General features: G+C 70.4%; 52 protein-coding genes and 1 pseudogene (1 of these 53 running past the window's edge). 25 read left to right on the forward strand and 28 right to left on the reverse strand.

The window, feature by feature from the left end:
* Positions 1 to 11 precede the first annotated feature (11 nt).
* From H4N64_RS33455 to H4N64_RS33470, 4 genes are read right to left on the reverse strand one after another with little or no spacing between them, the layout of a single operon-like run.
* A complete protein-coding gene (locus H4N64_RS33455; protein WP_186286284.1) occupies positions 12 to 1253 on the reverse strand; it encodes an MFS transporter in 1242 nt (413 codons plus the stop codon).
* Positions 1250 to 2572, reverse strand: a complete 1323-nt coding sequence (locus tag H4N64_RS33460) for a GH1 family beta-glucosidase (protein WP_186286285.1) — start codon at positions 2570 to 2572, stop codon at positions 1250 to 1252. Before H4N64_RS33460 ends, H4N64_RS33455 begins: the two co-directional genes overlap by 4 nt.
* Positions 2573 to 2618: 46 nt before the next feature.
* On the reverse strand, positions 2619 to 2885 hold the full coding sequence (locus H4N64_RS33465) for a protealysin inhibitor emfourin (protein WP_186286286.1): 267 nt from the start codon (positions 2883 to 2885) through the stop codon (positions 2619 to 2621).
* A 20-nt stretch (positions 2886 to 2905) separates the two neighbouring features.
* On the reverse strand, positions 2906 to 3979 hold the full coding sequence (locus tag H4N64_RS33470; RefSeq protein ID WP_186286287.1) for a M4 family metallopeptidase: 1074 nt from the start codon (positions 3977 to 3979) through the stop codon (positions 2906 to 2908).
* Between the two features lie 320 nt (positions 3980 to 4299).
* Between H4N64_RS33470 and leuA the strand changes: the two genes are divergently transcribed.
* From leuA to H4N64_RS33500, 6 genes are all read left to right on the forward strand, one after another.
* Positions 4300 to 6021, forward strand: coding sequence for a 2-isopropylmalate synthase (leuA, locus tag H4N64_RS33475; protein ID WP_186286288.1), 1722 nt, complete (start codon positions 4300 to 4302; stop codon positions 6019 to 6021).
* A 271-nt stretch (positions 6022 to 6292) separates the two neighbouring features.
* Positions 6293 to 6988 carry a TerB family tellurite resistance protein gene (locus tag H4N64_RS33480; protein WP_186286289.1) on the forward strand — a complete coding sequence of 232 codons (696 nt, stop codon included), beginning with the start codon at positions 6293 to 6295 and terminating at the stop codon, positions 6986 to 6988.
* Positions 6989 to 7128: 140 nt separating this feature from the next.
* Positions 7129 to 9219: an MMPL family transporter gene (locus H4N64_RS33485; protein ID WP_186286290.1), complete on the forward strand. Its 2091-nt coding sequence runs from the start codon at positions 7129 to 7131 to the stop codon at positions 9217 to 9219.
* 227 nt (positions 9220 to 9446) lie between these two features.
* The gene (locus H4N64_RS33490; RefSeq protein WP_186286341.1) at positions 9447 to 10616 is read left to right on the forward strand and encodes a sensor histidine kinase; all 1170 of its coding nucleotides are present in this window, start codon (positions 9447 to 9449) and stop codon (positions 10614 to 10616) included.
* A complete protein-coding gene (locus H4N64_RS33495; RefSeq protein ID WP_186286291.1) occupies positions 10613 to 11275 on the forward strand; it encodes a response regulator in 663 nt (220 codons plus the stop codon). The genes H4N64_RS33490 and H4N64_RS33495 overlap by 4 nt, the downstream gene beginning before the upstream one ends.
* 39 nt (positions 11276 to 11314) lie before the next feature.
* Positions 11315 to 12499, forward strand: coding sequence for a sialidase family protein (locus H4N64_RS33500; protein ID WP_186286292.1), 1185 nt, complete (start codon positions 11315 to 11317; stop codon positions 12497 to 12499).
* 23 nt (positions 12500 to 12522) lie between these two features.
* Here H4N64_RS33500 and H4N64_RS46230 read toward each other — a convergent pair whose 3' ends face one another.
* The 6 genes from H4N64_RS46230 to H4N64_RS33530 form a co-directional block, all read right to left on the reverse strand.
* Positions 12523 to 14010, reverse strand: a complete 1488-nt coding sequence (locus tag H4N64_RS46230) for an FG-GAP-like repeat-containing protein (protein ID WP_186286293.1) — start codon at positions 14008 to 14010, stop codon at positions 12523 to 12525.
* Positions 14011 to 14123: 113 nt separating this feature from the next.
* Positions 14124 to 15050: a dihydrodipicolinate synthase family protein gene (locus tag H4N64_RS33510; protein ID WP_186286294.1), complete on the reverse strand. Its 927-nt coding sequence runs from the start codon at positions 15048 to 15050 to the stop codon at positions 14124 to 14126.
* Positions 15047 to 16060, reverse strand: coding sequence for an oligopeptide/dipeptide ABC transporter ATP-binding protein (locus H4N64_RS33515; protein WP_186286295.1), 1014 nt, complete (start codon positions 16058 to 16060; stop codon positions 15047 to 15049). Before H4N64_RS33515 ends, H4N64_RS33510 begins: the two co-directional genes overlap by 4 nt.
* Positions 16057 to 18030, reverse strand: coding sequence for a dipeptide/oligopeptide/nickel ABC transporter permease/ATP-binding protein (locus H4N64_RS33520; RefSeq protein WP_186286296.1), 1974 nt, complete (start codon positions 18028 to 18030; stop codon positions 16057 to 16059). Before H4N64_RS33520 ends, H4N64_RS33515 begins: the two co-directional genes overlap by 4 nt.
* On the reverse strand, positions 18027 to 18989 hold the full coding sequence (locus H4N64_RS33525) for an ABC transporter permease (protein WP_186286297.1): 963 nt from the start codon (positions 18987 to 18989) through the stop codon (positions 18027 to 18029). The genes H4N64_RS33520 and H4N64_RS33525 overlap by 4 nt, the downstream gene beginning before the upstream one ends.
* Positions 18990 to 18993: 4 nt before the next feature.
* Positions 18994 to 20625: an ABC transporter substrate-binding protein gene (locus tag H4N64_RS33530; RefSeq protein WP_186286298.1), complete on the reverse strand. Its 1632-nt coding sequence runs from the start codon at positions 20623 to 20625 to the stop codon at positions 18994 to 18996.
* A gap of 214 nt (positions 20626 to 20839) precedes the next feature.
* Here H4N64_RS33530 and H4N64_RS33535 point away from each other — a divergent pair, with 214 nt between their 5' ends.
* Positions 20840 to 21541: a FadR/GntR family transcriptional regulator gene (locus H4N64_RS33535; protein WP_186286299.1), complete on the forward strand. Its 702-nt coding sequence runs from the start codon at positions 20840 to 20842 to the stop codon at positions 21539 to 21541.
* Between the two features lie 52 nt (positions 21542 to 21593).
* Here H4N64_RS33535 and H4N64_RS33540 read toward each other — a convergent pair whose 3' ends face one another.
* Both H4N64_RS33540 and H4N64_RS33545 read right to left on the reverse strand, forming a co-directional pair.
* Positions 21594 to 22517: a hypothetical protein gene (locus H4N64_RS33540; protein WP_186286300.1), complete on the reverse strand. Its 924-nt coding sequence runs from the start codon at positions 22515 to 22517 to the stop codon at positions 21594 to 21596.
* Positions 22510 to 23046: a SigE family RNA polymerase sigma factor gene (locus tag H4N64_RS33545; RefSeq protein ID WP_186286301.1), complete on the reverse strand. Its 537-nt coding sequence runs from the start codon at positions 23044 to 23046 to the stop codon at positions 22510 to 22512. Before H4N64_RS33545 ends, H4N64_RS33540 begins: the two co-directional genes overlap by 8 nt.
* 81 nt (positions 23047 to 23127) lie before the next feature.
* Between H4N64_RS33545 and H4N64_RS33550 the strand changes: the two genes are divergently transcribed.
* The gene (locus H4N64_RS33550) at positions 23128 to 23565 is read left to right on the forward strand and encodes a protein-tyrosine phosphatase family protein (RefSeq protein ID WP_186286302.1); all 438 of its coding nucleotides are present in this window, start codon (positions 23128 to 23130) and stop codon (positions 23563 to 23565) included.
* On the opposite strand, the gene bla is transcribed toward H4N64_RS33550, so the two are convergent.
* From bla to H4N64_RS33565, 3 genes are all read right to left on the reverse strand, one after another.
* Positions 23558 to 24433, reverse strand: coding sequence for a class A beta-lactamase (bla, locus tag H4N64_RS33555; RefSeq protein ID WP_186286303.1), 876 nt, complete (start codon positions 24431 to 24433; stop codon positions 23558 to 23560). The two genes, H4N64_RS33550 and bla, sit on opposite strands and share 8 nt — an antisense overlap.
* Positions 24434 to 24514: 81 nt before the next feature.
* Complete coding sequence (locus H4N64_RS33560) at positions 24515 to 24751, reverse strand: hypothetical protein (protein ID WP_186286304.1); 237 nt, start codon at positions 24749 to 24751, stop codon at positions 24515 to 24517.
* A gap of 107 nt (positions 24752 to 24858) precedes the next feature.
* The gene (locus tag H4N64_RS33565; RefSeq protein ID WP_186286305.1) at positions 24859 to 25392 is read right to left on the reverse strand and encodes a GNAT family N-acetyltransferase; all 534 of its coding nucleotides are present in this window, start codon (positions 25390 to 25392) and stop codon (positions 24859 to 24861) included.
* Positions 25393 to 25654: 262 nt separating this feature from the next.
* Here H4N64_RS33565 and H4N64_RS33570 point away from each other — a divergent pair, with 262 nt between their 5' ends.
* The 10 genes and pseudogenes from H4N64_RS33570 to H4N64_RS33615 all read left to right on the forward strand — a co-directional run bounded on the left by H4N64_RS33570 (position 25655) and on the right by H4N64_RS33615 (position 34664).
* Positions 25655 to 26449: an SCO2525 family SAM-dependent methyltransferase gene (locus H4N64_RS33570; RefSeq protein WP_186286306.1), complete on the forward strand. Its 795-nt coding sequence runs from the start codon at positions 25655 to 25657 to the stop codon at positions 26447 to 26449.
* 58 nt (positions 26450 to 26507) lie between these two features.
* Positions 26508 to 28358 carry an SCO2524 family protein gene (locus H4N64_RS33575; protein WP_186286307.1) on the forward strand — a complete coding sequence of 617 codons (1851 nt, stop codon included), beginning with the start codon at positions 26508 to 26510 and terminating at the stop codon, positions 28356 to 28358.
* 4 nt (positions 28359 to 28362) lie between these two features.
* Entirely contained in the window at positions 28363 to 29280 is a 918-nt protein-coding gene (locus tag H4N64_RS33580; RefSeq protein ID WP_186286308.1) for an SCO2523 family variant P-loop protein, read from the forward strand.
* Positions 29277 to 30257: an SCO2522 family protein gene (locus tag H4N64_RS33585; RefSeq protein ID WP_186286309.1), complete on the forward strand. Its 981-nt coding sequence runs from the start codon at positions 29277 to 29279 to the stop codon at positions 30255 to 30257. Before H4N64_RS33580 ends, H4N64_RS33585 begins: the two co-directional genes overlap by 4 nt.
* A gap of 1 nt (position 30258) precedes the next feature.
* Complete coding sequence (locus H4N64_RS33590) at positions 30259 to 31227, forward strand: SCO2521 family protein (protein ID WP_186286310.1); 969 nt, start codon at positions 30259 to 30261, stop codon at positions 31225 to 31227.
* Positions 31228 to 31360: 133 nt separating this feature from the next.
* Positions 31361 to 32248, forward strand: coding sequence for a DUF6879 family protein (locus H4N64_RS33595; protein WP_260860130.1), 888 nt, complete (start codon positions 31361 to 31363; stop codon positions 32246 to 32248).
* 98 nt (positions 32249 to 32346) lie between these two features.
* Entirely contained in the window at positions 32347 to 32913 is a 567-nt protein-coding gene (locus H4N64_RS33600; RefSeq protein WP_418896315.1) for a DUF1266 domain-containing protein, read from the forward strand.
* A gap of 26 nt (positions 32914 to 32939) precedes the next feature.
* Positions 32940 to 33026: pseudogene (locus H4N64_RS46505) on the forward strand (DNA repair protein RecO); the annotation flags it as partial.
* A 41-nt stretch (positions 33027 to 33067) separates the two neighbouring features.
* A complete protein-coding gene (recO, locus tag H4N64_RS33610) occupies positions 33068 to 33814 on the forward strand; it encodes a DNA repair protein RecO (RefSeq protein WP_186286313.1) in 747 nt (248 codons plus the stop codon).
* Between the two features lie 16 nt (positions 33815 to 33830).
* Positions 33831 to 34664, forward strand: a complete 834-nt coding sequence (locus H4N64_RS33615) for an isoprenyl transferase (protein ID WP_186286314.1) — start codon at positions 33831 to 33833, stop codon at positions 34662 to 34664.
* A gap of 40 nt (positions 34665 to 34704) precedes the next feature.
* Here the strand turns inward: H4N64_RS33615 and H4N64_RS33620 are convergent, their stop codons facing one another.
* From H4N64_RS33620 to H4N64_RS33635, 4 genes are read right to left on the reverse strand one after another with little or no spacing between them, the layout of a single operon-like run.
* Positions 34705 to 35115: a transcriptional repressor gene (locus tag H4N64_RS33620; RefSeq protein WP_186286315.1), complete on the reverse strand. Its 411-nt coding sequence runs from the start codon at positions 35113 to 35115 to the stop codon at positions 34705 to 34707.
* 58 nt (positions 35116 to 35173) lie between these two features.
* Positions 35174 to 36076 (reverse strand): metal ABC transporter permease, encoded by a 903-nt coding sequence (locus H4N64_RS33625; RefSeq protein ID WP_186286316.1) that lies wholly within the window; start codon positions 36074 to 36076, stop codon positions 35174 to 35176.
* Entirely contained in the window at positions 36076 to 36843 is a 768-nt protein-coding gene (locus tag H4N64_RS33630) for a metal ABC transporter ATP-binding protein (protein ID WP_186286317.1), read from the reverse strand. Before H4N64_RS33630 ends, H4N64_RS33625 begins: the two co-directional genes overlap by 1 nt.
* Before the next feature lie 17 nt (positions 36844 to 36860).
* Entirely contained in the window at positions 36861 to 37829 is a 969-nt protein-coding gene (locus tag H4N64_RS33635) for a zinc ABC transporter substrate-binding protein (RefSeq protein ID WP_186286318.1), read from the reverse strand.
* 131 nt (positions 37830 to 37960) lie between these two features.
* Here H4N64_RS33635 and H4N64_RS33640 point away from each other — a divergent pair, with 131 nt between their 5' ends.
* The 4 genes from H4N64_RS33640 (at position 37961) to H4N64_RS33655 (ending at position 41792) form a co-directional block, all read left to right on the forward strand.
* Positions 37961 to 39343, forward strand: a complete 1383-nt coding sequence (locus tag H4N64_RS33640; RefSeq protein WP_186286319.1) for a glycine--tRNA ligase — start codon at positions 37961 to 37963, stop codon at positions 39341 to 39343.
* Positions 39344 to 39475: 132 nt separating this feature from the next.
* Positions 39476 to 40087 carry a LysE family translocator gene (locus tag H4N64_RS33645; RefSeq protein WP_186286320.1) on the forward strand — a complete coding sequence of 204 codons (612 nt, stop codon included), beginning with the start codon at positions 39476 to 39478 and terminating at the stop codon, positions 40085 to 40087.
* Positions 40088 to 40170: 83 nt separating this feature from the next.
* The gene (locus tag H4N64_RS33650; protein WP_186286321.1) at positions 40171 to 41178 is read left to right on the forward strand and encodes an aldo/keto reductase; all 1008 of its coding nucleotides are present in this window, start codon (positions 40171 to 40173) and stop codon (positions 41176 to 41178) included.
* Positions 41179 to 41201: 23 nt separating this feature from the next.
* Complete coding sequence (locus H4N64_RS33655) at positions 41202 to 41792, forward strand: TetR/AcrR family transcriptional regulator (protein ID WP_186286322.1); 591 nt, start codon at positions 41202 to 41204, stop codon at positions 41790 to 41792.
* Between the two features lie 4 nt (positions 41793 to 41796).
* Here H4N64_RS33655 and H4N64_RS33660 read toward each other — a convergent pair whose 3' ends face one another.
* From H4N64_RS33660 to H4N64_RS33675, 4 genes are all read right to left on the reverse strand, one after another.
* A complete protein-coding gene (locus H4N64_RS33660; RefSeq protein WP_186286323.1) occupies positions 41797 to 42420 on the reverse strand; it encodes a GNAT family N-acetyltransferase in 624 nt (207 codons plus the stop codon).
* Positions 42421 to 42466: 46 nt separating this feature from the next.
* Complete coding sequence (locus tag H4N64_RS33665) at positions 42467 to 42673, reverse strand: hypothetical protein (RefSeq protein WP_186286324.1); 207 nt, start codon at positions 42671 to 42673, stop codon at positions 42467 to 42469.
* Positions 42674 to 42800: 127 nt separating this feature from the next.
* The gene (locus tag H4N64_RS33670; RefSeq protein ID WP_186286325.1) at positions 42801 to 43193 is read right to left on the reverse strand and encodes a hypothetical protein; all 393 of its coding nucleotides are present in this window, start codon (positions 43191 to 43193) and stop codon (positions 42801 to 42803) included.
* 74 nt (positions 43194 to 43267) lie between these two features.
* Positions 43268 to 44722 (reverse strand): MFS transporter, encoded by a 1455-nt coding sequence (locus H4N64_RS33675; protein WP_186286326.1) that lies wholly within the window; start codon positions 44720 to 44722, stop codon positions 43268 to 43270.
* A gap of 97 nt (positions 44723 to 44819) precedes the next feature.
* Here H4N64_RS33675 and dusB point away from each other — a divergent pair, with 97 nt between their 5' ends.
* Positions 44820 to 45962, forward strand: coding sequence for a tRNA dihydrouridine synthase DusB (dusB, locus tag H4N64_RS33680; protein ID WP_186286327.1), 1143 nt, complete (start codon positions 44820 to 44822; stop codon positions 45960 to 45962).
* On the opposite strand, the gene H4N64_RS33685 is transcribed toward dusB, so the two are convergent.
* The 3 genes from H4N64_RS33685 to H4N64_RS33695 form a co-directional block, all read right to left on the reverse strand.
* On the reverse strand, positions 45959 to 47737 hold the full coding sequence (locus H4N64_RS33685) for an alkaline phosphatase family protein (protein WP_186286328.1): 1779 nt from the start codon (positions 47735 to 47737) through the stop codon (positions 45959 to 45961). The two genes, dusB and H4N64_RS33685, sit on opposite strands and share 4 nt — an antisense overlap.
* Before the next feature lie 147 nt (positions 47738 to 47884).
* Positions 47885 to 49822, reverse strand: a complete 1938-nt coding sequence (locus tag H4N64_RS33690) for an amylo-alpha-1,6-glucosidase (protein WP_186286329.1) — start codon at positions 49820 to 49822, stop codon at positions 47885 to 47887.
* On the reverse strand, positions 49819 to 51243 hold the full coding sequence (locus H4N64_RS33695; protein ID WP_186286330.1) for an MGH1-like glycoside hydrolase domain-containing protein: 1425 nt from the start codon (positions 51241 to 51243) through the stop codon (positions 49819 to 49821). The genes H4N64_RS33690 and H4N64_RS33695 overlap by 4 nt, the downstream gene beginning before the upstream one ends.
* Positions 51244 to 51364: 121 nt before the next feature.
* Between H4N64_RS33695 and H4N64_RS33700 the strand changes: the two genes are divergently transcribed.
* Entirely contained in the window at positions 51365 to 52561 is a 1197-nt protein-coding gene (locus H4N64_RS33700; RefSeq protein WP_186286331.1) for an ROK family protein, read from the forward strand.
* 396 nt (positions 52562 to 52957) lie between these two features.
* Entirely contained in the window at positions 52958 to 55672 is a 2715-nt protein-coding gene (gene ppdK / locus H4N64_RS33705) for a pyruvate, phosphate dikinase (RefSeq protein ID WP_222109715.1), read from the forward strand.
* A gap of 114 nt (positions 55673 to 55786) precedes the next feature.
* Here ppdK and H4N64_RS33710 read toward each other — a convergent pair whose 3' ends face one another.
* Entirely contained in the window at positions 55787 to 56173 is a 387-nt protein-coding gene (locus H4N64_RS33710) for an excalibur calcium-binding domain-containing protein (RefSeq protein ID WP_186286333.1), read from the reverse strand.
* A 273-nt stretch (positions 56174 to 56446) separates the two neighbouring features.
* Positions 56447 to 57497: the 3' portion of a sensor histidine kinase gene (locus H4N64_RS33715; protein ID WP_186286334.1), read on the reverse strand. 416 nt of this gene lie beyond the right edge of the window; 1051 of the gene's 1467 nt are visible here — the last part of the coding sequence; its start codon lies beyond the right edge, outside the window; it ends in the stop codon at positions 56447 to 56449.

A 57497-nucleotide genomic window follows, 5' to 3' on the forward strand; every position in this document is an offset into this window, starting at 1 on the left:
GAACGGGGCGGTCAGTCCACGCCTCTGATCCGCCCCACCAGCACCGCCCCCGCCACCGCGATCAGCGCCGAGACCAGGTACAGCACGCGGTAGCCGCCCAGGTGGGTCACGATCGGTGCGGCCACGGCCGGGGCGGCGACCTGGGGGAGGGCGTTGGCCACGTTGATGACTCCGAGGTCCTTGCCGCGGTCCAGGGCCTTCGGCAGGACGTCGGTCATCAGCGCGAAGTCCACCGACATGAACACCCCGAGGCCCACCCCCAGCAGCGCCGCCACGACGATCGCGCTCGGCCAGGTCTGCCACGCGGCCAGCAGCGCCGTGGCCGCCGCCATCAGTACGCCGGACCAGCGCACGAACGGCTTGCGCCGCCCCACCCGGTCCGACCAGACCCCGCCCACCACGACCGTCGCCAGCAGCGTCACGCTGTTCACCGCGGTCAGGATCAGCACGCCCGACTCCGGGTCGTCGTGGTGCAGACGGTCCCGCAGGTAGTAGAGCAGGTAGAGGATCACCAGGGCGTTGCTGAGATTGATCAGGAAACGGGTCAGCCAGGCCCAGCCGAAGTCCGGATAGCGGCGCGGACTCACCCAGAAGCCCCGGACGAACGCCCTTGAGGACCACACCGGCCGGTCCGTGACCCCCAGCCTGAGATCCCCGTACCGCAGCACGTACGGCAGGACACCCGCCAGCGCGAACACCGAGCACGCCGCGTATCCCGCCGCGATCCCGCCCGCCGCCGTCGCGAGCCCCGTCCCGGCGACCGCCCCGAGGATCTGTGCCGCGCCCAGCCAGCCGCCCACCGAGCCCCGTTGCAGCCGCGGCACCCGGTCCGGCACCGCCGCCGTCACCGCCGCGAAGGCCGCGTTCAGGGTCAGCTGGACCAGGCACCAGCCCGCCATCATCGTCCAGGGCCCGTCCGCACCGGCGAGCAGCGACAGCGACAGCGCGCCGCCGACCGCCCCGGCCACGATCCATGGCCTGCGGCGGCCCCAGGGGGCGGTCGTCCGGTCCGACAGGGCGCCGAACAGCGGGTTCGCCACCAGTGACACCGCCGCGCCGACGCCGGTCACCCAGGCCAGCAGCGTCTCCTTCGACATCCCGGTGCCGGGCGCGAAGTCCTCCGCCTGCTCGGGCAAGAGGATCTGCAGGGGGCCGTACCAGCCCACCCAGATCGCCCAGTTGGCGAGCGACAGGGCGGTTGTCCAGCCCCGGCCCACCCGGTCTGTGGGCTCGGCCAGGGCCGTGACCGTCATCCCTGCGCCCGCAGCATGTCCCGGTACCAGCGGTAGGACGCCTTCGGGGTCCGTTCCAGGGTGTCGTAGTCCATGTGCACCAGACCGAACCGGCGCGCGTACCCTTCCGCCCACTCGAAGTTGTCCAGCAGCGACCAGACGAAGTAGCCGCGGACGTCCACGCCCGCCTCCACCGCCCGGTGCAGGGCGCGGATGTGACCGTCGAGGTAGGCGATCCGGTCCTGGTCGTCGACGCCCTCGTAGGAGCAGCCGTTCTCGGTGATGACGACGGGCGGGAGCCGGTCGCCGTAGCGTTCGTGGAAGCCGGTGAGGAGCTCGGTGAGCGCCTGGGGGACCACCGGCCAGCCGAAGTCGGTGACCGGGACGCCTTCGATCTCCCGGACGGAGAAGGGGAGTTCGGCGGGCATGGTCACCCCGCCGAACTCGATCTCCTCGCCCTGGGGAGCGCCCACCTTGGTCGGCGCGTAGTAGTTGATGCCGTACCAGTCGACCGGCTCCCCGATGACCTTCAGGTCCGCCTCGACGTCGCCCGGCATCAACTCGCCGAGCCCGGCGGGGTATTCGCCGAGCAGGACCGGGTCCGCGAACAGACGGTTGAGCAGGACGTCGTAGAACTCGGCCGCCTCCACGTCGGCCGGCTCCTTCGAGGCCGGCCAGGTCGGGCCGTGGGAGTTGGCGATCCCGAGGTCCGTGACCCCGGCCGCGCGCAGGGCCCGTACGGCCAGACCGTGGGCGAGGAGCTGGTGGTGGGCGACCGGGAGGGCGTCGAACAGGAGCTGCCGGCCCGGCGCGTGGGTGCCGAGGGCGTGGCCCAACAGGGTGTGCTCGGCGGGCTCGTTGAGGGTGATCCACTTGTGTACGCGGTCACCGAGCCGCTCGGCCACCTGTGACACGTACTCGGCGAACCGGGCGGCGGTGTCCCGCTCCAGCCAGTCCAGGCCGACCGGCAGGTCCCAGTGGAAGAGGGTGGGCACCGGGCGGACGCCCGCCGCGCACAGTTCGTCCACCAGACGGTCGTAGAAGTCGAGGCCGCCGGGGGAGTTGACCCGGGGCCATGAGAGGGAGAAGCGGTAGGCGCCCACCCCGAGGCCGGACAGCAGGGCCACGTCCTCGCGGTAGCGGTGGTAGTGGTCGCAGGCCACCGCTGCCGTGGAGCCGTCCTTCACCCGGCCCGGCACATCCGTGAAGGCGTCCCACACGGACGGCTCGCGCAGCTCCGCCGCGCCCTCGATCTGATGCGCGGAGGTCGACACGCCCCACAGGAAGCCCGCCGGGAACTGAGGTATCGGGTGCTCTTGAGTCGCCATGCGCCGGATCATCCGTACCCCCGGTAAGGGAAGTCAACGGCCCGGCGTGAACAAGCAGTTACGCACCCTCCTTCAGCACTTTGGTGATCAGCTTGCGCTGTTCCTCGGTCAGCCGGGGATCGGAGCAGTACACGGTCTTCTCATCCACCGTGATCTGGTAGCTGAACCCGTCGGGCACCCCGACGGGTGGCGTGCCCCGGCCCGCGGCGACCGCCTTCTCGGCCAGGGCATGCCACTCGGGTGCGTCGGGCCGCCCCGAGGTCTCCACCTCGGCGTGCCGCTCGATGCCCGCGAATCCGCCCGTGCGCCTCACCTGAATACGCATGGGACCTGTCTAGTACGGAATCAGAGGGTGCGCACGCCGACTTGCTCCCAGGCCTTTTGCACCGCCTGGAACTCCTCGCTGCCGTCGCCGTACCGTGCCTTCGCGGCGGCGGCGGTCAGTGTGGCGAAGTCGGCGAACAGGGCCTGCGCCTTCAGCTCGCCGCCGGTCAGCACGTCGTACCAGATCTGCCCGGCGCGCTCCCAGGCGTGGCCGCCGAGGGCGGTGGCCGCGAGGTAGAACGCGTGGTTGGGGATGCCGGAGTTGATGTGCACGCCGCCGTTGTCACGGCCGGTGCGCACGTAGTCGTCCATCGTCGCGGGCTGCGGGTCCTTGCCGAGGACGTCGTCGTCGTACGCCGTGCCGGGCTCCTTCATGGAGCGCAGCGCCTTGCCCGTCACCCGCGGGGCGAGCAGCCCGGCGCCGATCAGCCAGTCGGCCTCGGCGGCGGTCTGGCCGAGCGTGTACTGCTTGATGAGCGCGCCGAAGACGTCCGACATCGACTCGTTCAGGGCGCCGGGCTGGCCGAAGTAGGTGAGGTTGGCGGTGTACTGCGTGACGCCGTGGGCGAGTTCATGGCCGATGACGTCGATGGGGATGGTGAAGTCGAGGAAGATCTCGCCGTCCCCGTCGCCGAACACCATCTGCTCGCCGTTCCAGAAGGCGTTGTTGTAGTCCTTCTCGTAGTGCACGGTCGCGTCCAGCGGCAGACCGTTGCCGTCGATGGAGTTGCGCTCGTAGGCCTTCAGGAACAGCTCGAAGGTGGCACCGAGGCCCGCGTAGGCGCGGTTGACGGTGGCGTCCTTGCCGGGCTCCTCGCCCTCCGCGCGGACCTTCCTGCCGGGCAGGTCTGTGCCGTGCCGGGCGTCGTAGATCGTGCGGTGCGGCTGGTCGGGCTCGGCGCCTGCGGGCGGGGCGACGGAGGGCGCGCCGAGCACGGTGGTCAGTCGGCGGTGGGTGCGCTCGTAGGCGTCGCGCTGGAGGGTCCGGCGGGCCGGACCTGCCAGCGCGGGGTCCTCGGCCTGGGCCAGCTTGTCGAGGACATGCGGTGGTACGACGGTGCAGAAGACGGGCTCATGGCCCCCGTTGGTCGTCATGCCCGGCACCATTGCACTGTGTTATGCCGCTGTCACCACCCGCAACCATGATTGGTGAAATGTACCCACAACGCCCCCGCTGGGCGGTCGCGAAGTGGTATAGCGCACTTTTTGTCCTGTTCGTCCGCCCGGTCCCGCATACTGATACGCACCGTCGCATCACGGAGAGCCTCGGCTAACATGCGGACCATCATGTTTTTCGGGCTGCTTCTTCTTAGCTGCCGCGGCGAGGGCCTGTAGTCCAGGTCGACTCCCTCCCCGCGGAGCTTCGCGTTGCGTCGTCGGCCGTCCTTCCGGACATCCTGAGGAGCCCCGCAATCATGGCGAACCGCCAGCAGCCCAGTTCCATGCCGATCCACAAGTACGGCCGTTACGAGCAGGTCGACATCCCGGACCGCACCTGGCCGGAGCAGCGCATCACCACCGCCCCCCGCTGGCTCTCCACCGACCTGCGCGACGGCAACCAGGCCCTGATCGACCCGATGTCGCCCGAGCGCAAGCGCCGGATGTTCGACCAGCTGGTCAAGATGGGCTACAAGGAGATCGAGGTCGGCTTCCCGGCCTCGGGGCAGACGGACTTCGATTTCGTACGGTCGATCATCGAGGAGCCGGGCGCGATCCCCGACGACGTCACGATCTCCGTACTGACCCAAGCCCGCGAGGACCTGATCGAGCGCACGGTGGAGTCCCTGAAGGGCGCCAAGCGGGCCACCGTCCACCTGTACAACGCCACCGCGCCGGTCTTCCGCCGGGTGGTCTTCCGCGGCTCCAAGGACGACATCAAGCAGATCGCCGTCGACGGCACGCGGCTGGTGATGGAGTACGCGGAGAAGCTGCTGGGTCCGGAGACCGAGTTCGGCTACCAGTACTCGCCGGAGATCTTCACCGACACCGAGCTGGACTTCGCCCTGGAGGTCTGCGAGGCGGTCATGGACGTCTGGCAGCCCGGCCCGGGCCGCGAGATCATCCTCAACCTGCCTGCCACGGTGGAGCGTTCGACCCCGTCGACCCACGCGGACCGTTTCGAGTGGATGGGCCGCAACCTGTCCCGCCGTGAGCACGTCTGCCTGTCCATCCACCCGCACAACGACCGCGGTACGGCCGTCGCGGCGGCCGAGCTGGCGCTGATGGCCGGCGCCGACCGCGTCGAGGGCTGTCTGTTCGGGCAGGGCGAGCGCACCGGCAACGTCGACCTGGTCACCCTGGGCATGAACCTGTTTTCGCAGGGCGTCGACCCGCAGATCGACTTCTCCGACATCGACGAGATCCGTCGTACGTGGGAGTACTGCAACCAGATGGAGGTCCACCCGCGCCACCCGTACGTGGGCGACCTGGTCTACACGTCCTTCTCCGGCTCCCACCAGGACGCCATCAAGAAGGGCTTCGACGCCATGGAGGCCGACGCGGCGGCTCGCGGGGTCACCGTGGACGACATCGAGTGGGCGGTGCCGTACCTGCCCATCGACCCGAAGGACGTCGGCCGCTCCTACGAGGCGGTCATCCGGGTCAACTCGCAGTCCGGCAAGGGCGGTATCGCCTACGTCCTGAAGAACGACCACAAGCTGGACCTGCCGCGCCGGATGCAGATCGAGTTCTCGAAGCTCATCCAGGCGAAGACGGACGCCGAGGGCGGCGAGGTGACCGGCGCCGCCATCTGGTCGGTGTTCCGGGACGAGTACCTGCCGAACCCGGAGAACCCCTGGGGTCGGATCCAGGTCAAGAACAACCAGTCGACCACCGACACCGACGGCGTGGACACGCTGAAGGTGGAGGCGACGGTCGACGGCCAGGACACCGTCCTGACCGGCTCCGGCAACGGTCCGATCTCGGCCTTCTTCGACGCCCTGCAGTCCATCGGCATCGACGTACGCCTGCTGGACTACCAGGAGCACACGATGAGCGAGGGCGCCTCCGCGCAGGCCGCGTCGTACATCGAGTGCGCGATCGACGGCAAGGTGCTGTGGGGCATCGGCATCGACGCCAACACGACGCGTGCCTCGCTGAAGGCGGTCGTCTCGGCGGTCAACAGGGCCGCGCGGTAACGCTCCGCTGCTGGGGCCGCGACGGCTCGGCGGTCGGCTGCGGCACCGTTGTGGCCGGTCGCGCAGTTCCCCGCGCCCCTTACCGGCGCTGCCCCGCCCGGCGTTGAAAGGCCCCGCCCGCCGTTTTGGTGGGCGGGGTTACGTCGTATACCGGCCATTCACTGTGCAGGTCACGGAAAGGTCTCGTCCTGGGTGCTGACTAGGCCTCCGGGATGTGGCTAACATCACGCAAGCGCGGCGATGTTGCCGCGAGGTCACGCGGAGGTGCGACGTGCTGCCAGGACGGGGACGAAACGGCCGTGCCGCGAGGCCTGCCCGCATCCTGGGCACCCGTACCGCGTGGACGGCCGTCGGCGACGGCGAGTTCTTCTGTCCCGGCTGCGGAGGGGACCGCAATTACCAGCGGCTGACCGGCCGCCGCCGCTTCACGCTGCTGGGCGTCCCGGTGCTGCCGCGCGGTGAGACGGGGCCGGTGGTGGAGTGCGCGGCCTGCCGCCGCCACTTCGGCACCGACGTCCTGGACCACCCCACCACCACCCGCTTCTCCGGGATGCTCCGCGACGCCGTCCACACCGTCGCCCTCGCCGTCCTCGCCGCGGGCGGCTCCTGCGCCCGTACGGCCCTGGAGACGGCCGCCTGCGCGGTCCGCGCGGCCGGCTTCGACGACTGCACCGAGGAACAGCTGGACGCCCTGGTCGAGGCGCTGGCCGCCGACACCGGCCGAGTCCTGGGCGAACCCTGCGGAGCGGGCCTGGCCATAGAGCTCCACGAGGCCCTGGACCCCCTCGCCCCACACCTGGCTCCCGCGGGCCGCGAATCGATCCTGCTCCAGGGCGCCCGCATCGCCCTGGCGGACGGCCCGTACACCCCCGCCGAGCGGGAGGTCCTCAGCACGGTGGGCGCGGCCCTCACGATCTGCGGCGACGACGTGACCCGGCTGCTGGCGGCGGCGCGTACGCCGTCGTAGTACTCCCCGGGGAGTAACAGGAGCCTTCCGCCGCCCCCGGAAGTACCGTCCAACTCGCCCTCGCGCCCGACGAACAAGCCCCCTTCCGCCGGAAGTCTGGAACCCGACCCAGACAACCCGACCGGAGGGAGGCCCGTCTCATGGGGGCCGCAAGGACATCTGACCGGCGACGACGGCGTGCCGTGCCCTGGGTGGTGCTCGGGCTGTGGATCGCCGTGCTGGCGCTCACCTCGCCGTTCGCCTCGAAGCTCGCGGACGTGCAGCGCGACCGGGCCGTCGACTATCTGCCGGCCAGCGCCGACTCGACCCAGGTCGCCAAGATCCAGGACCGGTTGCCCGGCGGCGAGACCACGCAGATGGTCGTCGTCTATCACCGGGACGCGGGGCTGACCGAGGCCGACAAGGCCACCGCCGCCGATCAGATCGCCGAGATCGCCGGGTCGCACCGGCTGACCGGTGAGCCGGTCGGGGTGCCGTCCAAGGACGGGACCACCCTGATGTACCCGGTGGCCAGCAATGAGCCCGGCATCGACGAGAAGGCCCGCGACGAGCTCGTCAACGACGTACGGGACGTCGCGCGGGGCGGCGACGGGCTGAACGTCGAGGTCGGCGGCGAGGGGGCGCTGGCCACCGATGCCGCCGAGGTCTACAACTCGCTCGACGGGCCGCTGCTCTACACCACCGTCGCCGTGGTCGCGCTGCTGTTGATCATCATCTACCGCAGTCCGTTCCTGTGGCTGGTGCCTCTCTTCGTCGCCGGTGTCGCCAACTACCTGTCCATGGGCGTCGCCTACGGGCTCAACCAGTGGTTCGGCACCTCCGTTTCCGGCCAGAGTTCCGGGATCATGACGATCCTCGTCTTCGGCGCCGGCACCGACTACGCCCTGCTGCTCGTCGCCCGGTACCGCGAGGAACTGCGCCGCATCGAGCGGCCGTACGAGGCCATGGTCGCCGCGCTGAAGGGCTGCGGGCCCGCCGTGCTCGCCTCCTCGGGGACCGTCGCCGCGGGTCTGCTCTGTCTGCTCGCCGCCGACCTCAACTCCAGCCGGGGCATGGGGCCGCTCGGCACCGTCGGTGTGCTGTGCGCGCTCGTCGCCATGCTGACCCTGCTGCCCGCGGTCCTGGTGCTGCTCGGCCGACGCGTGTTCTGGCCGCTGATCCCGCGCTACGGCAGTACCCCCAAGGCACGCCGGTCGCTGTTCGCCGCGATGGGCAGCTCCGCCGGACGCCGTCCGCGCACGGTTCTCGTCGGTGGTGCCCTGCTCCTCGGGGCGCTCGCGCTCGGCACGCTCAACCTGCCCGGCGCCATCAAGCAGGAGGACTCCTTCACCTCCAAGCCCGACGCGGTCGCCGCCATGGAGACCCTGGGCCGGGCCTACCCCGAGCGCTCCACCCAGCCCATCACCGTCATCACCCCGGCCGACCGCGCCGAGACCACCCTGGCCGACATCCGCGGCACCCAGGGCGTCGACAGCGCGGAGCAGGGACGTACCGGAGGCGGCTGGGCCGAGATCTCCGTCATCGCGAAGGACGCTCCCCAGTCCGCCGGGGAGACCACGACCATCGAGGATCTACGCGACAAGCTCGACGGCTCCTACGTCGGCGGACCCAGCGCCGAGCAGATCGACCTGAAGGACACCAACGCCCGCGACCGGCTGATCGTCGTACCGATCGTGCTGGTGTCCGTGCTGCTCATCCTGATCGCCCTGCTGCGCTCCGTCGTCGCACCGCTGATCCTGGTGGCGGCCGTGGTCGCCGTGTGGGGCGCCGCCCTCGGCATCGGCGGGCTCGTCTTCGGGCCGGTGTTCGGCTACGAGGGCACGGATCCGGGGCTCGGACTGCTCTCCTTCGTGTTCCTGGTCGCCCTCGGCGTCGACTACGGCATCTTCCTGATGCACCGGATGCGCGAGGAGTCCCTGAACGGCGCCGAACCGGTCACCGCCGCGCTCACCGCGCTGCGTACCACGGGCGGGGTCATCGCCTCCGCGGGCCTGGTCCTCGCCGCCACCTTCGCGGTGCTGACCAACATGCCGATGGTGCAGCTCGTCGAGCTCGGCTTCGTCATCGCGGTCGGCGTGCTCCTCGACACCTTCCTGGTCCGCACCTACCTGGTGACCAGCGCGAGTGTCGCCCTGCGCCGCAAGGTGTGGTGGCCGGGCGCCCTGTCCAAGGAGCCCGCCGACCCGGTACCGCCGAAGGAACCGGAGCGGGTCACCGCCGCAGCCCACTGACCGCCAGGGCGCCCCGCCGCCTGGATGGCTCGATCGCCTGCGGGCGCTCCAGCCGGTGCCGAGACGGCGATCGTGCTCAGCCCTTCGGGCCTCCGCGCGTTCACCATCTCGGCACCGGCGCGCCCTTCGGCTCCCTCGCAGCCTCCCGGAGGGGCGCCCTCCTAGCGGAAGATGACCCCGTGCAGCCATCCACCCCAGCGGCCCGCCCCCGGATCGGTGAGCGGATCATGGCCGCGATCAACCGCGATCCGACGACCGCCCGGCACGGCACCCGCAACGACACCCTGCTCGCGGTGGCGGCCGCCGTGCTCGCCGTGTGCATGGCCCTGTTCACCGACGACGCCCGCCGGCCCGACGCGCTCGGCTGGACGCTGCTGATCGCCGCCCATGTGCCACTGGTGTGGCGGCGGCGCAAGCCGCTGCTCGTGTTCGCGGCGGTGGTGGCGCTCGTCCTGCCCTACCACGTCCTCGACAACAACCACAGCGCGCCCGTCCCCGCCTCGTTCATCGCGCTGTACACCGTCACCGTCACCCAACGCCCCTTCCGCACCCTCGTGGTCACCGTCGCGGGCCTCGGCCTCTCCCTGACCGCGATGCTCACCCTCGGCGGGGACAAGCAGGCCGCCGAACTGCTGCGCATCTACGGCTGGGTCCTCGCCGTCGTCTTCGTCGGCATCGACGTCCGCTACTACCGTCAGTACATCGCCGCCATCGTCGAGCGTGCCGAACGCGCCGAGCGCACCCGCGAGGAGGAGGCCCGCCGCCGGGTCGCCGAGGAACGCCTGCGCATCGCCCGCGACCTGCACGATCTGCTCGCCCACAGCATCACCCTCATCGGCGTGCAGACCTCCGTCGCCGCCCATGTGCTGGCCGCCGACCCCGAGCGCCTGGACCGCGAGACGGTCGCCAAGGCCCTCGACGACATCGCCGAGACCTGCCGCAGCGCGCGCGGCGAACTGCGCACCACCCTGGAGGTGTTGCGCGAGCCGGGACCGGCCGACGCGCGCGGCCCGCTGCCCGGCCTCGACGGCCTGCCCGACCTGGTGGAGGCGGCCCGGCTCGCGGGCGCGCGGGTGGAGCAGACGGTACGGATCGGGCAGGCGCCCCCCGCCGTCGGCGCCGCCGCCTACCGCATCGTCCAGGAGGCGCTCACCAACGCCGTACGGCACGCGGGACCCGAACCGGCCGTCCGTGTCGACCTGCGCGAGCGGGACGGCGCCCTGCACCTCGCGGTCACCGACGACGGCACCGGACCGACCCCCGGGAAGGCACCGGGCTTCGGGCTCGTCGGAATGCGCGAGCGCGCCCGCAGTGTGGGCGGCACACTCGACGCCGGGCCGTGCGAACGGGGCGGCTTCCAAGTGACCGCCGTACTTCCGCTGGGAGGAGCCACGTGACCATCCGCGTCCTGCTCGCCGACGACCAGACCCTCGTCCGGGCCGCGTTCGCCATGCTCGTCGAGTCCGCGCCGGACATGGAGGTCGTGGGACAGGCCGGAACCGGCCGCGAGGCACTGGAGTTGGCCCGCACCGAGCGGGCCGACCTCGTGGTGATGGACATCCGGATGCCCGACCTCGACGGCATCGAGGCGACCCGGCTCATCGCGGCCGACGAGGACCTCGCCGGGGTCCGGGTCCTGGTGCTGACGACGTACGATACCGACGAGCACATCGTGGAGGCGCTGCGCGCCGGGGCGTCCGGCTTCCTGGTGAAGGACACCCGTCCGGCCGAACTCCTCGACGCGATCCGCACGGTCGCCGCCGGTGAGGCGCTGCTGTCGCCGGGGCCCACGGCACGGCTGATCGCGCGATTTCTGCGCAGCCCCTCGACCCCGGCCGTGGGCGGTCCGGAGTGCCTGTCCGAGCGGGAGCGCGGGGTGCTCACGCTGGTCGCGCGCGGGCTCAACAACACCGAGATCGCCGACACGTTGGGGCTCAGCCCGCTCACGGCCAAGACCCACGTCAGCCGGATCATGGGCAAGCTGGGAGCGCGCGACCGGGCGCAGTTGGTGATCGTGGCCTACGAGTCGGGTCTGGTGACTCCGGGAACCCTGTGACGGACAGGTCAATGTCTGACACTCCGTCAAGGGAGCTCGATGACTCTTCTGAGCCGCACACTCCTCGTCACCGCAGTACTCCTCACTCCGCTCACCGCGACCAACCGCGCCTCGGCGGCCGCCGAATGCACGTCCTCCGTCCCCTATGTCTCGGGGCGGGGCGGCTACGACACGTACCGCATCCCGGCGACGGTCACCACCGGCCGGGGCACGCTGCTGGCCTTCGCCGAGGGCCGGCACGACGGCGCGGGCGACACCGGGAACATCGACGTCGTCCTCAGACGCTCCGCCGACGGCGGCTGCACCTGGGGCCCGCTGATCGTGGTGGCCGCAGGGGACGGCGACACCCGGGGCAATCCGGCGCCGGTGGTGGATCCGCGTACGGGCGCGATCGTGCTGGTCACCTCCTACAACAGCGGCGCGGTGACCGAGGGGCAGATCATGCGGGGCGAGGTGACACCGGAGCAGAGCCGCCGGGTCTTCGTCCAGAAGAGCTGGGACGACGGCCGGCGCTTCAGCCGGCCGCGGGACATCACCGAGCAGGTGAAGCCGCCGAACTGGCGCTGGCACGCCACCGGACCCGGGCACGCGGTCGCCCTCCGGTACGGCCCGCACGCGGGCCGTCTCGTGGTCCCGTCGAACCACTCGGCCGCCCCGCCGCCCGGCTCCGCCGACTCCGGCCAGGAGCCCAAGTACTACGGCGGTCACGCCATCTACAGCGACGACGGTGGCACCACCTGGCGCAGGGGTTTCACCGACGACGTCTACGACGGCAAGAACAACGCCAATGAGACCACGGCCGCCGAACTCCCCGACGGCAGGCTCTACTTCAACTCCCGTGACCAGCACGGCACCAGCATCGGCAATCGCCTCGACAGCTGGTCGGCCGACGGGGCGGGGACCTTGGCCCGCCCGTACGCGATCCAGCCCACCCTCGACGAGGTGCCGGTGGTCCAGGCGAGCGTCCTGCAACACCCGGGATCCGGCGCGCCCTTGCTGTTCTCGGGCCCGTCGGATCCCACCACCCGGCAGTCCATGGCGGTGTGGCGCAGCACCGACGGCGGGGTGACGTTCACCAAGGCGCATACCCTGTCCCAGCAGCGCGCCGCCTACTCCGACCTGGTCAGGGTCGACCCGGAGACGGTCGGGGTGCTGTACGAGACGGGAGCGAAGAGCCCGTACGAGACGATCGAGTTCCGCCGGCTGCCGGTGAGCGTGCTCTAGAGCACTCCGGCAGCCGCGGGACGTCAGCGGTCGAAGGACGCGCCCAGGGTGCCCTGCGAGGAGGTCATCCCCAGGGCCGACGGGCCGAAATAGGCCGAGCCGGTGCCGGTCACCTGGGTGGAGGTGCCCCTGAGTGCCCAGACCGCACCGGCCCAGGAGTTCTCCCCCGGCGCTCCGGCGAACAGCTCCGCACGACCGTCGCCGGTGGTGTCGACCAGGTGCACGGCGGCGCCGAAGGCATCGGACCGCTCGGCGGTGCCGGGCACCGAGGCGGTGTCCTGGGTGAAGGACTTCGCGCCCGTCGCGGTGAGCCCCGTGCCGCCGCCCAGCAGGACGGTCACCGAACCCGCGCCGGCCAGGGTGCCGACGCCCTCCCCACGGGCGCCGATCGCGAGGTCGAGGCGGCCGTCGCCGTTCACGTCGCCGAGGGAGACGGCACAGCCGAAGTCGTCGCCGTACTCGGCGGTGCCCGGGACACCCGTGCTGTCCTGGTGGAAGAGGGTGCGCGGGCTCGTGGTGTCCGGGCCGGAGGCGGTACCGTGCACGATCTCGACGGCTCCGCCCAGGCGGGTGACCTCCTCGGTGCCGTCCATGTCCTCCTCGCCGCTGCGGCCGAGCACGATGTCGGCGTAGCCGTCCCGGTCGAGATCGCCCACGGCGACGTCGGCGCCGCCGTCCAGGGGCAGGCCGGTCTTCGGGTCCTTCAGTATCTGCGCGGCCGTCAGTCCGTCGCGGCTGCCCGCGAAGTACTCCGCCAGGCGGGGGCCGTGGTACGGCAGCTCCCCCTCGCCGTGCGAGACGACGGCCACGACGTCGCTGATGCCGTCGCCGTTGACGTCCCCCGTGGCCAGGGTGGGGGCGTTCCAGTACTCCTCTTCCGCGCCGTCGACCCGGACGTCCATCGCCTCGGTGCGGGCCGGCCCAGTGGTCCGGCCGAACGGGCCGTGGGCGACCCTGGTGCCGGTGGCCAGGTCCGGGTGACCGTCCCCGTCGAAGTCGCCTGCGGTCAGGGCCTGGCCGAGGAACTCGCCGTCGGCGCCCTTGACGACGGTGCCGCCGGTCAGGCCGCCTTTGCCGCCCCACAGCACGGTCAGTGTGCCCGAGCCGTAGAGGGTTCCGGAGTCCTCGCCGCGCGACCCGACGGCGAGGTCGGTGTAGCCGTCGCCGTCGAGGTCCGCGGCCGTCATGGCGGAGCCGAACTGATCGTCGGCCTCCGCGCTGCCCGGCACCCCACTGCTGTTCTGGTGGTGGACCCTGCGGGTCTGCTCCTTCAGCGCCAGCGTGCGGCTGCCGTACGTCACGGCGACGTACCCGGCGCCCTTCCGGCCGCTCACGGTGGCCTGGGGCGCGGCCGTGGCCGTGTCGGCGACGCCGTCGCCGTTGAAGTCGGCCTTCGCCAGGCCGATGGCGGTCCCGCCGGCCGGGTCGGCCTGCGCCGCGGGCGCGAGGGCGGCCGATGCCGCCATCGCCACGGCGGTGGCCACGGTCATACGAAGTGTGCGCTTGCGCACAGGGCCTCCTGCTCAGAGTGCGGTGGTGCGACGAGCCGTCAGGTCGGCCCGCGCACCACTTCAAGACCCATGGCGAAACCGAATGGTTGTACGCCGTCCATTCGGTGTTCACCTCACAGGAGGCCGGCCGTCGCGAGGAACTTGCCGACCCGCTCGACCTCCTCAGGACCGAGCGGCACCTGGGGTTCCGCGGTCGCCGGGCAGTCGATGATGCCGCGCAGGTGCAGGGCCGTCTTGAAGGCGCCCAGCGCCGAGGAACTGCCGCCCATCCGGGTGGGGTCGCCGACCCGGACCATGCCGAACAGGGCGCACAGCCGCTCCTGTTCGGCCCGGGCCCGGTGCCGGTCGCCGGTCCGGCACAGCCGGTCCAGCTTGACGTAGCCGTGCGGGTCGACGTTGGCCAGGCCGGGCACCGCGCCGTCCGCGCCCAGTGCCAGTGCCGCGTCGACGACCAGCTCGGAGCCGGTCAGCACGCTGAAGTCGGTGATGTCGGGGTGGGCGCGGGCGCCGGTGACGACCTCGCGGAAGGCGGCCAGATCGCCGCTTGAGTCCTTCAGCCCGGCGAGTACGCCCTCCGCGGCCAGGTGCAGGACCAGATCGGCGGGGAGCTTGGTGTGCACGGCGGCCGGGATGTCGTAGGCGAGGACGGGGACCGGGCTCTCGGCGGCGATCAGCCGGTAGTGGCGGGCGATCTCCGCGGGGTGGGTGGCCGCGTAGAACGGGGCCGTCGCCACCACCGCGTCCGCCCCGGCCGCCACCACCTTGCCCACGTGGTCCAGCACCCGGGGCGTCGTCATGTCGATCACCCCGGCCAGCACCGGCAGTCGGCCGCCCACGTGCAGGGCCACCGTCTCCACCACCAGACGCCGCTGCCGGTCCGTCAGATACGCCGCCTCCGAGGTCGAGCCGAGCACGAACAGACCCTGCACTCCGCCGTCCACCAGATGGTCGACCAGCCTGAGCAGCGAGTGGACGTCGACCTCGCGTTCCGGTGTCAGGGGTGTACAGACGGGCGGGATGACACCGGTGAGCGTGTTCATGATGGCTCCCTTGCGGACTGTGCCAGGTCGCGGGTCGACCGGTCCTCCTCGACAGGATGGTGGCAGCGGTACCGGTGACCCGGTGTGGACGCATCGGAAAATTCCGGCATCTCCTGTGCGCACAGTTCTGTCGCCTTCCAGCATCGCGTCCGGAAGGGGCAGCCGCTCGGCGGCCGGGTGGCCGAGGGGACCGGTCCGACCAGCGGGATCGGGTCGACCGGGTCCAGCAGTCCGGGCGTGGCGGAGAACAGGGAGCGGGTGTACGGGTGACAGGAGCGGTCGGTCACCCGGTCGGCCGGGGCCTCCTCCACGATCCGGCCCAGGTACATGGTGATCACGCGGTCGCTCATCCGCCGTACCGTCTGGATGTCGTGCGAGACGAAGACCAGGGACAGGCCCAGGCGCTCCTTGAGGTCCAGCAGGAGGTTGAGGATCTGGGCGCGGACCGACACGTCCAGCGCGCTGGTCGGCTCGTCCGCCACCACCAGGTCGGGGTCGAGGGCCAGGGCGCGGGCGATGGCGACGCGCTGCCGCTGGCCGCCGGAGAGCTGTCCGGGAAGGGCGTCGGCGAGGGCCCGGGGGAGACCCACCAAGGCCGTCAACTCGCGTACTCGCTCGTCGCGTTCGCGTCGGGTGCCCCGCTCGTGGACGTCCATCGGGTCCCGCAGGATCCGCCGGATCGTCAGCCGCCGGTTCAGGGCCGTCGAGGGGTCCTGGAAGATCATTCCGGTGCTGCGGCCGACCGCGGAGCGCCGCTCACCCGCCGACATGCTCCACAGATCACGCCCCCGGAAGGTCACCGTCCCGGCCGTCGGCCGTTCCACCCCCACCAGCACCTTCGCCAGCGTCGACTTCCCGCACCCCGACTCGCCCACCACACCGACCGTCTCCCCGGGTGCCACCGCGAGGTCGGCGCCGGTCAGCGCGTAGACCCGGTCCCGGGTGAACAGGCCGCCGCTGCGGGCCTTGTGGACGACGTGGGTGTCGGAGAGTTCGACGATGGCGTTCACTTCACGACCTCCGTCGTCACCAGCTCGACCGCCGGGTGATGGCAGGCGGCCGTATGGGTGTGCGTGCCCAGCAGGTCGGGCGGGGTGACCCGGCACAGTTCGGTCGCCCGGGGGCAGCGGTCCGCGAACCGGCAGCCCTCGGGGAAGTCCGCGGGGGACGGGACGACGCCCTTGATCTGCGTCATCCGCTCGGCGGCCCCCTCCAGCGAGAGCACGCTGCCGAGCAGGCCGCGCGTGTAGTGGTGGGCCGGTGCCTCCACCAGGTCGGCGGTCACCCCGGTCTCGACGACCTGTCCGCCGTACATCACCACCACCCGGTCGGTGACGTCGGCGATCAGGGCCAGGTCGTGCGAGACCAGGATCAGCGCGAAGCCCAGCTCCTCGCGCAGCCGCAGCAGCAGCGCCATGATCTGCGCCTGCACGGTGACGTCCAGGGCGGTCGTCGGCTCGTCGGCGACGATCAACTTCGGGTCGCGGGACAGCGCCATGGCGATCAGCACGCGCTGGCGCTGGCCGCCGGAGAGCTCGTGCGGGTAGCTGCGCAGGGTGCGTTCCGGGTCGAGGCCGACCAGGGTGAGCAGCTCCTCGGGGGTACGGCGGCCTCCGCGCCGTACGACCTGTTTGAGCTGGGCGCGGATGGTCATCGCCGGGTTCAGGGAGGACAGGGCGTCCTGGTAGACCATCGCCATCTCGTGCCCGAGCAGTTTGCGCCGCGCCCGCATCGGCTCGGCCAGCAACTCCCGCTGGTGGAAGCGGACCTGGCCGCTCACCCGGGCGCCCTTGGGCTGGAGCCCCATGATGGTCAGCGCGGTCAGCGACTTGCCGCAGCCCGACTCGCCGACCAGGCCGAGCACCTCGCCGCGCTGCACCTCGAAGCTGATGCCGTCGACGATGTCCACGCCCCGGTGGCGGCCCTCGAAGCCGATGGCGAGGTTCTCCACGGCCAGCACCGGCTGGGCCCCCGTGGGCAGTGACCGGGCCCTGGAGCGCAGTCGGCGGGCGGCCTCGGCCAGGCCGGGCAGTTGCACCACTTCGCCACTGCCGGGCTCCGGCGCCTCGATCCGGTCCGCCTCCTCGTGGACCTCCACCTCCCGGGCCGCAGGTGCCGCCCAGGCGTCCGAGACGCCCTCGGAGAGGATGTTCAGCGAGAGCACGGTGAACAGGATCACCAGGCCCGGGAAGACCGTCGCCCACCAGCCCCCGGTCAGCACCATGTTCTTGCCGTCCGCGATGACACTGCCCCAGGACGGGTCGGGCGGCCGCACACCGGCGCCGATGAAGGAGAGCGATGCCTCGAAGACGATGGCCTCGGCGACCTGCACCGTGCAGAAGACCAGCACGGGGGCCGCGCAGTTGATGGCCACGTGCCGCCACACGATGTGCGGGGTACGGGCGCCGATCACCCGTTCCGCGGTGACGTAGTCCTCGCCGTACTGATCGAGGACGTTGGCGCGCACCACGCGGGCCACCGGCGGGGTGAACAGAAAGGCGATGGCGCAGATCAGCACGGTGATCCCGCCGCCGAACACCGCGACAAGGACGGCCGCTAGGGCGATGCCGGGGAACGCCATCACCACGTCCAGACAGCGCATCAGCGTCTCGTCGACGGCCTTGCGGGAGGTCGCCGCGACCGCTCCGATCAGCGCGCCCGCCACCAGGGCGAGTCCGGTGGCGCCGAGGCCGATGGCGAGGGACCAGCGGGCGCCGTACATCAGCCGGCTGAGGATGTCCCGGCCCAGGCTGTCCTGGCCCATCCAGTGCTCGGGGGAGGGATGGCCGGTGCCGTCGACCGGTGGCTGCTGGTCCAGTGGATCGTGCGGGGCCAGCAGCGGCGCGAACACGGCGACGAGGACCACCAGGGCCAGGAAGCAGACAGCCAGTTTCGACATCAGCGGCAGCCGGCGCCGGCCGCGCAGCCTGATTCCGGGGCGGGAGAGGGCCTCGGTGAGGCTCCTGCGATTCATGATCATGCGGCCGCATCCCTCAGTCGCGGGTTGACCAGCAGATAGAGGATGTCGATCACGAGGTTGACGATCACGAAACCGAACGCCGTGGTCAGCACCACACCCTGGACGACCGCGGGGTCGCCGTTCTTCACGGCGTCGATCATCAGCTTGCCCATGCCCGGCAGCGAGAAGATCGTCTCGATGACGACCGCGCCGCCCAGCAGATAGCCGACCCTGAGACCCAGCACGGTCAGCGGATTGACGAGGGCGTTCCTGAGCACGTTCCGGCCCACGACCACCCTGGGCGGCAGTCCGCTGCCGATCGCCGTGCGGACGTAGTCCTTGTCCAGCTCCTCCACCACCGACGTCCGCACGATACGGGTGAGCTGGGCCGCCACCGGCAGGGACAGGGCGAGCGCGGGCAGCGTCATCGTCTTCAGCCAGCCGGTGAAGGAGTCCGCCGGGTTGATGTAGCCGCCGGTCGGGAACCAGCCCAGGTCGACCGCCAGATACTGGATCATCAGCAGCGCCAGCCAGAAGCCGGGCGCGGCCACGCCGGTCAGCGACACGACCCGGATGATCTGGTCCGGCAGCCGGTCGCGGTAGATGGCCGCGGTGACCCCGCCGAGCAGCGCCAGCACCATCGCGATGCCGAGCCCGAGGAAGGTGAGCTGCATGGTGAGCGGCAGCGCGGTCATCACCTGGTCGATCACCTCGCCGCGGGTGAGCGCGCTGGTGCCCATGTCGCCGTGGAGCAGATCGCCCACGAAGACGACGTAACGCACGGGCAGCGGATCCAGCAGGCCGTTCTCCTCGCGGAAGTCGTGCAGTTGCTCGGGTGTGGGGTTCGCGCCCTGGAAGAAGGCGGACGCCGGGTCGATGTCCGAGAAGCGCATCACCAGGAACACGAACAGCACGATGCCGAGCATCAGCGGGACGAGCAGCAGGACGCGGCGGAGCAGGATCCGTACGACCGCGGTCATGCCACTAGGCCCACTTCGCCTGGAGCAGGTTGATGCCGGGGTACGGCTGTGCCCTTATCCCGGAGAGCAGTCGCGCGTCCCAGGCCGTCATCAGCTCGTTGTGGACGACCGGGTAGAGCACGGCCTGCTCGGCGACGACGTCGATGTAGTCCTGGATCATCGTCTTCTTCCGGTCCGGGTCCGGCTCCTGGGTCGCCCGGTCCATGTCCTTGAAGAGCTGCTTGGCGACCGGGTCGTTCGCCCAACGCGTGTACCCCATCCACAGGTTGGTGGGCCCGTAGTTGTAATGCATGATCAGATCGGCGTCGAGGCCGAACTGGTTGGGGTTCGAGGCGGCGGCGACCACCTGGTAGTCCTGCTTCTGGTCCATCTTGGTGAACACGGCCGTCGTCTCCTGCGGGGACAGCGTCGTCTTCACGCCGATCGCGTCCCAGGAGGACTTGATGGTCGGCAGACAGTCCACGATCCAGCTGACGTTCACCGCCAGGATGTCGATCTCCAGCCCGCTGACCCCGGCCTCCTTCAGCAGCGCCTTCGCCCGGTCGGGGTCGTGGTCGTAGACCGTCTTGGCGCGCCGGTAGGCGGGGTTGGCCTCGTTCAGGAACGAACTCGACGGTTTGCCGTGCCCCTTGAGGGCCACCTCGACCATCTTCTCGGTGTCGATGGCGTAGTGCAGGGCCTGCCGTACGCGGACGTCGTCGAAGGGCTTGTGCCGGGTGTTGAACATCAGGAACAGGTTGTTCATCCCGGCCCCGCCCGCGACCGTCAGCCCGCCGCTCTCCAGCTGCCCGATGTTGGCGTAGGGGATGTTGTCGGAGATCTGCGCCCCGGCGCTGGAGCCCGAGATACGGGCCACGCGCGGGGCCGCGTCCACGATGGTCAGCCAGTTCATCTTCTTGAAGGCGGGCCTGCGCGGGCCGTTGTATTCGGCGAAGGCCTCGAAGGTGGTGTTGGACTTCGGGTGGTGGGCGGTCTGCCGGTACGGCCCCGAGCCGATCGCCTTGCCCTTGATGGCCTCCTCCCAGCCGCCCGGCCGGGAGAAGACGTGCTTCGGCATGATCTTGGCGAGGGTGAGCCGTGAAAGGCCGTCCGGGAAGGGGAACTTGAGCAGCAACTCGACGTTCCGCGCGTCGACCTTGCGGACCTCCTTCAGCCAGCTCGCGAAGAAGCCCTTGGCGAGGGTCTGGGTCTTCGGGTCGAGGATCCGGTCGAAGACGAACACCACGTCGTCGGCGGTGACCGGCTTGCCGTCGTGGAAGGTCGCGCCCTCGCGCAGGGCGAACCGCCAGGTCGTGGCGTTCGGGTCGGCGGGCACCTGGGTGGCGAGCGCGGCATACGGCTCGCGGGAGATCGGGTCGGTGTCCAGCAGGCCCTCGTAGATGTGGTTGTTGGCGGCCATGCAGAACGCCGACGCCGTCTGCGTCGGATCCCAGCTGCCGTCGTTGCCGTAGCCGATGACCGCGGTCAGCGTCCGGTTCGCGCCGCCCGCCCTGCCGCCGGTGTCGTTGGTCGACTCGGGCCCGGCCGAACAGGCCGACAGGGACGCGGAGACGGCGGCGGCCGCGCCGAGCGCGCCGGTGTGCTTCAGGAAGGTCCGGCGGCCGAGCGCCGGCACGTCGTGGGTCACGTCGCGCACGGTTCCTCCAGAAGGAAGGGAGTGAGGGGAGGGGAGATACGACGTCCTACGTCCTGTCAGTCAGCCGCGACCATAGGAGCGGTGAGGGGGGCGGTCAAGGCATCGCACGCGAATGGCCTATTCCGCCATAGGTCGGACCAATGGCGGCGCGGAATGCCGGGAGTTGGCCCGCTTGTCACCGGAGGTGGGACGTGGGACGTCTCCTGCGCGTACGATGCCGCGCATGGCCGGGGAGACCGGGAACAGTCGCATACGGCGCCAGGTGGTCCAGCTGATCCTCGACCGCCGGCTCGCGCCCGGCGCGCCGCTGCCCACCGAGACGGAGCTGATGGCGGACCTCGGGGTGAGCCGCAACTCCGTGCGCGAGGCGCTCAAGGCGCTCCAGGCGCTGGACATCGTGGAGATCCGGCACGGCTACGGCACCTATGTCGGGCACGCCTCGCTGACCCCGCTGGTCGACGGGCTGACCTTCCGCGCGCTCGCCCGGCACGACCATGACACCGGGGCGCTCGCCGACATCCTCCAGGTGCGCGAGGTGCTGGAGGACGGGCTGATCCGCCGGGTGGCGACCACGCTCACCGAGGCGGAGCTGGACCGTCTCGAAGAGGTCGTCGACCGGATGGCCGCGGCGGGCCGGGCCGGTCTGCCCTTCGACGAACTCGACCGGGAGTTCCACGAGTTGCTCTACGCCCCGCTCGGCAACGCCCTCGTGCCGCAACTCCTCGGCGCCTTCTGGACCGTCTTCCGGCGGGTCTCCGGCGAACTCGGCCGCCCCGACCAGCCGGCCCCCGGGGTCACCGTCCGCCGGCATCGCGACATCGTCGACGCGCTGCGCGCCCGGGACGTCGAGGGCGCGCAGCGCGCGATGGCGGTGCATTTCCACGGGATCGAGGCGCGGACCGCGCTGGAGGCATGAGGGAACGCCCGAGGGGGTGCCGACCCCTGTACGGCACCCCCTCGGAGCGCTGTTACGGCAGCGTCTTCTCGTACGTCTTGTCCTGGTCGGAGTCGTAGACGAGCTTGCCGTCGGCGTTGTAGCCCTTGACCCGGGGTGCCACGGTGACCTGCTCGTTCAGGACGCCGGAGGCCGCGAACCAGCCGTGGTCCAGGGCCGCCTGGCTGGTCGCGCCGCCGTAGGTGACGGTGACCTTGGCGACGGAGGACTCGAAGGTGCCGATCACGCCCCAGCGGAAGGGCAGTTTCCAGTTGCCGCGGTCCAGGAAGGACTGCTGGTACAGCTTGCCGCCGTTGATGTCCGGTACGACCGCCGGGGCTTCCGGAACGGAGCCGCCGCCGCCGACGTTCAGGCCCTGGGCCTCGCCCTCGCGGATGTTGCAGATCATCCGGGTCCCGTCCCGGTCGTCCTTCTTCACCGCGACGACGTACATCCCGTCACCGGGCGCGTTGGAGTCGCCGGTGCTCTTCATCGCCAGGATGATCCGGTAGCTGTCCGCCGGGCCGAGGCCGGTGTCCCCCGGGCCGAGGGTGTGCTGCTCGTCGTAGGCGATGCACTGGTCCACCGCGTCCGCCGCCTGCTCGAAGGTGATCCCGTCCAGGAGCTGTCCGTCCGTGGCCGGGCGCCCGGGCCCGGACGGGGTTGGGGAGGGCGTCGGGGACACCGGGGCGCTGACCGACGGCGTCGGCGAGGTGGCCGTGCTTCCGCCGCCGTCCCCGCCCCCGGCCACCGCGTACGCCCCCACCGGCATCGCGGCCAGTGTCACCAGCACCGCCCCGGCCGCCGCCACCCGGCGCCGCCGCTCCACCACGCCCCGGCGGCGGATCGCCGGATACGGCGCCGGCGAGGGGCGGATGGTGTACGCGTCCTGCGCAAGCAGCTCGCGCACCTGCTCCGCGAAGTCCTGCTCGGCCTGCTCGTCCTGCTGGTCACTCACCTGTGGGTCCCCCCGTCGACACGTGCCCGCCCACCACCCGCGCGAGCCCCGGATACGTACGCAACTTCGCCAGCCCCTTGGACGCCTGGCTCTTGACCGTGCCCGGCGAGCAGCCGAGCGTGTCGGCGACCTCCGCCTCGGACAGGTCCTCCCAGTACCGCAGCACGACCACCGCCCGCTGCCGGGGCGGCAGTTGGGCGAGCGCCGGCAGCAGGGCGCTGCGCTCGTCGGCCCAGGCGTAGGCCTCGTCGCGTCCCGCCGTCTCCGGGGGTGCCGCGGTCAGCGCCTCGGGCACCCGGCGCTTGCGGAAGCGGTCGCTGTTGCAGCTGACCAGCATCCGCCGGACGTACGCCTCCGGGTTGTCGCTGCGTGCCACGCGCCGCCACGACCGGTACGCCTTCGCCAGCGCCGTCTGCGTCAGATCCTCGGCGTGGTGTGCGTCGCCGGTGAGCAGATAGGCGGTCCGTACGAGACGGGACCACCGGGCTCTGACGAACTCCTGGAACCGGTCTTCTAGTTCGACCTGCATCAAGCACCCTCCCTCGCCCTCCAGACCACCATGCGCGCGGATTCGGTTGCCCGGCGTCCGGGACCGGGTTCGAATACGTCCATGGCAGGCGAGGAACAGTGGGACGAGCGAGCCCCCGGCGTACTCCGGCTCCCCTCGGGACGCAGGCTCAGGGGCCGCGCCCTGCGCCACTCGCTCGCACCGGACGCGCCGCCCCCGTCGTACGGCGTCTACCTCCTGGGCCGGCGACCGCCCGAGGTCCCCTGGGAGTCCGACTGGATCCGCTGGCCCGACTTCCGGCTCCCGGCCGACCGGGACACGGCCCGCGCGCTGCTGGCCGAGGCCTGGCGGCGGGCCGCCGATGAGCGGGTCGAACTCGCCTGCGGCGGCGGACGCGGCCGTACGGGGACGGCGCTGGCCTGTGTCGCGGTCCTGGACGGCGTACCGCCCGAGGAGGCCGTCGCGTACGTCCGCCGCCACTACGACCCGCGGGCGGTGGAGACGCCGTGGCAGCGGCGCTATGTACGGCGGTTCAGCTGAGGGACTCGGCCAGCACCGATGCCGTCTTGGCGATCAGGGCGTTGTCCCAGGCGGCGTTCTGGTCGGGCTTGGTGGTCAGGACGGAGAGGATGACGGGCGCCCCGGTCTCGGTCCAGGCGATGCCCACGTCGTTGGCGGTGCCGTAGGAGCCGGAGCCCGTCTTGTCGCCCAGGGTCCAGGCCGGGGGGAGCCCTGCACGGAAGCGGGCGGTGGAGGTCGTGTTGCGCAGGAGCCAGTCGGTGAGCCGCTCGCGGTCGCGGTGGTTCAGGGCGGTACCCAGGACCAGGCGGCCGTAGGTGCGGCCGATCGCGGCGGGGCTGGTGGTGTCCGTGACGCGCCAGGGTTCGGCGGTGTTGAGTTCCGGCTCCCAGCGGTCCAGGCGGGTGACGCGGTCGCCGAGGGAGCGGGCGAAGCGGGTGATCGCGGTGGGGCCGCCGAGTTCGCGCAGCAGGAGGTTGGCCGCGGTGTTGTCGCTGTGGGTGATGGCGATCTCCGAGAGCTCGGCGATCGTCATGCCGTCGGACAGGTGCTCCAGGATCGTGTCGGAGGCGGGCTGCACCAGGTCCGCCTCGGTGTAGTGGATGCGGCGGGCGAGCACTTCGCCGTCGCGGTCCAGGTCCCGCAGGACGGCGGCGGCCGCGAGCGTCTTGAACAGCGAGCACATCGGGAAGAGTTCGTCGGCGCGGTGGCGGATCGTGCGGCGGGTGGCGAGGTTGTGGGCGAACACGCCCAGGCGGCCGCCGTGTTCCTCCTCCAGGGCGCGCAGGCGGGCGGTGGGGCCGGTGGCGGCCGCGGCCGGGGTGGCTGTCGCCGCTAAGGCGGCGGCCGCGGTCGCCAGTAGGGTGCGGCGGCTCGGGGTGAGACTCACGGGCGGGATCTCCTTCGGTCGTACTGCGTCGAAACGATCTCTTCAGTGACCGACGCCAGGCCTCGTCCCTTGGTTGCCGACTCAGTCGCAGCGGCCGTCCCCTCCCGGCCGCTCACCCGTCGCGAGGAAGCGGGAGACCAACCGGTCGCCGCACTCGGTGCCTCGCGCATCTTGAGGGCGCCGCTGAGCGGGCATGCCGGCGGTCAGCGGATACTCGGCCCGGTTCTTCGTGACGTCTGCCTGGTAGGCGTCGGCGGTCGCCGGCCAGTCGGCGTCGTTGCATATGGTCCCGGCGGCGACCGCGGTGACGTTCTGCATGGTCTGGCGCAGCAGCCTGACGGATCTTGACAGTGCGTCACATTCGGGTGACGCACTGTGTTCCAGGGGTTCACCCCCATCCTCGGGCTCGGGGTGACCCCTGAGGGTCACAGGCTCCGTGTCATCACCAGGCGGTCCTCGCCGGGTCCGAAGTAGTCCTTGCGCACCGTCTCCTCCGACGAGAAGCCGATCGAGCGGTACAGCATGATCGCGGCGGCGTTCGTCGGCTCGACCGTCAGCCTGACCTCGCGCACGCCCTCGGTGCGCAGCCGGCGCAGTACCTCCAGCATCAGCCGCCGGCCGAGGCCCCGGCCGCGCTGGTCCCGGGTGACGCCCAGGCTCATGATCCAGCCCTCGTAACCGTCCGAGGAGGTCGGGAAGAGGACATAGCCGTGCAGTCGCTCGCCGTCGTCCAGGACCAGCAGCCGGTCGCCGTGGACGTCGTACAACTGGCGCAGGACGAAGTAGGGATAGGGCTCCTCGGGGAACGCCTCGCGGTCGACGCGGACGAGTTCGGGCAGATCGGCCTCGGTGACGCCTCTCATCGTCAGGGGCCGGTCGATGAACGCCCGGTCGCGGAAGAGCGCGTGGCCGGTGCGCCCGCCACGCGAAGGGAAACGTTCCTCTGGAAGAGCCGCCATACCGCCCCCCTGCGGGTCCCGGTCAATCGGTTTTGACACCCGTACGGGTGGTACGAGTGAAGACGCGAGGTGTCTGCCTTTCGGGTGTGTTCGGCAGAGTTCCGACCATCTTGAGCGGGACAATCTGGCCGTTCAAGGCCGGATCAGGTCGCGCGAATCCATTCGCCCCCATGCGCCCCCGGTGCGCCCCACCGCGGTCATTCTTTTATCGGAGTGCCCCAAGGGGGATCCGTCGCGCCCCCGGCGTTGGTACCGTTGATGAATGAGCTTGAGATCCTCGGGGAATGCCCAGCTGAATGCTGACGTCAGTTGGGCAGCATTCGACCCGATCGCCTACGTTGATCACAACTACCGCGACTTACAGGCAGAGGACGCGGAGATCCTTTCCGTCATCCGGGATCATTTCGGCGATCATTTCCCGAAGCGAGGCGTCCGACCTGTTTCAGGCATCGACGTCGGCGCCGGCGCGAATCTCTACCCCGCGCTCGCCATGCTGCCCTGGTGCGACGAGATCACGCTCTTCGAGCGCTCGTCCGCCAACGTCCGCTATCTCAGGTCCCAGGTGGACTCCTACGACGGCAACTGGGACCAGTTCTGGCGCGTGCTGTGCAAGAACGACGCCTACGGCGCCCTGGACATGGACCCGCGGGCCCGCTTCCGTGACGTCGTCGGGGTGCGGGAGGGCAACCTCTTCGACCTGGTGCGGCACGAGGGCCGATGGTCGATGGGGACGATGTTCTTCGTCGCCGAGTCGATGACCTCCTCGCGCGACGAGTTCGACCGGGGCGTGGAGTGCTTCCTGCGGGCCCTGGCCCCGGGTGCGCCCTTCGCCGCCGCCTTCATGGAGCATTCCAAGGGTTATCACGCCGGTGAGCATTTCTTCCCCGCCTGCGATGTGGGGGAGCCGGAGGTGTCCGCGAGCCTGGAGCGATTCTCGGACGATTTCACGAGCGTCCGTTTGAAATCCTCGGCCGCTGTGCGTGACGGGTATTCAGGAATGATCGTCGCCTATGGCAGGCGGAATTCGGATTCCCGTATTCCGCCACTGGGTGACTGACAACAGAAGAGTGATTTTCCTCCATTGATGGCAGTGCGGCCTGTGTGAGGGGCATGGGATGCAGATCAAGCCACGCCAGCACCTGCTGGACATCTGGCAGGCGCTCGGTCGCCACTCGTTCGAGGCCGGGGAGTGGAGCTGGGGCCAATACGGCGGAGAGAGCAGCGTCGCCGACGCGGAGCGACTGCTCTGCCTGTTCTATCCGGCCACCGAGATTCCCGCGTTCCGGCTGGACGATCCGGACACCACCCAGGACGACGTCCAACAGGTGCTGAAGAAGGCCGGCGGGCGGCTGGACATTCCGGCCAACCTCGTCACGGCCGCCGCCGAGTTCATGCGCACCCACACCGGCGAGGACAAGCGGCCCACGTTCGCCGGGGGTTACTACTTCGGCTCCCGCGACAAGAACAGGGAACTCACCGAGGAACAGCGCCGACTCGGCGTCGTCGACTCCTTCTCGATGTCCATCACCCTGTGCCTGGCCACCCTCGGCTTCCTCAAGGTCTACGAGAACAAGACCCGGCGCACCGACACCAAGGAGACCATCGCCGAGCTGCGCTCCGCCACCAGCGCCCGGCTCACCGCGGCCATGGTCAGCCTGCTGCGCTCCTTCACCGTCAACGTCTTCGACACCGAAGCCCCCCAGGGCCAGACCCTGTGCGAACTCCTCGGCCAGGGACGGCTCTCGCAGCGCCAGGTGCTGAAGAAGTTCCAGGACCGCTTCCGCCCGCTGCGAGCCGCGATCGTCGAGAGCCTCCAGCTCGGTATCGACGTCCAGGAAGGCCTGAAGGACGAGAGCCAGCTCTTCGAGTGCGGCTGGGCCTGGAGCCTGGTGAAGGACGCCCCCGAGGTCGAGACCGACGAACCCATCGGACCGCAGCCCGAGGGCGCCGCCAACGCGGTGCCGTACCTGTACTTCACCGTCGTCGCCCTCGACGGCATCCAGGACCTGTTCTCCGACCGCACCCTCACCCTGGGCCTGCTCAACACCGAGCAGCAAAGGCTCGCCGAGGCGCTGCGACTGCGCTGGGAGCTCACCCAGCAGTACTGGTCCCGCATCGCCCGCTTCGACGCCGACCGCTGGCCCCTGGAGGACATTCCCTGGCGTACGACGGGACAGAAGCTGGAGTCCGAGTACTTCTCCCTCTCCGTCGCCGCCATCCTCGTGCACGACCTGATGCGGCGCCGGGCCACCGACGACGACCTCAACCGCACGGTCACCATCATGGAGCGCCTCGCCGAACGCGGCCGTATCACCAGCCGTATGACAATGGACGACCCCATGGTCCACACCCTGCACAACGTGGGCGTCGCCCTGCCCCTGCAGGGCAGCGAGCGGCTCGGGCCGCCCATGACCTGGTCCATGAGCGACTTCTCGGCGCAGCTGCTGAAGCGGACCGTCCAGCTGTGCACGCTCTCGCGGAACCTGGCCTCGCACGACCGGCTCCTCGGGCTCGCCGAGAGCATCTTCGACCACATGTGGCGCCGCCGGATCCGCGACGGCGAGGGCGTGGGCCTGTGGGACAACGTGCACGCCGCCTACCCCGAGGCCGACATCCAGAAGCGGCGCGTTCCGGTGTCCTGGAGCATCACCGAGCGTGTCACCGAGGTGATGGTGCAGGCCCACCAGATGTACCAGCAGCCGCCGATCCGCAGCCTCGAACTGATCGAGCTGGCCAAGGCGTTGCTCTCCGAGGCCGCCCATCTGCTCGGCAACGAACAGATGGAACCGGCGCCCAAGGACGACGGCCGGCACGGCATGACGCTGCGCAATATCGAGGTCAAGCTGCGCCGCGCCCGCCTCCTCGTCGACGAACAGCCCGGCACCGCCTACTCGTTGGCCCTCGACGTCCTCGGACAGCTCGACGCCCTCGGCCGGGCACGCGAAGCCGCGGCCCAGGGAGTGTGACCCCGTGCTGATCTTCGCGGCCTCCGACAAAGGAGGCACGGGCCGCTCCGTGACCAGCGCCAACCTCGCCTACCACCGGGCGCTGTCCGGGGACGATGTCTGCTACCTGGACTTCGACTTCGGCTCGCCCACCGCCTCCGCCGTCTTCGACGTGCCCGACGCCCGCCAGGCCGCCGAGGACCGCGGACTGCACTCCTATCTGGTGGGCGAGGTCGGTGAACCGGTCCGCGTCGACGTCTGGGCGGACACCGAGCACCGCGTGCTGCGCAACCGGCCGCCCGGATCGGGCCGTCTGGTGCTGATGCCGGGCGACCTCAGCGGCGGCGAGTTCGCCACCGACGACGACAACCTCCGGCGCTGCGTGGATCTGCTGCTGCGGCTCAACTCCGAGTTCGACCTGATCGTCGTCGACCTCAGCGCGGGCCGTTCGTACGCCGTCGACATGGTCCTGGAAGCCACCTCGCTGCCCGAGATGCGCGGGGTCGACGCGCGCTGGCTGATCTTCCACCGCTGGACCCGACAGCATGTGGCGGCGGCCGCGGGTCTGGTCTTCGGCAAGCGCGGGATCGTCGCCGGCGGGGTCGCCCGCGGCCATGACGAGGACGCGCTGCGCGGCTCCATCCGGTTCGTACGGGCCGCCGTACCCGACCCCAAGTCGGCGTTGTGGTCGCAGGTTTCGGCCACCCAGTCGGCGTGGATGCGCGAGTGCGACCGGGACCTCAAGCAGCTCGCCTCCTCGCACGGCATCGGTTACAGCCAGGTCCTGGGCGCCGTACCGCTGGAACCGGTGCTCCAGTGGCGGGAGCAGCTGATCACCGACGAGGACGTGCTCGACAGCCAGATCGCCAACATGGAGACCTGGCAGGCGCTCAGCGACCTGGCCGGCCGGCTCACCGACGACAAGTACTGGGAGCAGGCATGACCGATGTCGTCTTCCGGGAGACCAGCGCCGAGCCACGCACCCAGGCCGTACCGCTGTCCCATCTCTCCCTGGAGCTCGGCCACCTCTACATGGAGGACTTCGAGGCCGGGCCCAAGCGCCTTGGCGAGCATTTCGCCGAGGTGCGGATCTGGGTGGAGGCCGCCCGCGCCTCCGCCGCCCGCCGGGCCGGCGCGAACCGGCCGAGGATCAGCACCTGCTTCCTCATCGACGACTACTTCAGCCGCTTCTCCACCCCGGCCGAACTCGTCCCGCTGATCCTCAAGGAGGCCGAGGAGGCCGGGCTCACCATCGACTACCTGGCCCGCGAGTCCGGCTGCGCCGTCGCCGACCGCATCGAGCTTGCCGAGTCCGTCATGCACCGCCTCGTCGAGTCCCCGCCGCCCGGCTCCTACGGCTCCCGCCCGCCCGTCAGCCGCACCGGCTGGCTCGCCAACGGCCAGCGCAGCCCCGGCCGGGGCGCCGCCCTCTCCGAGGTCACCGCCTGGCAGCCGCCCCAGGAGACGGCCGCCCGCAACCACTCCGTGTTCATGGACGTCGAGCTGTGGTCCGACAAGGACGGCCGGCGCCTGTGGTCCTGCCCCTTCCTGGCCGCCGTATGGCAGCTGGCCCGGCTCGGCCTGCTGCGCCACCTCGGCGAGCCCGTGCTGACCCCGAAGCCCTGGGACGGCGGTGACTTCCCGCACGACTGGGACCGGCTGCCGCCGCTCCTCCAGCTCAACCCGGAGGCCGACCCGTTCAGCGCCTATCGCACCTGCACCCTGATGCCCAACCGCTTCCTCGCCGTCGAGGACGCGGTCCGGCTGGTCCTGGACCAGATAGACGTGGACGCGCGGGCCCTTGAGCAGGTCGACAGGCGCTCCCGCGGCGAGAGGGTCGAGGTCCCGGCCGCGGTCGCCCAGCGCGCCTCCTACGTGTTCTACGAGGAGCCCGCCGAGTCCTCGGACGAAGGGACCTGAGATGGCGGCCCCCGGACAGTCGGCGCGTCCGGTCCTCGTCTGCGGTGAGGTGCGGACCTGTCTGCTGCCGTCCTTCCAGGCGCTGGACGGACGGGCCGCGGCCCAGCTCCTCAGGCTGCGCGCCGACGAACACGTCCGGGTCTCCGAGCGGCCCAATCTGTACGTCCTCTCGCCCGAGGTGCTGACCGGCGTCGACTGCCGGCTGCCCACCGCCAACGGCGCCCGCGTCCGGGCCGTCGGTACGGTGGCCGCCCGCGCCGCGCTCACCGAAGGACGGGTGCTCCAGGCGACGGCGTACTTCAGCGCCCCGGCCACAGGGCCCGATCTGCGCCGCCCCTGGGGGCAGTACCTGGTCCGGCCCGGGCTCGTCGAGCCGTTCGGGAAGCTGCCCGAACAGGCCACCGCTCAGGGCGTGCTGCGCGGTGCCGGACGGGGGGAACTGGACCTGGGGATGATCGCGGAGGGACTGCTCGCCGGGCTCCTGCGCCACCCCCTCCTCGACCACAAGGCGCCCTTCAAGTCCCGCCGCACCCACCTGCGGTGGACCGCGCGTCGGGCTCCGGACGGCGAGGGCCCGGCGCTGGTCCGCTTCACGCTGGCCGAGGACGGGCTGCGGTCCATGGAGCTGCGGCTGCCGGCGGACACCCCGGCGGCCGCGGCGGCCGGACTGTGCGAGGACCTCGCGCTGCACGACTGGCTGCTCACCACCGTCGTGCACATGCTGGACAACAGTCGGCTCGGCGCGGCGGACGGGCCCTCGGCCGTGCTCGCGCTGCGGCCGGCCGTCGATCATCTGCTGCATCTGTGGATGCCGCGCGCCCATGTGGACCGCACGCTGGGTCATCTCTGGGACGAGCTGGAACGAGAACCGGGGTTCAGCCGCCAGTGGCACAGCCTCGTCCAGCGGATCCGCGACCAACTGGCCGTCCAGACCATTCCGTTGCTGCACCAGGCGCTGAGTACGCGCTGAGGGGCGGCCCGAACGAGACACCCGACGGGGGAAAGACATGAACGGAGCGACGACAGGAGAAGTAAGGACAGCACCGCCGCCACAGGAAGAACGCCGGTCCAAACTGTTCCGAAAGACGCTGGTCACTGCGTTATTGGCGACAGGAACGTTCTTCCTGACCAACGTCCTGAGCCCGGACGCGAGCGAGCAGTGGCAGTGGACGATGCCCGTGGTGGTCGGCAGCGCCGTGCTGATCATGCAGTACCTGGTGGACTTCGGTGAGCGTCTTGAGGCCGTGGAGGAGGCCCAGAAGCGCCGGATCCGCGGGATGCGGGACTCTCTCGCCGACCATCACCGGGAGATGCGGTCGGCGGTCGACGAGAGCTTCGCCAAGATCAACGCGGCGACCGAGCTGTTCAGCCAGGTCGACCGGTCCGTGCTGCGGTCCGACGGGGTGACCCGGCTGGCCCGCAAGTACACCCAGGTCGGCGAGCACGGCTCGGAGATCGTGAAGCGGTTCGCGCAGGAGGAGATCGCAAGCCTCGCCCTGCTGATGGAGAACCTCAGCAACGGCACCGCGGACTGCCCCGGCGAGAACCACGAGTGGCTGATCGACCTGACGGCGTGCACCAAGAAGACGCTCTACGCCACCAGCACCTCCGTCGACCGGGACTTCTGGTCCAGTGGCCCCGGCAAGCGGTATCTGGTCGCGCAGGGCGACGCCATCCGCAAGCGGGGCGTGGAGATACGGCGGCTCTTCCTCGTCGACGGCCCCGAGGAGATCACCGAAGCGCTGCGCAAGCTGTGCGAGAGACAGCGCAGGTACGGCATCGACGCCCGGATCGTCGACCAGTCCGAGCTGGACAACGCGCCGGTGACCTCGGTGAACGACTTCATCATCTTCGACGGCGAGCTCTGCTACGAGATCGAGCCCGATGTCCGGGCCACGCCCACCAAGACCACGCTGAAGATGACGCCGGACCATGTCTCGGAACGCATCGAGCGCTTCGAGGACCTGTGGGAGACCAGCAGTCCCGAGTGACCTGCGGCGAGGCGCCTTGACGCCGGGCGCTAGGGTGCGGCGGCATGGGTTTGTGGAACCGGAGGAAGAGGGGCCCGAAGGCGGTCCGCCGATATCCCGTGCCGCTCACCACGCACCAGCTGTGGATGGTGTCGCTGAGCGCGCCGGTGAGCCGGGACCGGAGCGCGTCGAGGACCACCCTGTACCCGTTCACCCGCATCGACGATGACGGTGCGCGGCGCTGGCTGGCCGAGCAGTGGGGGATCACCTCGCGCGCGGAACTGGTCGACCGCCTCGACGATCTGTCCCGCACCGGATACCGGGCGCGGGCGTACCGGCTCACGGGCATCTCGCCGCTCGCCTGGGACGCGGCCCTGTACGTCGACATCTCGCGCCGGGGGTTCGGCTGCGGGCTGCTCGATGAGGCGGACGCCTGGACCGCGCTGAAGAACATCGTGCCGTCGGTGGTGGGGACGTACGGATCCTGGCGGGAGTACGCCGATCACTATCTGCTCGGCCGCAAGGTGTGGCAGGACGGCTTGCGCGGCACTCCCGACGCCGGATTCGGCGCACCGCAGGCGCAGGCCGACGCACATCTGCGGTCCCTCCTGGACCCGGCGAACCGCACGAGCCCCTGGAACCAGGCCCCCTGGACCACCATCAGCCACCCCGACCGCCCCCGCTGACCCCTGGCGTACGGGAGAATGGCCCCATGAGTCTGTTCCGCGACGACGGCATCGTCCTGCGCACCCAGAAGCTGGGCGAGGCGGACCGGATCATGCTGTGCTTTCCCGGGGGGCGACCCCCGGACCCCCGGCCGCAACCCCGTGGGGGCGCGCGATGAGTCTGTTCCGCGACGACGGCATCGTCCTGCGCACCCAGAAGCTCGGGGAAGCGGACCGGATCATCACGCTGCTCACCCGTGGGCATGGGCGGGTGCGGGCCGTTGCTCGGGGTGTGCGGCGGACCAAGTCGAAGTTCGGGGCGCGGCTCGAGCCCTTCTCCCATGTCGACGTGCAGTTCTTCGCTCGGGGGAGCGAGCTGATCGGGCGCGGGCTGCCGCTGTGCACGCAGAGCGAGACCATCGCGCCGTACGGCGGGGGCATCGTCACCGACTATGCGCGGTACACCGCCGGCACGGCCATGCTGGAGACCGCCGAGCGGTTCACCGACCACGAGGGCGAGCCGGCCGTGCAGCAGTATCTGCTGCTCGTCGGCGCGCTGCGGACCCTCGCCCGCGGTGAGCACGCCCCGCACCTTGTTCTCGACGCCTTCCTGCTGCGGTCGCTCGCCGTCAACGGCTACGCCCCGACATTCAGCGACTGTGCGAAGTGCGGGATGCCGGGACCGAACCGCTTCTTCTCGGTGGCCTCGGGAGGCTCCGTATGCGCCGACTGCCGGGTGCCCGGTAGCGTCGTACCCTCGCCGCAGACCCTGGAACTGCTCGGTGCGCTGCTTACGGGAGACTGGGACACTGCGGACGCCTGCGAGCCACGGCATGTCCGGGAGGGCAGCGGACTGGTCTCCGCCTACCTGCACTGGCATCTGGAGCGCGGGCTGCGTTCGCTTCGGTACGTGGAAAAGTAAGGGAGACGAGGGGCACATGGTCGTACGCGGGATCCTGGGGCGGCAGCGTCGGGAGTACAGGGCGCCGGAGCCGCATCCGTCCGGGGCCCGTGCGCCGAAGCTCCCCGGAGAGCTCGTCCCGAAGCATGTGGCGATCGTCATGGACGGGAACGGGCGCTGGGCCAAGGAGCGCGGGCTGCCGCGGACCGAGGGCCACAAGGTCGGCGCGGAGCGGGTGCTGGACGTGCTCCAGGGCGCCATCGAGATGGGCGTCGGGGCGATCTCGCTGTACGCCTTCTCCACGGAGAACTGGAAGCGCTCGCCCGACGAGGTGCGCTTCCTGATGAACTTCAACCGCGACTTCATCCGCAAGACCCGGGACCAGCTCGACGAGCTGGGGATCCGGGTGCGGTGGGTCGGGCGGATGCCCAAGCTGTGGAAGTCGGTCGCCAAGGAGCTCCAGGTCGCCCAGGAGCAGACGAAGGGCAACGACAAGCTGACCCTGTACTTCTGCATGAACTACGGCGGCCGGGCCGAGATCGCGGATGCCGCGCAGGCGCTCGCCGAGGATGTGAGGGCCGGGCGGCTCGACCCGTCCAAGGTCAACGAGAAGACCTTCGCCAAGTACCTGTACTACCCGGACATGCCGGACGTGGACCTGTTCCTGCGGCCGAGCGGTGAGCAGCGGACCTCCAACTACCTGCTCTGGCAGAGCGCTTACGCCGAGATGGTCTTCCAGGACGTCCTGTGGCCGGACTTCGACCGGCGGGACCTGTGGCGGGCGTGTGTCGAGTTCGCGTCCCGGGACCGGCGGTTCGGCGGGGCGATCCCGAACGAGGAACTGCTGGCCATGGAGGGCAAGCAGGACTGAGCAACGGGGTCTGGGGGCGCGGCCCCCAGACCTCACCGGTTCACCGTGCGGCGCACTCCGCGCACGTGCCGAAGATCTCCACCGTGTGCGCCACGTTCACATAGCCGTGTTCCGCCGCGATCGACTCCGCCCACTTCTCCACCGCCGGGCCCTCCACCTCGACCGCCTTGCCGCAGACCCGGCAGACCAGGTGGTGGTGGTGTTCGCCGGTGGAGCAGCGGCGGTAGACGGACTCGCCGTCGGAGGTGCGCAGGACGTCCACCTCGCCGGCGTCGGCGAGGGACTGGAGCGTGCGGTAGACCGTGGTGAGCCCGACCGAGTCGCCCTTGTGCTTGAGCATGTCGTGGAGTTCCTGCGCGCTGCGGAACTCGTCGACCTCGTCCAGGGCCGCCGCCACGGCGGCCCGCTGCCGGGTCGCGCGGCCCTTCACGGGCGGTCCAGCGGTCGTCACGGGGTTGCCTCCTTGGGTCTGCCTGCCGGGCCATTGTGCCAGCCCGGTCTGTCGGCGGTCAGACGCCGACCTTGCCCCCGCTGCCCCGGCTGGCCGGAATCACGCACTCTGCGGGGTCCCCGTCTCCCTGCGCCGCCGCGAGCGCCCGCGCGCGGCGCCGGGCGAGCGGCGCGGCCAGCGCGGTCAGCAGGATGAACGCCCCGATGGTCAGCAGCACGATCGTCGCGCCGGGCGGCACGTCCTGGTAGTACGAGGTGACCGTGCCGCTGATCGTGACGGTGACGCCGATGGCCACCGCGATGGCGAAGGTCGCGGCGAAGCTACGGCTGAGCTGCTGGGCGGCGGCCACCGGGACCACCATCAGCGCCGACACCAGCAGCAGGCCGACCACACGCATCGCGACGGTCACCGTCACCGCCGCCGTGACGGCCGTCAGCAGGTTCAGGGCGCGCACCGGCAGGCCCGTGACCCGCGCGAACTCCTCGTCCTGGCTCACCGCGAACAGCTGGCGGCGCAGGCCCACCGTGACCAGCACCACGAAGGCCGCCAGGACGCAGATCGCCGTGACGTCCGACTCGCTCACCGTGGACAGGGAGCCGAAGAGATACGACGTGAGGTTCGCGTTGGAGCCCGTCGGCGCGAGATTGATGAACATCACGCCGCCTGCCATACCGCCGTAGAAGAGCATGGCGAGGGCGATGTCGCCGCGGGTCTTGCCGTACCAGCGGATCAGCTCCATGAGGACCGCGCCGAGGACGGAGACGAGGGTCGCCATCCACACCGGGGACCAGGAGAGCAGGAAGCCCAGGCCGACGCCGGTCATCGCGACATGGCCGATACCGTCGCCCATCAGGGCCTGGCGGCGCTGGACCAGGTAGATGCCGACCGCGGGGGCCGTGATGCCGACCAGGACGGCGGCGAGCAGGGCCCGCTGCATGAAGGCGTAGTCGAGGATTTCCATCAGCTCAGCAGTCCCGTGCGGATCGGTTCGGCGCCCGCGGGGGCGTGCGGGTGGACGTGGTCGTGGCCGGGCAGCGCGTGCTGGCCCACGGCCTTCGGGGGCGGGCCGTCATGGACGACGCAGCCGTCGCGCAGCACCACCGCGCGGTCGATCAGCGGCTCCAGGGGGCCCAGTTCGTGCAGGACGAGCAGGACCGTCGTACCGGCCGCGACCTGCTCGCGCAAGGTCTGCGCCAGCACCTCCTGGCTGGCCAGGTCCACGCCCGCCATCGGCTCGTCCATGATCAGCAGTTCGGGTTCGGCGGCGAGCGCGCGGGCGATCAGCACGCGCTGGTGCTGGCCGCCGGACAGGGCGTCCACCGAGTCCTTCGCGCGGTCCTGCATGCCGACCAGCTCCAGGGCCCGGCGCACCGCCTCACGGTCCGTCTTGCGCAGCAGGCCGAAGCGGGCGCGGGAGAGGCGGCCGGAGGAGACGACCTCGGTCACCGTGGCCGGCACGCCGCCCGCGGCGGTGGTGCGCTGGGGGACGTAGCCGAGGCGGTGCCAGTCGCGGAAGCGGCGGCGGGGGGTGCCGAACAGCTCGATCTCGCCGGCGCTCACCTGCACCTGGCCGATGACGCTGCGCACGGCGGTCGACTTGCCGGAGCCGTTGGCGCCGAGCAGCGCGACGACCTCACCGCGTGCCACGGTGAGGTCGATGCCGCGCAGGACACGCCGCGAGCCCAGGTCGGCGCGTACGCCGCGCAGGGATATGACGGGCTCGCTCATGCGGTCCTCCGAAATGATCACTTGGCGCCCAGGGCGGTCTCAAGCGCCTTGAGGTTGGACTCCATGACCTGGATGTAGTCCTCGCCCTTGGACTTGTCGGTGATGCCCTCGATCGGGTCGAGGACGTCCGTCTTGAGGTTCGCGTCGTCGGCGAGGGTCTTCGCGGTCTTGTCCGAGACCAGTGTCTCGTAGAACACCGTGGTGACGCCGTCGGCCTTGGCCTCCTCCTGGAGTTCCTTGATCCGGGCCGGGCTGGGCTCGCTCTCCGGGTCGAGTCCGGAGATGGCCTCCTGGGTCAGGCCGTAGCGCTCGGCGAGGTAGCCGAAGGCGGCGTGATTGGTGAAGAAGACCTTCGTCTCGGTGTTCTTCAGGCCGTCCTCGAACCGGGTGTCGAGCTCGCCCAGCTTCTCGACCAGGGCCGTGGTGTTCTTCTTGTAGTCGGCCGCGTTGTCCGGGTCGGCCTTCTCGAATGCGGCGCCGACGCCCTCGGCGACCTCGGCGTACTTCACCGGGTCGAGCCAGATGTGCGGGTCGAGGGCGTGCTCCTCCTCCTCTTCGGAGTGGCCCGCTTCCTCGGCCCCGTGCTCGTGGCTGTCCTCAAGGCCCCCGTGGTCCTCCAGCTTGGTGAGCGTGGCGGCGTCGATCTTCGTCTTGACGTCGGCCTGTGCGACGGCCTCGTCGACGGCGGGCTGGAGGCTCTTGAGGTAGAGCACCGCGTCCGACTCCTGGAGCTGCGCGGTCTGCTTGGCGCTGATCTCCAGGTCGTGCGGCTCCTGGCCGGGCTCGGTGAGACTGGTGACGTTCACATGGTCGCCGCCGATCTGCTCGGCGAGGTAGGCCATGGGGTAGAACGACGCGACGACGTCGAACTTCTCCGTGTTGCCCGCCGCGGCGCTGTCGGAGGAGCAGGCGGAGAGGGTGGCGAGACCGAGGGCGGTGACGGCCGCCACGGCCACCCCGGATATGTGCTGTCGTCGTACGTTCATGACAGTCATTTTCAACAAATTTGGAAACCGTTGTCAACAAGGTGCGGGTGGGGAACCGATTTGATACGGGGGGTGGCAGCGCCGGTAACCTGAGGCATTCGCTGCCGTCCATTCGTAATGAAGAGAGCACCGTGGCCGCCGACAAGATCGACACCATCGTCAGCCTGAGCAAGCGCCGTGGCTTCGTATTCCCCTGCAGTGAGATCTACGGCGGCCAGCGCGCCGCCTGGGACTACGGACCGCTGGGTGTCGAGCTCAAGGAGAACCTCAAGCGCCAGTGGTGGCGCTACATGGTGACGTCGCGCGAGGACGTCGTCGGCATCGACTCGTCCGTGATCCTTGCCCCCGAGGTGTGGGTCGCCTCCGGCCACGTCGCCACCTTCACTGACCCGCTGACCGAGTGCACCTCCTGCCACAAGCGGTTCCGCGCGGACCACCTGGAGGAGGCCTACGAGGCCAAGCACTACCGCCTCCCGGAGAACGGCCTCGCGGACGTCAACTGCCCCAACTGCGGCAACAAGGGCCAGTTCACCGAGCCCAAGCAGTTCTCGGGTCTGCTCTCCACCCACCTCGGCCCGACGCAGGACTCCGGCTCCATCGCCTATCTGCGCCCCGAGACCGCCCAGGGCATCTTCACCAACTTCGCCCAGGTGCAGACCACTTCGCGCCGCAAGCCGCCGTTCGGCATCGCCCAGATGGGCAAGTCGTTCCGCAACGAGATCACGCCGGGCAACTTCATCTTCCGCACCCGTGAGTTCGAGCAGATGGAGATGGAGTTCTTCGTCAAGCCGGGCGAGGACGAGAAGTGGCAGGAGTACTGGATGGAGCAGCGCTGGAACTGGTACACCGGCCTGGGCCTGCGTGAAGAGAACATGCGCTGGTACGAGCACCCCAAGGAGAAGCTCTCCCACTACTCCAAGCGCACTGCCGACATCGAGTACCGCTTCCAGTTCGGCGGCAACGAGTGGGGCGAGCTGGAAGGTGTCGCCAACCGCACCGACTACGACCTCGGTGCCCACTCCAAGGCCTCCGGCCAGGACCTCGCCTACTACGACCAGGAGGCCCAGGAGCGCTGGACGCCGTACGTCATCGAGCCCGCGGCCGGTGTCGGCCGCGCGATGCTGGCGTTCCTGCTGGACGCCTACGTCGAGGACGAGGCGCCCAACGCCAAGGGCAAGATGGAGAAGCGCACGGTGCTGCGCCTGGACCACCGCCTGGCTCCGGTGAAGGTCGCGGTGCTGCCCCTGTCCCGCAACCCCGAGCTCTCCCCGAAGGCCAAGGGCCTCGCCCAGGCGCTGCGCCAGCACTGGAACATCGAGTTCGACGACGCCGGCGCCATCGGCCGCCGCTACCGCCGCCAGGACGAGATCGGCACGCCGTTCTGTGTGACCGTCGACTTCGACACCCTGGACGACAACGCGGTCACGGTCCGCGAGCGCGACTCGATGAAGCAGGAGCGGGTGTCCCTCGACCAGATCGAGGGCTACCTGGCTCAGCGCCTGCTGGGCTGCTGACGCCTCGGCCCTGAACGGGCCTCCAAACGCCGGACGGGCTGATGAGCTCGTCCGGCGTTTGCGTGGTGGCCCTTTATGGACGCCTCCCATTGGACCTGTAACCCGGACCATCCCGCCGCCAGGCTGGCCCGCATGAGCATCGCGTTTCTGCTGACCACCCTGGTCGTGGTCGCCACTCCCGGTACCGGTGTCGTCTACACCCTCGCGGCCGGGCTCTCGCACGGGCGGCGGGCCAGTGTCGTGGCCGCCTTCGCCTGCGCCCTCGGGATCCTGCCGCACATGGTGGCCACGATCACCGGGGTCGCCGCACTGTTGCACGCCAGCGCCACGGCCTTCCAGATCCTGAAGTACGCCGGTGTCGCCTACCTCCTGTACATGGCCTGGGCCACGCTGCGGGACAAGGAGGCGATCACCGTGGACCGTACGGCCGCGCCCCTCTCGGCGGGCCGGACGATCGTCCGAGGAGTGCTGATCAACCTCCTCAACCCCAAGCTGACCATGTTCTTCTTCGCCTTCCTGCCCCAGTTCGTGGACCCGGACGGGCCGGGTGCCGTTCCGCGCATGCTGGCGCTCAGCGGGGTGTTCATGGCGGCGACCTTCGTCGTCTTCGCGCTCTACGGCATCCTCGCCGCCTCCGTCCGCAGCCAGGTCATTGCGCGGCCCAGGGTGATGACCTGGCTGCGCCGGACTTTTGCGGGCTCCTTCGTGGCGCTGGGGGCGAAGCTGGCGTTCACCGCTCGCTGACGGCCCTGGAGCGCCTTCCCAGGGGTGACAGATATGGAATGACAGATATTGAAATCTGTCAGCTGTCATGCCATGCTGAATCCATGACCACACAGACACGCACCCTCGGAACCACCGGCCCCCAGGTCTCCGTCCTCGGCCTCGGCTGCATGGGCATGTCCGCGCTGTACGGCGACGCCGACCGGGCCGAGTCCATCGCGACCGTCCACGCCGCGCTGGAGGCCGGCGTGACCCTGCTCGACACCGGCGACTTCTACGCCATGGGGCACAACGAGATGCTGATCGGCGAGGCCCTGCGCGCCGCACCCGCCGAGCGCCGCGAACAGGCGCTCGTCAGCGTGAAGTTCGGCGCCCTGCGCGACCCGGACGGCGGCTGGATCGGCTACGACGGCCGGCCCGCCGCGGTGAAGAACTTCGCCGCCTACTCCCTCCAGCGCCTCGGCGTCGACCACATCGACGTCTACCGGATCGCCCGGCTCGACCCGGACGTACCGATCGAGGAGACCGTCGGCGCCATCGCGGAACTCGTCGAGAAGGGGTACGTCCGCCACATCGGCCTGAGCGAGGTCGGCGCCGACACCATCCGCCGGGCCGCCGCCACCGCCCCGATCGCCGACCTCCAGATCGAGTACTCGCTGATCTCCCGGGGCATCGAGGACGAGATCCTGCCGACCACCCGTGAACTGGGCATCGGCATCACCGCCTACGGCGTCCTGTCCCGCGGTCTGATCTCCGGCCACTTCACCAGTGACCGGCAGCTCGCCGCGAACGACTTCCGGGCCTTCTCGCCCCGCTTCCAGGGCGAGAACCTCCAGCACAACCTGAACCTGGTCGAGGCCCTGCGCAAGATCGCCGAGCAGAAGGGCGTCACCGTCGCGCAGATCGCCATCGCCTGGGTGCTCTCCCGGGGCGAGGACATCGTGCCGCTCGTCGGCGCCCGCACCCGGCAGCGGCTGACCGAGTCCCTCGGCGCCCTGGACGTCACGCTGGACGCCGCCGACCTCGCCGCGATCGAGCAGGCGGTGCCGGCCGATGCCGCCGCGGGCGACCGTTACCCGGCCGCGCAGATGGCCCACCTCGGCAGTAAGTGATCCCCGAAGGTACGGTCTCCTCCATGGCACCGACCCCCGAAGCCCTGACCGCCGAGCGCATCCTCGAAGCCACCGAGGAGGTGCTGCGCCGCCACGGCCCCGCCAAGGCCACCGTGGTGGACGTGGCCCGCGCGCTCGGCGTCAGCCACGGCAGCGTCTACCGGCACTTCCGGACCAAGGCGGCGCTGCGTGAGGCGGTGACCAAGCGCTGGCTGGACCGTACCTCCGAGGCGCTGGCCGGGATCGTCGCGGAGGCCGGACGCGACCCGGAGGCCCGGCTGCGGGCCTGGCTGCTGGCCCTGTTCGACGCCAAGCGGCACAAGGCCGGGGACGACCCCGAGCTGTTCGCCACGTACACCACGCTGGCCGGGGAGAACAGCGACGCGGTCGACGAGCACCTCGACGATCTCACCGGACAGCTCGCCGAGATCGTCCGCTCGGGTGTGGACGCCGGCGCCTTCACCTCCGCCGACCCGCTCACCACCGCCCGCGCCGTCTTCCATGCCACCGCCCGCTTCCACGACCCCGGCTACCACCGGGAGTGGGAACGGCCGGGTGTGCAGGACGAGTTCGAGGCCGTGGTGGATCTGCTGACGCGCGGGCTGCGGGCCTGACGGCTCAGCTCTCCTTCGTCGTACGGCCGAGATAGGTGGCCGCGCCGGGCTCCGGGACCGCGATCTCGTGGAAGCCCATACGGTCGTAGAAGGCCCGGGCCCGGGTGTTGGCCGTCGCCATGGAGAGGTGGACGGCCGGGACCCCGCCCGTGTGCAGGGCCTGGAGGAACGTCCGCATCAGAGCCCGGCCGTGGCCCTTGGCCTGCCACTCGGGGAGCAGGTCGATGTGCAGATGGGCCGGGTGGCCGAGCAGTTCGGGCAGGACCATCCGCTCGGGGTGGTGGAGCATTTCGGCGATCGTCTCGTCCGGGGTCGTGGGCGGGCCCTCGGGTGCCGGGTAGCGGTCGGCGACCGTCGGGAGCCACTCGCGGCGGAAGTCGGCGGCGAAGCGGGGGGTGTCGGCGGTGCCGAGGATGTAGCCCACGGCCTGCCCCTGGCCGTCGTCGAGGACGAAGGCGAGCTCCGGCTCCAACTCGACGTACGGGGCGGCGAAGGTGGCGGGGAAGACGCCGGGATCCGTGTAGAAGGGACGGCTGTCGCCGCCCTGGTGGGCGGTGCGGACGCAGATGTCGTCGATGGCGGGGCGGTCTGCGGGGCGGTAGGGGCGTACGGCGGGCAGTCGGGTCACCCCCGCATCCTGCCGTCTGGGAGCGCTCCCGCAAGGGATGGCGCCGTCAGGCCACCGACGGGTCAACCGTCGCCTGGTGCGCCTCCGCCAGATGCTCCTCCGCCTTCAGCCACGGCAGGAACTGCGCCGAGATGCGCCACCCGCAGGTGTCGCATCTGACCGTGCGCTGAACTCCTGTCCGCTGGACCTGTACGACGTGCTCGCGTCCGTGCTGGTCCCAGCGGGTGACCTTGCTCGTGTTGATCTGCGGCATGACGCCTCCAGAGTCCTGGGAAAGCCAAGGAGGAGTGTGCAGCAAGACCAACATCAACAGGGGGTCCCTCACGGTGAGTTGTCCAAGCTGTGGCCTGGACTCCGGGCGGCGCCGGCCCCAGTGGGTGCTACCGCGGTGACTTGGGTGTGGGGGACGGAGAAGCAGTGAGGGGCTGGTCCCAGTTGATCTGCACCTGATCCGGGTCGCTCCGACTCACTTGGCAGGGGTAATTCTTGGACACCGCGACGATCTGGGCGACCTGGATGCTGTTCAGTACAGGTTCTCGCGAGCCCTCGTAGTCCGGCCGGCCGGGAACGTGCACGCGATAGCGCACGAAGTAGCTGTGGTTATAGCCACGAATGTCGTCGCCTTGTCTGATGTCGAGCACCGTGACGGTGCAGGGGACCATGTCCGTGGCCTTCTTGGGCTTCTGCTCCTGCCCATCGTCGGATCCGCAGGCACCGAGTAGCAGGCATATGGCTCCCGTGGTGAGCAGGTACGAGAACTGCCGGACACGCATGTCTTCTCCTCGTCATGACCTTGAAAGAAGACGAAGGTAACCGCAATCTCACACTCAGCGGCTGCGCATTCGTCTCAACTCCGCGATCCAGAGGTCAGGGTCGTGTTCTGGCGCAGCTCCGCCGTCTCCAGGCGCTCCGCCGTGCGTTCCGCCGTACGCCTTGCCCAGGGGCCGGTCGTCAGGGCGCCGAGGAGCAGGACCGTGAGGCCGCAGGCGGTGAGGATCCACCAGCCCGGGACCGCGGCCGGAACAAAGGAATCGCGGTACGACGACGTTCCCACGCCCGCAGCCAGCACCGCCCCGACCACCGCGACGCCCAGCGTCTGGCCGAGCTGGCGGCTGGTCGAGGCCACGGCTGCCGCGACGCCGGCCTGCGCCCGCGGCATGCCGGACACCGCCGTATTCGTGATGGGGGCGTTGACGAAGCCGAAGCCGATGCCGAAGAGGGCGTAGCCGAGGAAGAGAGTGATGTTCGAGGTTTCGGCGTCGAAGAGGGCGAACAGCGCGGCGCTCGTCGTCATGGCCGCGCCCGCGATCAGGAGGGGGAGGCGCGGGCCCCGACTGCCGACCAGCCGCCCGGACAAGGGAGCACACAGGAACGTCGGTACAGCCATCGGCAGCATCCACAGCCCGGCCTGAAGGGCGCTGAGCCCTCGCACGTTCTGCAGATACAGCGTCGACAGGAACAGGAACCCGCCCAGCGCGGCGAACGCGCTGATCGCGATGACCGTCGCCCCGCTGAACGGCGCCGAACGGAAGAACCGCAGGTCGATCAGGGGGTCGGTGCGGCGAGGCTCGTAGCGGAGCAGGCCCGCCAGGGCGGCCACGGCCAGCACCGCGAAGGGGACGACCGTAGCCGGGGAGTTCGGCGCCTCGATGATCGCGTACGTCAGCGCGCCGAAGAGAACGACGACCAGGGCTTGCCCGATGGGGTCGACCCGGCGGGGCTCAGGTGCCCGCGACTCGGGCGCGTACCGCAAGGTCAGCAACAGCGCGGCGGCCCCGACCGGCAGATTGACCCAGAAGATCGACCGCCAGCCGACCGAGTCCACCAGCAGTCCGCCCACCAGCGGCCCCGCGGCCATCGAGATACCGACCACCGCGCCCCACACCCCGATCGCCCGGGCGCGCTCGCGCGAGTCCGTGAAGGTGTTGGTGATGATCGACATGGCGACGGGGTTGAGCATCGACCCGCCCACCGCCTGCACCATCCGGAACGCCACCAGCGCGGACAGGTTCGGGGCGACGGAGCACAGGGCCGAGCCGAGGGTGAAGACGACCAGGCCGGCCATGAAGACGCGCTTGCGGCCGATGCGGTCGGCGGTGGAGCCCGCGAGCATCAGCAGCGAGGCGAGGACCAGCGTGTACGCGTCGATCGCCCACTGCAGGCCCGCCGTGCTCGCGTGCAGATCCTGCTGCATGGCGGGCAGGGCCACGTTCAGGACGGTGTTGTCGAGGCTCACGATCAGCAAGCTCATACAGCAGATCGCGAGCGCCAGCATGCGTCGGCGGTGGCTGAGCTCGGGCATGCGTTTCACTGTACGGCGATTTCGATAGTGTGTCTAACTAATGGTCGCTGCAAGATTCATCGGCCGAGCAGTGGCCGCAGTGCGCGACAATGGGGAAATGCCCACGACCGCCTCGCCCCTGCAGATCGGCCCGCACACCGTCCAGCCGCCCGTCGTCCTCGCCCCGATGGCCGGGATCACCAACGCACCCTTCCGCACACTGTGCAGGGAGTTCAGCGGTGGCAAGGGGCTGTTCGTGAGCGAGATGATCACGACTCGGGCGCTGGTCGAGCGCAACGAGAAGACCATGCAGCTGATCCACTTCGACGAGAGTGAGAAGCCGCGGTCCATCCAGCTCTACGGCGTCGACCCAGCCACCGTCGGCAAGGCCGTCCGCATGATCGCGGAGGAGGATCTCGCCGACCACATCGACCTGAACTTCGGGTGCCCGGTGCCGAAGGTGACGCGGAAGGGCGGCGGGTCCGCGCTGCCGTTCAAGCGGAATCTGCTGCGGGCGATCCTGCGCGAGGCGGTGTCCGGGGCCGGGAATCTGCCGGTGACGATGAAGATGCGCAAGGGCATCGACGACGATCACATCACCTACCTCGACGCCGGCCGGATCGCGGTCGAGGAGGGCGTCACGGCGATCGCGCTGCACGGCCGCACCGCCGCGCAGCACTACGCAGGCACCGCCGACTGGGACGCCATCGCCCGCCTGAAGGAGCATGTGCCGGAGATCCCGGTGCTCGGCAACGGCGACATCTGGTCGGCCGAGGACGCCGTGCGGATGATGCGGGCGACCGGGTGCGACGGGGTCGTGGTCGGGCGCGGGTGCCTGGGGCGGCCTTGGCTGTTCGCGGACCTCGTGGCCGCCTTCGAGGGGCGGGAGCAGGGCATCGCACGGCCCGCTCTGCGTGAGGTCGCCGACGTCATGGTCCGGCACGCCACGCTCCTCGGTGAGTGGATCGGCGACGAGGCGCGCGGGGTCATCGACTTCCGCAAGCATGTCGCCTGGTATCTGAAGGGCTTCGCCGTCGGCTCCGAGATGCGCAAGCGGCTCGCCATCACGTCGTCGCTGGAGGAACTCCGTTCCGGGCTCGACGAGTTGGACCTCGATCAGGCGTGGCCGGTCGGGGCGGACGGGCCTCGTGGGCGTACGTCGGGCAACAACCGGGTGGTTCTTCCGGACGGTTGGCTGAAGGACCCGTACGACTGCGCCGGCGTGAGCGAGGACGCTGAGCTGGACACCTCCGGGGGTTAGTCCTTCGTGGGGTGGGGCGTCGATCCGTAGGCCGTCAGGAAGCGGTCTCGGAAGGCGTCCATCTTCCAGACCGGGGCGTCGGGGGCGGGTTGCAGGCCGTCCGTCCAGTTCCAGTTCGTGATCTTGTCCAGGACCTTGGGGTCCTTGGCGACGATCGATACCGGGACGTCCCGGCTTGCCTTGTTGCCGCTGACCCGGGCGATGGGCTGGTGGTCGCCCAGGAAGACCAGCACCGTGTCCTTCGTGCCGTAGCGCTCCAGCCACTGGGTCAGGGACGTCACCGAGTACTCGATCGACTTGCCGTATTCCTCACGGGACTTGGTGGAGTCCGTGATGATGTCCTGCGGCTTCTTGCCCTCCTTCTGGATGGCGTCGAAGAGCGAGCCGTCGCCCAGGGAGTCCCAGTCGACCATCTTCGGGATCGGCGCCCAGGGCTGGTGGCTGGAGGTCAGGATGATCTCCGACATCAGGGGCTTGTCGCGCTTCTTGCCGTGGACCATGCGCTGGAAGGCCTCCAGCGTGTACTGGTCCGGCATCGTCGACCAGCTGAACTTCGGGCCCTTGTAGCCGAGGTGGAAGGCGTCGTAGACCTTGTCCAGGCCGTAGAAGCTCGCCTCCGGCCAGCCCTTCTGGATGCCCGGCATGATGCCCACCGTGTCCCAGGCGCCGGTCTTCTGGAACGCCTTGGTGAGGGACAGATGGTCACCGGAGGTGACGGTGCGGTAGCGCTGTTGGTTGTCGATCCACAGGCCGGACAGGAATGTTGAGTGACCGAGCCAGCTGCTGCCGCCGTAGGTCGCTGATGTCAGCCAGCCGCTCCTTGCCTTGTAACCCGCCGCTTCCAGGGACTTCGTGCTTGTTTCGAGGGTGCTCGTCACACCCGGGGCCATGATCGGGTCCTCGATCGCGCTTCTGCCGTAGCTCTCGATGAACGTGAAGATCACGTCCTTGCCGCGGAGGTCGGGGAGCAGTTGGGCGGGCGGTGTCGCGCCGAAGGTGTCCGCCTTCGCCTCCTTCGCGAACGCCGCTTCGTCCCTGAGCGTGTCCTGGACCCGCCTTGCCTGGATGGCCAGTGCGGAGGCCGCCCGGTCGGAGGCTATGGGCATTCCGGCCAGTTGGAGGCCGAGGGTGGAGCAGGTGATCCAGACCGTGCCGGCTATGAGGGTGGCCTTGGTGGCCTGTTGTTTGTGGGCGGCCAGGATGTTGCTGAGTCTGACGGTGGCCAGGGCGGTCAGTACGAGGAGGAGTACGGCGAGGAGTACGGCGCCGATGGTCGCGGTGACCGTGGTGGCGGCGCCCATCGAGTCCTCCATGTACGCCTGGGCGTCGTCGAGGAGGGACCAGTCGAGGACCAGGTTGAAGCCTCGGCCCAGGTATTCGCGGAAGCCCATGTCCAGGAAGTTGAGGATGGTCAGGGCGCCCAGGGCTGTGCCGGCTGTGGCCGCGGTGACTGTGCGGGGGCGGCGGGGGAGGGCGAGGAGGATCGCGGCGCCGATTATCGCTTCTGCGGGGATTCGGGTGAAGCGGTTGGGGCGTAGGGCGGCGAGGCTGTTGGGAAGGAGGAGGGTGATGAGGACCAGGGCGGCGGAGAGGGCGGTGAGGATCCAGCGGCGATCCTCCTTCCTTCTCCCACCCGCACCATCGGTGCCGCTTTCGTCGTCGGGCGCCGGTGACCCCTGTGGGGCTTCCTCGCCGTCGGCGGCCGCGGGTGCGTTCTGGTCTTCTGTGGCTTCCGGTGTGCCCGGCTGTTGGCGTAGGCGCGTGAAGACAGGCACCCGGTGGTCCTTCCATGCGGTCCCTTGCGGCTGGAGCGGGGTGTGTCGGGCCCGCCCCCGTTTCGTACGGGCCCGCACCTTTCCCTGTTCAGCCGACCTGCCCCAGCGCTCGGCAAACACCGGGCAAACGGCCGGCCAACCAGCCCTTCAGGCCCCGCCCACAGCCGTCAGCAGTGCCAGCGGTGCCGTCGCCGAGCGGGACTCCCGTACACATGCGTGCGGGTATGGGACCGGCTCGGAGTGGGTGTCCCGGCCGTAGCCCGCCAGAACCTCCGGGAGGCGGTGGCCTGTTGTCGTCGCCGCGTCCACCAGGGCGTGGGCCACCGTTCGGGCCTCGTCGTGGAGGCCGTATCGGGAGAGGCCCAGGGTGATCAGGGCGTTGTCGTGCGGCCAGACCGAGCCGCGGTGGTAGGAGAGGGGGTGGTAGGCCGGTTGGCCCGCGGCCAGGGTACGGACGCCCCAGCCCGAGAAGAAGTCCGCCTCCAGCAGGCGGCGGCCCACCAGTTCGCCGTACTCCTTGTCCAACAGACCCGACCAGAGCAGATGCCCGGCGTCCGAGGCCAGCGCGTCCACCTGACGGCCCTCTCCGTCCAGCGCCAGCGCGGGGAAGGAGTGCTCCGGCATCCAGAAGTCCCGCTGGAAGCGGTCCCGCAGATCGCCGGCGGCCTGTTCCAGGAGCGCCGCGTACGTCTCGTCGCCCCACACAGTGCGCGACAGCCCCGCCGTGCGGCGCAGGGCGTCGTACGCGTAACCCTGCGCGCCCGCCGCCATCACCGAGCCGCTCGCCCTCGTGCCGTCGGACCAGCAGATCGCGCCGGGGGAGTCCTTCCAGTTCTGGTTGGCCAGGCCGCCCCGGTCGGCTCGGTAGACCAGATAGCCGCGGGAGGTCAGGCCGCCGTGGTCCAGCATCCAGGCGACGGCGGCCCGGGCGTGCGGTTCCAGACGGCGGGCCAGTGCGACGTCCCCGGTCTGTTCCACATACGCGCCCAGCAGGATCAGGAACAGCGGTGTCGCGTCCACCGAGCCGTAGTAACGGCCGTACGGCACCTGGCCGAAGTGGGCCAGCTCGCCGTGCCTGACCTCGTGCACGATCTTGCCGGGCTGCGCCACCGAGGTCGCGCCCGTCTCCTTGGCCTGCGTCGCGGCCAGCGCGGGAAGGGTGGCCGCCGCGAGGCTCGGGCGGTAGGGGAGAGCGAACAGGGAGGTGAGCAGGGCGTCCCTGCCCAGGAGGGTCAGGAACCAGGGGGCGCCTGCGGCCGGTACGCGGACTTCCTCTCCGTCCAGGCCGGTTGCGGGGATCTGGAGGGAGGCCAGGTCCGCCAGGCCCCGGGCGCATGCCGCCGCCAGCTCGGGCCAGCCCGTCGGGAAGGAGACTCCCTCGACGAACTCGCCCTCCAGGGCCAGTAGTTGTTCGCTCAGGGCGGCGGGAGAGCGCGGTACTCGCAGGGCTCGTTTGTCTCCGTGCGGGCGGGCCATCACTCGTACCGCCAGCTCCGCCGTGCCGTGCGGGTCCAGGTCGAGGGTCCACACCAGGCGCCTCGCGCCCGTTCCCGTCTCCTCCACCGCGTCCGGGGCCGGCTCGGCCGTCACCGTCGTACACGATCGCCATTCGCCGCGCTGGTAGGTGAACTCCACGCCGTGGTCCAGGGCTTGGCGGGAGCGGGTGGCTCCTGTCTTCGTGTAGGTGCGGTGGTCGGAGCGCAGTTCGAACTGGTCGGTGAAGTCCGCGTCCGCGGTGATCGCCAGACGGACCGTGGTGGGGGTCGGGAGGTTGCTGGTCACCCGCAGCGACTCCACGAACGAGCCGTCCCCCACCGCCTGTTCACGGAAGAGCGTGTACGCGGGGGGCTCCTGGCGGCCGCCACGGGGGACCAGGACACAGCGGGCCGTGTCCCCGTCGGCCACCGGGGTCAGGGACTCCGGTACGGCGCCGTCCAGCGTCAGTTGCCAGCGGCTGAGGTGGCGGGCGTCCCGGACGAATAACCCGTCCGGCGAGCTGACGCCCCGGACGCCGCTGATGTCCCCGCCGTCCCTCACGGCGGCGAACGTCGCCCCGTGCACGAGCAGATGATGCCGGTCCGTCATCCCCGGTCCCCTCCCTTGACTTCCCTGACGCCGTAGGTGACGCCGTACGTGTCCCATGCGGGCTCGTCGTGCAGTAGGTCGAGCGCGAGCGCGGCCGTCCAGCTGAAGTCGGCGGTGCCGCAGGCCTCGCCGGTGTACGGGTCGACGTACTCCGCGAATCCGGAGCTGTCGGCCAGCTCCAGTACCGATCGCCGCAGCGCGTCGGCCGGCCGGTGCTCGCCGTGGGTGCGCAGTCCGCGCTCCAGCAGCCAAGCGGTGTTGAACCAGGCCGGGCCCCGCCAGTAGCGGTGCGGGTCGAAGGCCTCGCCGAGCAGGTCGTAGCTCGGGACCAGGCGGGTGGTGTCGCCGAGCGAGAAGTGCGGTCCGCGCGCGGTGCGGACCAGGGCCTCGGCGGTGTCCCTCGGGAGCGTGGGGACGAGGAGCGGGATCAGGCCGGAGACCGACCGCTCCGGGATCAGCCCGCCGCCGCGCACGTCCCGGCAGAAGAACATCCCGCGCTCCGGGTCCCACAGACGGTCCAGCAGTGCGGTCGTCAGCCGCTCCGCGCGCGCGTGGCGGGCCGTGCCCGTCGCTCCCAGCTCGCGGGCGATCCGGGCCAGGGCGTGTTCGGAGGCGATGAGCAGGGCGTTGAACGCCGGGTCCTCCACGGCGAACCTTCCCGCCCCATCGGCGTAACCGCCGTCCCGGTAGTCCATCGCCAGGCGCACATACCGCCCGTAGTCCAGATCCGTCGGACGGTCCTCGGGGGCGCCGTGGTCCAGGTCGGCGCGGCGGAAGGAGCGGGCCGGGGCGGGGACGACGCGGGCCAGCGGGGCGTCCCAGCAGGGGCTGTTGTCCATACCCTGTTCCCACGGGTGGACGACGGAGGCGAGTCCGCCGCCGCCCAGGTCCCGCCGGTGCAGCAGATAGCGGTGCCAGGCCGCCAGCTTCGGGTAGACCCGGGCCAGGAAGCCCCGCCCGCGCGAAAGCCCGGGGTCGGCGCGGTGCACCAGCCAGGCGGCCAGGGCGTGCACCGGTGGCTGCACGATCCCGGACGTCTGTACGGTGCGCGGGGCGCCCGCAGCGCGCCCCGCGGTCGAGGAGCGCCAGAAGTCGGGGCTCGGGAAGTACGCGTCGAGCGGGACGGAGGGGTTGAAGACGATGTGCGGGATCCGTCCGTCGCCCCACTGGGCGGACAGCAGCGTCTCCAGCTCCGTCTGGGCCCGTAACGGCGACAGATGCCTGAGGCCGATCGCGATGAACGCCGAGTCCCAGGACCACTGGTGCGGATACAGACCGCGCGAGGGCACCGTGGACGCGCCCGTCCAGTTGGCCTCCAGCACCCGGGCGGCCCTGACGTGCAGGGAACGCGCCTCGGTGGCCGGATCGTATGCAATCGTCCGCCGCGCAGGGCGGACGACCAGCTCGGCGGTGCGATCCACTCGGGACTCCTGGGAGACGACTGGGCTGACCGGTTCGGCGGTAGCTACCGTAGGGGTTACGTCTATTTAACACGCAAAACTCAATATGTAATGCAAGCTTGAGAAACACAAGGGGGTGCGCATGACGGGTCGAGGTCAGGTCAGTGCAGGCGATCTGCTCGAACTGGTCCGCAGCGGCCGGGCCACGACGCGTGGTGCCCTGCAACAGGTCACCGGGCTCTCCCGGGCCACCGTCGGACAGCGCCTCGACCGGCTGTTCCGCGCGGGCTGGCTGCGCGAGGGCGCCGGCGGCCCGGTCGACTCCCCGCTGGGCGGACGCCCCTCCATCACCCTGGAGTTCGACGACGCCCACGCCGTCGTCCTCGCCGCCGACCTCGACACCCGGCACGCCCGCGCCGCCGTCCTGACGCTGACCGGCGAGATCCTCGCCGAGCACGGCGGCACCCTGATCGTCGAGGACGGCCCCGAAGCGGTCCTGGACGAACTCGGCCGCTGGTTCGCCGAACTGCTGGAGAAGGCCGGCCACCGGGCCGACGAGGTCTGCGGCATCGGAGTCGCGGTGCCGGGCCCGGTCGACAGCGAGACCGGCCGGGTCGTCCAGCCGCCGATCATGCCCGGCTGGGACGGCTACGACATAAGGGGCCGCCTCGCCCGATCCTTCACCGAGCACACCGGGGCACCCCGGGTGCCGGTCCTCGTCGACAACGACGCCAACCTCATGGCGTACGGCGAACAGCGCGTCGGATACCCCGACTGCTCGGCGTTCGTGCTGGTCAAGGTGTCGACCGGCATCGGCGCCGGCGTCGTCGTGGACGGCTCGCTCTTTCGGGGCGTGGACGGCGGCGCCGGGGACATCGGACACATCCGGGTGGGCGCCGACGCCCTGTGCCGCTGCGGGTCCTACGGCTGTCTCGCCGCCGTCGCGAGCGGCGGTGCCGTGGCCCGGCGGCTGGCCGAGGCCGGGGTGCGGGCGGCGTCCGGCTCGGATGTGCGGGAGCTGCTGGCGGCCGGGCATCCGGAGGCGGTGGGGCTCGCCCGGGAGGCGGGACGGCTGGTCGGGGATGTCCTGGCGACCGTGGTCACACTGCTCAACCCCGGGGTGCTGATGATCGCGGGCGATCTGGCCGGGACGCCGTTCCTGACCGGCGTACGAGAGTTGCTCTACCAGCGGGCGCTGCCGCGCTCCACCGCTCATCTGGAGGTCGTCACCTCGCGGCTGGGGGAGCGGGCCGGGCTCGTCGGGGCAGGTGCGCTGGTCGTGGAGCATCTGTACGCGCCCGAGCGGGTCGAGGAGCGGCTCACCGCGCTCGGCGTATGACCGGCGTGTTTCCGTCCCGAGTCGCGTCCGCATGGTGAAATCTCGTCGCCTGTGGGAGCGTGATTCTCGCCACCCTTGATAAGGGTTGCGCTCAGATGAGCGAATCTTGGGCTACTGCACTTCTCCAAGGGGTGGCACTCGGTGCCACCCCTTGATCGTTCATCGATCGAAATCAGACGTGCCTGAAGCCGCTCATCTGAGCGAAATCCCTGATCCCTGGGGGTGAATTCGTTCAAGAAGTGAACACATGGCGGGGTACTTCCTTGCCAAGCTTTGACTTTCGATCCGGTGGCGGACGACTGGTTACAGGCGCATGACGCACAAGTGGACGTACCCAGGCGCCTTCGATCTGGGTATGTTCCTCGCCGTCAGGGCAGCCACCGAGTCCTTGAGGAGTTGGGACCCGTGTCGGAAAACAAAAAGTTCGTTTACGACTTCACCGAGGGCAACAAGGAGCTCAAGGACCTTCTGGGCGGTAAGGGTGCGAACCTCGCCGAGATGACCAACCTGGGTCTTCCCGTCCCTCCCGGCTTCACGATCACCACCGAGGCCTGCAAGGTCTACCTCGACAGTGGCGAGGAGCCGGCGGCACTGCGTGACGAGGTGAGTGCGCACCTCGACGCGCTGGAGACGAGGATGGGCAAGAAGCTCGGCCAGGCCGACAACCCCCTCCTCGTATCGGTGCGCTCCGGCGCCAAGTTCTCCATGCCCGGCATGATGGACACGGTGCTGAACATCGGCCTCTCCGACAAGTCGGTGCAGGGCCTCGCCAAGCAGGCCGGCGACGACCGGTTCGCCTGGGACTCCTACCGGCGCCTCATCCAGATGTTCGGCAAGACCGTCCTCGGCGTGGACGGCGAGCTGTTCGAGGACGCGCTGGACGCGGCGAAGGCGGCCAAGAAGGTCAGCGTCGACACCGAGCTTGAGGCGGCCGACCTCAAGAAGCTCGTCACCAAGTTCAAGAAGATCGTCAAGGCCGAGGCCGGCCGGGACTTCCCGCAGGACCCGCGCGAGCAGATGGACCTCGCCATCGAGGCGGTCTTCAACTCCTGGAACACCGACCGCGCCAAGCTGTACCGCCGCCAGGAGCGCATCCCGCACGACCTCGGCACGGCCGTCAACGTCTGCTCGATGGTCTTCGGCAACCTCGGCCCCGACTCGGGCACCGGCGTCGCCTTCACCCGTGACCCCGCCTCCGGCCACCAGGGCGTCTACGGCGACTACCTGCAGAACGCCCAGGGCGAGGACGTGGTGGCGGGTATCCGCAACACCGTGCCGCTGGCGGAGCTGGAGTCGATCGACAAGAAGTCGTACGACCAGCTGATGCAGATCATGGCGACCCTGGAGAACCACTACAAGGATCTCTGCGACATCGAGTTCACCATCGAACGCGGCCAGCTCTGGATGCTCCAGACGCGCGTCGGCAAGCGCACGGCGGGCGCCGCCTTCCGTATCGCCACCCAGCTGGTGGACCAGGGTCTGATCGACGAGACCGAGGCGCTCCAGCGCGTCAACGGCGCCCAGCTCGCGCAGCTGATGTTCCCGAAGTTCGACGAGGACGCGAAGGTCGAGCAGGTCGGCCGGGGCATCGCGGCCTCGCCGGGTGCGGCGGTCGGCAAGGCGGTCTTCGACTCGTACACGGCCGTCAAGTGGTCGCGTTCGGGCGAGAAGGTCATCCTGGTCCGCCGGGAGACCAACCCCGACGACCTGGACGGCATGATCGCGGCCGAGGGCATCCTGACCTCGCGCGGCGGCAAGACCTCGCACGCGGCCGTGGTCGCCCGTGGCATGGGCAAGACCTGTGTCTGCGGCGCCGAGGAGCTGGAGGTCGACACCAAGCGGCGCCGGATGACCGTGCCCGGCGGGCATGTCGTGGAGGAGGGTGACCTCATCTCCATCGACGGCTCCAGCGGCAAGGTGTACCTCGGAGAGGTGCCGGTCGTCCCGTCCCCGGTCGTGGAGTACTTCGAGGGCCGGATGCACGCCGGCGCCAACGACGCCGACGAACTCGTCGAGGCCGTGCACCGGATCATGGCCTTCGCCGACCGCAAGCGCCGCCTGCGGGTGCGCGCCAACGCGGACAACGCCGAGGACGCGCTGCGCGCCCGTCGCTTCGGCGCCCAGGGCATCGGTCTGTGCCGTACCGAGCACATGTTCCTCGGCGACCGGCGCGAGCTGGTCGAGCGGCTGATCCTGGCCGACACCGAGGCCGAGCGCGAGGAGTCCCTGAAGGAGCTGCTCCCGCTCCAGAAGCAGGACTTCGTGGAGCTGTTCTCGGCGATGGACGGCCTGCCGGTGACGGTCCGGCTGCTCGACCCGCCGCTGCACGAGTTCCTGCCCGACATCACCGAGCTGTCGGTGCGCGTGGCGCTGGCGGAGGCCCGCAAGGACCCGCACGAGAACGAGCTGCGGCTGCTCCAGGCCGTGCACCGGCTGCACGAGCAGAACCCGATGCTGGGTCTGCGCGGCGTACGCCTCGGCCTGGTCATCCCCGGTCTGTTCACCATGCAGGTACGGGCCATCGCGGAGGCAGCGGCCGAGCGCAAGAACGCCAAGGGCGACCCGCGCGCGGAGATCATGATCCCGCTCGTCGGCACGGTCCAGGAGCTGGAGATCGTCCGCGAGGAGGCCGACCAGGTCATTGCCGAGGTCGAGGCGGCGACCGGTACGCAGCTGAAGCTGTCGATTGGCACGATGATCGAGCTGCCGCGCGCCGCGCTGACCGCCGGTCAGATCGCGGAGGCGGCGGAGTTCTTCTCCTTCGGCACGAACGACCTCACCCAGACGGTGTGGGGCTTCAGCCGGGACGACGTGGAGGCCTCGTTCTTCACGGCCTACCTGGAGAAGGGCATCTTCGGCGTCAGCCCCTTCGAGACGATCGACAAGGACGGCGTGGGCTCGCTGGTCGCCGCCGCCGCGAAGGCCGGCCGCGAGACGCGTCCCGACCTGAAGCTCGGCGTCTGCGGTGAGCACGGCGGTGACCCGGAGTCGGTCCACTTCTTCCACGAGGTGGGTCTGGACTACGTCTCCTGCTCCCCGTTCCGCATCCCGGTCGCCCGCCTCGAAGCGGGGCGCGCGGCCACCCAGTCGGAGGGCAGCGACCACCGCTGACCTCAGGGACTCCGGAGCCGTCGTGGGTCCCCGACCCTCAGTACCGATCCACGGCGGCTCCGGAACGCGAGAGAGGGGCGGCACCCGTGCGGGGGTGCCGCCCCTTCGGCCTGCCTAGGACTGGCTCGTACGACGCCGCCGTACCGCCATCAGCACCCCGCCCCCGGCGAGCAGGACGACCGCGCCGCCGCCGGCGAGGTACGGGGTGGTGCTGTTGCCGCCCGTGGCGGCGAGGTCGGTGTCGTCGGTGGTGTCCTCGGTTGTGCCCTCGGCCGGCTCGAAGTCGGCGGGCGGCTGGTCGCAGCCGATGCCGTCGCCGTCCCGGTCGAGGTGCTTGCCGTAGTGCTCGTCGCTCGCGGAGATGTTGGCGTAGCCGTTGTCGTACGCCTCGGCGCAGTTCGCGAACGGGTGGTCGCCCTCGTGGGCTTGGGCGGTGCCCGGCGCGACGGCCAGCGCGAGCGCGGCTACGGCAAGGGCGGTGGATGTGCGGAAATGACTCATGTGGGACCCCCCAGATGATGTGAGGTGCCGACCGTATTGAGGGGCCGGTGGGGCCGGGGCGGTTCGGCGGTCCTGTGATGCAAGCGTGACGCTCTGTGTCAGACCCGGAAGAAATACGGCAGGGTACGAGTGCAGTCGATCGGGAACGCTCACCCTGGTGGCCCGAGACCATCCCGGGAATGGGCCGACCGCACTGACGGCGACCGGCCCCTGCGGCTACGCCCGGAAGGGCTGGGTTGACTGGTCATGGACAGGTTGTGACGGCCCTGCGGTTCACGCCGGGAGCGCCGGGGCCTCGCGGCGCGCGCCCGGCCTGCCGACGGGGTGGCCGCCCGCGGGCGGCTCGGCGGACGGCAGGCGGACCACCGCGTCGAGCCCGCCCGTCGCCGCCGTGTGCAGGCTCGCCGCGCCGCCGCTCGCGACCGAGAGCCGCTGCACCAGTGAGAGGCCAAGACCCGTACCGCCCTTGGGCGCACCGGGCGCGCGCCAGAAGCGGTCGAAGGCGCGCTCACGCTGTTCCGCGGTCATGCCGGGCCCCTCGTCGGTGACGTGCAGGTCGACCCAGCAAGGGCGGCTGTCGCGCAGCGCGCGCTTGGCGGGCACGTGGAGCCGCAGCTCGATGGTCACCGTGCTGTCGGCGGGGGAGGCCCGCAGGGCGTTGGAGAGCAGGTTGTCCAGGATCTGCTCGACCGCCCCGGGCACCGCGAGCACCGGGCCCACGCTGCCGGCGAACAGCACCAGGGCGACGCCCTCGCGCTCGAACAACGGCAGCCAGGTCCGGTGCCGTTCCGCGCACACCGCGCCCACGTCGACCGGGCCCGGGGTGGCCGCGTCCTCCTCAAGACGGGCCATCGCCAGCAGGCCCTCGACCATCCGGGCGAGCCGGTCGGTCTCGGTCACCGCGGCGGCGAGGCTGCCCCGACCCTGCCCGCACACATCGGGCTCCAGGTTCTCCAGGCGCAGCCGCAGCGCCGCGAGCGGCGTCTTGAGCTGATGCGAGGCCTCACCTGCGAACGAGTGCTGGGAGGCCAGCAGATGGGCGAGGCGGGCCGCCGTACGGTTGAACGCGGCGGCGAGACGGCGCACTTCGGGCGGGCCCTTGGTGACCGGCACCGGGGCGGCCAGGCCGCCGTCGGCCAACGCGTGGGTGGCGCGCTCCAGTTCACGGATGGGGCGGCCGGCCCAGCGGGCGAGGGCGAAGCCGAGCACGGCGACCGTCGCCAGCACCCCGAGCCCGCCGACGCCGAGCAGCAGCCACACGCGGCCGATCCGTTCCTGCACCGTCCGGGTGGGCACCGTGAGCCATACGGCACCCCGCGCTCCC

Origin of the sequence: Streptomyces cupreus (genome assembly GCF_014257025.1) — a bacterium.
Lineage (GTDB): Bacteria > Actinomycetota > Actinomycetes > Streptomycetales > Streptomycetaceae > Streptomyces > Streptomyces cupreus.

Coding starts and splice junctions, on each gene's coding strand:
- H4N64_RS33585 (WP_186286309.1), top strand. CDS start 29,277: ATGACCGATGTCGTCTTCCGGGAGACCAGCGCCGAGCCACGCACCCAG.
- H4N64_RS33520 (WP_186286296.1), bottom strand. CDS start 18,030: ATGATCATGAATCGCAGGAGCCTCACCGAGGCCCTCTCCCGCCCCGGA.
- H4N64_RS33635 (WP_186286318.1), bottom strand. CDS start 37,829: ATGAACGTACGACGACAGCACATATCCGGGGTGGCCGTGGCGGCCGTC.
- H4N64_RS33535 (WP_186286299.1), top strand. CDS start 20,840: ATGCCGCGCATGGCCGGGGAGACCGGGAACAGTCGCATACGGCGCCAG.
- H4N64_RS33455 (WP_186286284.1), bottom strand. CDS start 1,253: ATGACGGTCACGGCCCTGGCCGAGCCCACAGACCGGGTGGGCCGGGGC.
- H4N64_RS33670 (WP_186286325.1), bottom strand. CDS start 43,193: ATGCGTGTCCGGCAGTTCTCGTACCTGCTCACCACGGGAGCCATATGC.
- H4N64_RS33665 (WP_186286324.1), bottom strand. CDS start 42,673: ATGCCGCAGATCAACACGAGCAAGGTCACCCGCTGGGACCAGCACGGA.
- H4N64_RS33675 (WP_186286326.1), bottom strand. CDS start 44,722: ATGCCCGAGCTCAGCCACCGCCGACGCATGCTGGCGCTCGCGATCTGC.
- H4N64_RS33625 (WP_186286316.1), bottom strand. CDS start 36,076: ATGGAAATCCTCGACTACGCCTTCATGCAGCGGGCCCTGCTCGCCGCC.
- H4N64_RS33650 (WP_186286321.1), top strand. CDS start 40,171: ATGACCACACAGACACGCACCCTCGGAACCACCGGCCCCCAGGTCTCC.
- H4N64_RS33470 (WP_186286287.1), bottom strand. CDS start 3,979: ATGACGACCAACGGGGGCCATGAGCCCGTCTTCTGCACCGTCGTACCA.
- H4N64_RS33690 (WP_186286329.1), bottom strand. CDS start 49,822: ATGACGGACCGGCATCATCTGCTCGTGCACGGGGCGACGTTCGCCGCC.
- recO (WP_186286313.1), top strand. CDS start 33,068: ATGAGTCTGTTCCGCGACGACGGCATCGTCCTGCGCACCCAGAAGCTC.
- H4N64_RS33655 (WP_186286322.1), top strand. CDS start 41,202: ATGGCACCGACCCCCGAAGCCCTGACCGCCGAGCGCATCCTCGAAGCC.
- H4N64_RS33460 (WP_186286285.1), bottom strand. CDS start 2,572: ATGATCCGGCGCATGGCGACTCAAGAGCACCCGATACCTCAGTTCCCG.
- H4N64_RS33510 (WP_186286294.1), bottom strand. CDS start 15,050: ATGAACACGCTCACCGGTGTCATCCCGCCCGTCTGTACACCCCTGACA.
- dusB (WP_186286327.1), top strand. CDS start 44,820: ATGCCCACGACCGCCTCGCCCCTGCAGATCGGCCCGCACACCGTCCAG.
- H4N64_RS33560 (WP_186286304.1), bottom strand. CDS start 24,751: ATGCAGAACGTCACCGCGGTCGCCGCCGGGACCATATGCAACGACGCC.
- H4N64_RS33550 (WP_186286302.1), top strand. CDS start 23,128: ATGGCAGGCGAGGAACAGTGGGACGAGCGAGCCCCCGGCGTACTCCGG.
- H4N64_RS33500 (WP_186286292.1), top strand. CDS start 11,315: ATGACTCTTCTGAGCCGCACACTCCTCGTCACCGCAGTACTCCTCACT.
- H4N64_RS33575 (WP_186286307.1), top strand. CDS start 26,508: ATGCAGATCAAGCCACGCCAGCACCTGCTGGACATCTGGCAGGCGCTC.
- leuA (WP_186286288.1), top strand. CDS start 4,300: ATGGCGAACCGCCAGCAGCCCAGTTCCATGCCGATCCACAAGTACGGC.
- H4N64_RS33525 (WP_186286297.1), bottom strand. CDS start 18,989: ATGACCGCGGTCGTACGGATCCTGCTCCGCCGCGTCCTGCTGCTCGTC.
- H4N64_RS33590 (WP_186286310.1), top strand. CDS start 30,259: ATGGCGGCCCCCGGACAGTCGGCGCGTCCGGTCCTCGTCTGCGGTGAG.
- H4N64_RS33565 (WP_186286305.1), bottom strand. CDS start 25,392: ATGGCGGCTCTTCCAGAGGAACGTTTCCCTTCGCGTGGCGGGCGCACC.
- H4N64_RS33570 (WP_186286306.1), top strand. CDS start 25,655: ATGAGCTTGAGATCCTCGGGGAATGCCCAGCTGAATGCTGACGTCAGT.
- H4N64_RS33630 (WP_186286317.1), bottom strand. CDS start 36,843: ATGAGCGAGCCCGTCATATCCCTGCGCGGCGTACGCGCCGACCTGGGC.
- H4N64_RS33615 (WP_186286314.1), top strand. CDS start 33,831: ATGGTCGTACGCGGGATCCTGGGGCGGCAGCGTCGGGAGTACAGGGCG.
- H4N64_RS33710 (WP_186286333.1), bottom strand. CDS start 56,173: ATGAGTCATTTCCGCACATCCACCGCCCTTGCCGTAGCCGCGCTCGCG.
- H4N64_RS33645 (WP_186286320.1), top strand. CDS start 39,476: ATGAGCATCGCGTTTCTGCTGACCACCCTGGTCGTGGTCGCCACTCCC.
- H4N64_RS33490 (WP_186286341.1), top strand. CDS start 9,447: ATGGCCGCGATCAACCGCGATCCGACGACCGCCCGGCACGGCACCCGC.
- H4N64_RS33465 (WP_186286286.1), bottom strand. CDS start 2,885: ATGCGTATTCAGGTGAGGCGCACGGGCGGATTCGCGGGCATCGAGCGG.
- H4N64_RS33485 (WP_186286290.1), top strand. CDS start 7,129: ATGGGGGCCGCAAGGACATCTGACCGGCGACGACGGCGTGCCGTGCCC.
- H4N64_RS33700 (WP_186286331.1), top strand. CDS start 51,365: ATGACGGGTCGAGGTCAGGTCAGTGCAGGCGATCTGCTCGAACTGGTC.
- H4N64_RS33545 (WP_186286301.1), bottom strand. CDS start 23,046: ATGCAGGTCGAACTAGAAGACCGGTTCCAGGAGTTCGTCAGAGCCCGG.